This window comes from Colwellia sp. 1_MG-2023, from assembly GCF_030546755.1.
Lineage (GTDB): Bacteria > Pseudomonadota > Gammaproteobacteria > Enterobacterales > Alteromonadaceae > Thalassotalea_H.
In genome coordinates this window covers 1-56,178 of the sequence record NZ_JAUOPE010000018.1, presented here as the reverse complement: position 1 = coordinate 56,178, position 56,178 = coordinate 1, and the positions used below count along the sequence as shown (strand labels likewise).

Annotated in this window: 69 protein-coding genes; 15 read left to right on the top strand and 54 right to left on the bottom strand. The window is 38.2% G+C overall.

Annotated elements, in window-relative coordinates; all coding sequences use genetic code 11:
• Positions 1 to 28: 28 nt before the first annotated feature.
• Positions 29 to 1,024 carry a WD40 repeat domain-containing protein gene (locus Q4493_RS16910; RefSeq protein ID WP_303455207.1) on the top strand — a complete coding sequence of 332 codons (996 nt, stop codon included), beginning with the start codon at positions 29 to 31 and terminating at the stop codon, positions 1,022 to 1,024.
• Entirely contained in the window at positions 1,006 to 1,245 is a 240-nt protein-coding gene (locus tag Q4493_RS16905; RefSeq protein ID WP_303455204.1) for a SlyX family protein, read from the top strand. The genes Q4493_RS16910 and Q4493_RS16905 overlap by 19 nt, the downstream gene beginning before the upstream one ends.
• A gap of 47 nt (positions 1,246 to 1,292) precedes the next feature.
• On the opposite strand, the gene Q4493_RS16900 is transcribed toward Q4493_RS16905, so the two are convergent.
• Complete coding sequence (locus Q4493_RS16900) at positions 1,293 to 1,484, bottom strand: YheV family putative zinc ribbon protein (RefSeq protein WP_303455202.1); 192 nt, start codon at positions 1,482 to 1,484, stop codon at positions 1,293 to 1,295.
• A gap of 108 nt (positions 1,485 to 1,592) precedes the next feature.
• Between Q4493_RS16900 and Q4493_RS16895 the strand changes: the two genes are divergently transcribed.
• The 5 genes from Q4493_RS16895 to Q4493_RS16875 all read left to right on the top strand — a co-directional run bounded on the left by Q4493_RS16895 (position 1,593) and on the right by Q4493_RS16875 (position 5,815).
• Positions 1,593 to 3,509, top strand: coding sequence for an ATP-binding cassette domain-containing protein (locus Q4493_RS16895; protein ID WP_303455200.1), 1,917 nt, complete (start codon positions 1,593 to 1,595; stop codon positions 3,507 to 3,509).
• Positions 3,510 to 3,579: 70 nt separating this feature from the next.
• The gene (locus Q4493_RS16890; protein WP_303455199.1) at positions 3,580 to 4,320 is read left to right on the top strand and encodes a tetratricopeptide repeat protein; all 741 of its coding nucleotides are present in this window, start codon (positions 3,580 to 3,582) and stop codon (positions 4,318 to 4,320) included.
• A gap of 155 nt (positions 4,321 to 4,475) precedes the next feature.
• Complete coding sequence (locus Q4493_RS16885) at positions 4,476 to 4,604, top strand: DUF3149 domain-containing protein (protein ID WP_303455197.1); 129 nt, start codon at positions 4,476 to 4,478, stop codon at positions 4,602 to 4,604.
• Positions 4,605 to 4,762: 158 nt separating this feature from the next.
• On the top strand, positions 4,763 to 5,452 hold the full coding sequence (locus tag Q4493_RS16880) for a flagellin (protein ID WP_303455195.1): 690 nt from the start codon (positions 4,763 to 4,765) through the stop codon (positions 5,450 to 5,452).
• Positions 5,453 to 5,578: 126 nt separating this feature from the next.
• Complete coding sequence (locus Q4493_RS16875; protein ID WP_303455193.1) at positions 5,579 to 5,815, top strand: YheU family protein; 237 nt, start codon at positions 5,579 to 5,581, stop codon at positions 5,813 to 5,815.
• Here the strand turns inward: Q4493_RS16875 and Q4493_RS16870 are convergent.
• The 3 genes from Q4493_RS16870 to nudE are packed head-to-tail and all read right to left on the bottom strand — an operon-like array spanning position 5,802 to position 7,800.
• Positions 5,802 to 6,389 carry a YceI family protein gene (locus tag Q4493_RS16870; protein WP_303455191.1) on the bottom strand — a complete coding sequence of 196 codons (588 nt, stop codon included), beginning with the start codon at positions 6,387 to 6,389 and terminating at the stop codon, positions 5,802 to 5,804. The genes Q4493_RS16875 and Q4493_RS16870 overlap by 14 nt on opposite strands.
• A 38-nt stretch (positions 6,390 to 6,427) precedes the next feature.
• Positions 6,428 to 7,246: a 3'(2'),5'-bisphosphate nucleotidase CysQ gene (cysQ, locus tag Q4493_RS16865; protein ID WP_303455188.1), complete on the bottom strand. Its 819-nt coding sequence runs from the start codon at positions 7,244 to 7,246 to the stop codon at positions 6,428 to 6,430.
• On the bottom strand, positions 7,243 to 7,800 hold the full coding sequence (gene nudE / locus Q4493_RS16860; RefSeq protein ID WP_303455186.1) for an ADP compounds hydrolase NudE: 558 nt from the start codon (positions 7,798 to 7,800) through the stop codon (positions 7,243 to 7,245). The genes cysQ and nudE overlap by 4 nt, the downstream gene beginning before the upstream one ends.
• 89 nt (positions 7,801 to 7,889) lie before the next feature.
• Here nudE and yrfG point away from each other — a divergent pair, with 89 nt between their 5' ends.
• A complete protein-coding gene (gene yrfG, locus Q4493_RS16855; protein ID WP_303455184.1) occupies positions 7,890 to 8,564 on the top strand; it encodes a GMP/IMP nucleotidase in 675 nt (224 codons plus the stop codon).
• 5 nt (positions 8,565 to 8,569) lie between these two features.
• Here the strand turns inward: yrfG and Q4493_RS16850 are convergent, their stop codons facing one another.
• From Q4493_RS16850 to gspC, 16 genes are all read right to left on the bottom strand, one after another.
• Positions 8,570 to 9,007 carry a group 1 truncated hemoglobin gene (locus Q4493_RS16850; protein ID WP_303455181.1) on the bottom strand — a complete coding sequence of 146 codons (438 nt, stop codon included), beginning with the start codon at positions 9,005 to 9,007 and terminating at the stop codon, positions 8,570 to 8,572.
• A gap of 1 nt (position 9,008) precedes the next feature.
• Positions 9,009 to 9,830, bottom strand: coding sequence for a DUF3034 family protein (locus Q4493_RS16845; protein ID WP_303455179.1), 822 nt, complete (start codon positions 9,828 to 9,830; stop codon positions 9,009 to 9,011).
• On the bottom strand, positions 9,814 to 12,138 hold the full coding sequence (locus tag Q4493_RS16840; RefSeq protein WP_303455171.1) for an EAL domain-containing protein: 2,325 nt from the start codon (positions 12,136 to 12,138) through the stop codon (positions 9,814 to 9,816). The genes Q4493_RS16845 and Q4493_RS16840 overlap by 17 nt, the downstream gene beginning before the upstream one ends.
• The gene (locus tag Q4493_RS16835; RefSeq protein ID WP_303455168.1) at positions 12,128 to 12,778 is read right to left on the bottom strand and encodes a methylamine utilization protein; all 651 of its coding nucleotides are present in this window, start codon (positions 12,776 to 12,778) and stop codon (positions 12,128 to 12,130) included. The genes Q4493_RS16840 and Q4493_RS16835 overlap by 11 nt, the downstream gene beginning before the upstream one ends.
• A 219-nt stretch (positions 12,779 to 12,997) precedes the next feature.
• Positions 12,998 to 13,741 (bottom strand): type II secretion system protein N, encoded by a 744-nt coding sequence (locus Q4493_RS16830; protein ID WP_303455165.1) that lies wholly within the window; start codon positions 13,739 to 13,741, stop codon positions 12,998 to 13,000.
• Positions 13,741 to 14,211, bottom strand: coding sequence for a type II secretion system protein M (locus Q4493_RS16825; protein ID WP_303455162.1), 471 nt, complete (start codon positions 14,209 to 14,211; stop codon positions 13,741 to 13,743). The genes Q4493_RS16830 and Q4493_RS16825 overlap by 1 nt, the downstream gene beginning before the upstream one ends.
• The gene (gene gspL / locus Q4493_RS16820; RefSeq protein ID WP_303455159.1) at positions 14,208 to 15,434 is read right to left on the bottom strand and encodes a type II secretion system protein GspL; all 1,227 of its coding nucleotides are present in this window, start codon (positions 15,432 to 15,434) and stop codon (positions 14,208 to 14,210) included. Before gspL ends, Q4493_RS16825 begins: the two co-directional genes overlap by 4 nt.
• Positions 15,434 to 16,420: a type II secretion system minor pseudopilin GspK gene (gspK, locus tag Q4493_RS16815; RefSeq protein ID WP_303455156.1), complete on the bottom strand. Its 987-nt coding sequence runs from the start codon at positions 16,418 to 16,420 to the stop codon at positions 15,434 to 15,436. The genes gspL and gspK overlap by 1 nt, the downstream gene beginning before the upstream one ends.
• Entirely contained in the window at positions 16,417 to 17,151 is a 735-nt protein-coding gene (gspJ, locus tag Q4493_RS16810; protein WP_303455153.1) for a type II secretion system minor pseudopilin GspJ, read from the bottom strand. The genes gspK and gspJ overlap by 4 nt, the downstream gene beginning before the upstream one ends.
• A gap of 2 nt (positions 17,152 to 17,153) precedes the next feature.
• Positions 17,154 to 17,531 (bottom strand): type II secretion system minor pseudopilin GspI, encoded by a 378-nt coding sequence (gene gspI, locus Q4493_RS16805; RefSeq protein ID WP_303455150.1) that lies wholly within the window; start codon positions 17,529 to 17,531, stop codon positions 17,154 to 17,156.
• Entirely contained in the window at positions 17,531 to 18,181 is a 651-nt protein-coding gene (gene gspH / locus Q4493_RS16800) for a type II secretion system minor pseudopilin GspH (protein ID WP_303455147.1), read from the bottom strand. The genes gspI and gspH overlap by 1 nt, the downstream gene beginning before the upstream one ends.
• Before the next feature lie 44 nt (positions 18,182 to 18,225).
• Positions 18,226 to 18,666 carry a type II secretion system major pseudopilin GspG gene (gspG, locus tag Q4493_RS16795; protein ID WP_303455238.1) on the bottom strand — a complete coding sequence of 147 codons (441 nt, stop codon included), beginning with the start codon at positions 18,664 to 18,666 and terminating at the stop codon, positions 18,226 to 18,228.
• Positions 18,667 to 18,679: 13 nt separating this feature from the next.
• On the bottom strand, positions 18,680 to 19,903 hold the full coding sequence (gspF, locus tag Q4493_RS16790; protein WP_303455144.1) for a type II secretion system inner membrane protein GspF: 1,224 nt from the start codon (positions 19,901 to 19,903) through the stop codon (positions 18,680 to 18,682).
• Positions 19,904 to 19,910: 7 nt separating this feature from the next.
• A complete protein-coding gene (gspE, locus tag Q4493_RS16785) occupies positions 19,911 to 21,443 on the bottom strand; it encodes a type II secretion system ATPase GspE (RefSeq protein ID WP_303455141.1) in 1,533 nt (510 codons plus the stop codon).
• A 5-nt stretch (positions 21,444 to 21,448) separates the two neighbouring features.
• Positions 21,449 to 23,548: a type II secretion system secretin GspD gene (gspD, locus tag Q4493_RS16780; protein WP_303455138.1), complete on the bottom strand. Its 2,100-nt coding sequence runs from the start codon at positions 23,546 to 23,548 to the stop codon at positions 21,449 to 21,451.
• 29 nt (positions 23,549 to 23,577) lie between these two features.
• Complete coding sequence (gene gspC / locus Q4493_RS16775; RefSeq protein ID WP_303455136.1) at positions 23,578 to 24,510, bottom strand: type II secretion system protein GspC; 933 nt, start codon at positions 24,508 to 24,510, stop codon at positions 23,578 to 23,580.
• Positions 24,511 to 24,703: 193 nt separating this feature from the next.
• Here gspC and Q4493_RS16770 point away from each other — a divergent pair, with 193 nt between their 5' ends.
• From Q4493_RS16770 to Q4493_RS16760, 3 genes are all read left to right on the top strand, one after another.
• Positions 24,704 to 25,111, top strand: a complete 408-nt coding sequence (locus Q4493_RS16770) for a S4 domain-containing protein (protein WP_303455133.1) — start codon at positions 24,704 to 24,706, stop codon at positions 25,109 to 25,111.
• A gap of 3 nt (positions 25,112 to 25,114) precedes the next feature.
• The gene (gene hslO / locus Q4493_RS16765) at positions 25,115 to 25,978 is read left to right on the top strand and encodes an Hsp33 family molecular chaperone HslO (protein ID WP_303455130.1); all 864 of its coding nucleotides are present in this window, start codon (positions 25,115 to 25,117) and stop codon (positions 25,976 to 25,978) included.
• 168 nt (positions 25,979 to 26,146) lie between these two features.
• Positions 26,147 to 27,574: a tetratricopeptide repeat-containing sulfotransferase family protein gene (locus Q4493_RS16760; RefSeq protein ID WP_303455128.1), complete on the top strand. Its 1,428-nt coding sequence runs from the start codon at positions 26,147 to 26,149 to the stop codon at positions 27,572 to 27,574.
• 66 nt (positions 27,575 to 27,640) lie between these two features.
• Here Q4493_RS16760 and Q4493_RS16755 read toward each other — a convergent pair whose 3' ends face one another.
• Both Q4493_RS16755 and Q4493_RS16750 read right to left on the bottom strand, forming a co-directional pair.
• Entirely contained in the window at positions 27,641 to 28,129 is a 489-nt protein-coding gene (locus Q4493_RS16755) for a DUF3016 domain-containing protein (RefSeq protein WP_303455126.1), read from the bottom strand.
• A gap of 205 nt (positions 28,130 to 28,334) precedes the next feature.
• Positions 28,335 to 31,289: a TonB-dependent receptor gene (locus Q4493_RS16750; RefSeq protein WP_303455124.1), complete on the bottom strand. Its 2,955-nt coding sequence runs from the start codon at positions 31,287 to 31,289 to the stop codon at positions 28,335 to 28,337.
• Positions 31,290 to 31,733: 444 nt separating this feature from the next.
• Between Q4493_RS16750 and Q4493_RS16745 the strand changes: the two genes are divergently transcribed.
• On the top strand, positions 31,734 to 32,087 hold the full coding sequence (locus tag Q4493_RS16745) for a DUF3802 family protein (RefSeq protein WP_303455121.1): 354 nt from the start codon (positions 31,734 to 31,736) through the stop codon (positions 32,085 to 32,087).
• A 330-nt stretch (positions 32,088 to 32,417) separates the two neighbouring features.
• Positions 32,418 to 32,822 (top strand): OsmC family protein, encoded by a 405-nt coding sequence (locus Q4493_RS16740; protein ID WP_303455119.1) that lies wholly within the window; start codon positions 32,418 to 32,420, stop codon positions 32,820 to 32,822.
• 32 nt (positions 32,823 to 32,854) lie between these two features.
• Here Q4493_RS16740 and Q4493_RS16735 read toward each other — a convergent pair whose 3' ends face one another.
• From Q4493_RS16735 to Q4493_RS16580, 32 genes are all read right to left on the bottom strand, one after another.
• The gene (locus Q4493_RS16735; RefSeq protein WP_303455118.1) at positions 32,855 to 33,754 is read right to left on the bottom strand and encodes a phosphoribulokinase; all 900 of its coding nucleotides are present in this window, start codon (positions 33,752 to 33,754) and stop codon (positions 32,855 to 32,857) included.
• A gap of 171 nt (positions 33,755 to 33,925) precedes the next feature.
• Positions 33,926 to 34,333 (bottom strand): 50S ribosomal protein L17, encoded by a 408-nt coding sequence (rplQ, locus tag Q4493_RS16730; RefSeq protein ID WP_303455115.1) that lies wholly within the window; start codon positions 34,331 to 34,333, stop codon positions 33,926 to 33,928.
• 41 nt (positions 34,334 to 34,374) lie between these two features.
• Positions 34,375 to 35,364 carry a DNA-directed RNA polymerase subunit alpha gene (gene rpoA / locus Q4493_RS16725; protein ID WP_303455114.1) on the bottom strand — a complete coding sequence of 330 codons (990 nt, stop codon included), beginning with the start codon at positions 35,362 to 35,364 and terminating at the stop codon, positions 34,375 to 34,377.
• A 25-nt stretch (positions 35,365 to 35,389) separates the two neighbouring features.
• The gene (rpsD, locus tag Q4493_RS16720; protein WP_303455111.1) at positions 35,390 to 36,010 is read right to left on the bottom strand and encodes a 30S ribosomal protein S4; all 621 of its coding nucleotides are present in this window, start codon (positions 36,008 to 36,010) and stop codon (positions 35,390 to 35,392) included.
• A gap of 33 nt (positions 36,011 to 36,043) precedes the next feature.
• Complete coding sequence (gene rpsK, locus Q4493_RS16715; RefSeq protein ID WP_076420861.1) at positions 36,044 to 36,433, bottom strand: 30S ribosomal protein S11; 390 nt, start codon at positions 36,431 to 36,433, stop codon at positions 36,044 to 36,046.
• Between the two features lie 13 nt (positions 36,434 to 36,446).
• Positions 36,447 to 36,803 carry a 30S ribosomal protein S13 gene (gene rpsM / locus Q4493_RS16710; protein ID WP_303455101.1) on the bottom strand — a complete coding sequence of 119 codons (357 nt, stop codon included), beginning with the start codon at positions 36,801 to 36,803 and terminating at the stop codon, positions 36,447 to 36,449.
• A gap of 130 nt (positions 36,804 to 36,933) precedes the next feature.
• Entirely contained in the window at positions 36,934 to 37,047 is a 114-nt protein-coding gene (gene rpmJ / locus Q4493_RS16705; protein ID WP_068545060.1) for a 50S ribosomal protein L36, read from the bottom strand.
• Positions 37,048 to 37,064: 17 nt separating this feature from the next.
• Positions 37,065 to 38,390: a preprotein translocase subunit SecY gene (gene secY / locus Q4493_RS16700; protein ID WP_303455091.1), complete on the bottom strand. Its 1,326-nt coding sequence runs from the start codon at positions 38,388 to 38,390 to the stop codon at positions 37,065 to 37,067.
• 8 nt (positions 38,391 to 38,398) lie between these two features.
• Positions 38,399 to 38,833, bottom strand: coding sequence for a 50S ribosomal protein L15 (gene rplO / locus Q4493_RS16695; protein ID WP_303455090.1), 435 nt, complete (start codon positions 38,831 to 38,833; stop codon positions 38,399 to 38,401).
• Between the two features lie 2 nt (positions 38,834 to 38,835).
• Positions 38,836 to 39,015, bottom strand: coding sequence for a 50S ribosomal protein L30 (gene rpmD / locus Q4493_RS16690; protein ID WP_074496183.1), 180 nt, complete (start codon positions 39,013 to 39,015; stop codon positions 38,836 to 38,838).
• 6 nt (positions 39,016 to 39,021) lie between these two features.
• Entirely contained in the window at positions 39,022 to 39,531 is a 510-nt protein-coding gene (rpsE, locus tag Q4493_RS16685; protein ID WP_303455086.1) for a 30S ribosomal protein S5, read from the bottom strand.
• A gap of 9 nt (positions 39,532 to 39,540) precedes the next feature.
• Entirely contained in the window at positions 39,541 to 39,894 is a 354-nt protein-coding gene (gene rplR / locus Q4493_RS16680) for a 50S ribosomal protein L18 (RefSeq protein ID WP_303455085.1), read from the bottom strand.
• 9 nt (positions 39,895 to 39,903) lie between these two features.
• Complete coding sequence (gene rplF, locus Q4493_RS16675; RefSeq protein WP_303455083.1) at positions 39,904 to 40,437, bottom strand: 50S ribosomal protein L6; 534 nt, start codon at positions 40,435 to 40,437, stop codon at positions 39,904 to 39,906.
• An 11-nt stretch (positions 40,438 to 40,448) separates the two neighbouring features.
• Positions 40,449 to 40,844: a 30S ribosomal protein S8 gene (gene rpsH, locus Q4493_RS16670; RefSeq protein ID WP_303455080.1), complete on the bottom strand. Its 396-nt coding sequence runs from the start codon at positions 40,842 to 40,844 to the stop codon at positions 40,449 to 40,451.
• Positions 40,845 to 40,857: 13 nt separating this feature from the next.
• The gene (gene rpsN / locus Q4493_RS16665; RefSeq protein ID WP_303455078.1) at positions 40,858 to 41,163 is read right to left on the bottom strand and encodes a 30S ribosomal protein S14; all 306 of its coding nucleotides are present in this window, start codon (positions 41,161 to 41,163) and stop codon (positions 40,858 to 40,860) included.
• 11 nt (positions 41,164 to 41,174) lie between these two features.
• Positions 41,175 to 41,714, bottom strand: coding sequence for a 50S ribosomal protein L5 (rplE, locus tag Q4493_RS16660; protein ID WP_303455076.1), 540 nt, complete (start codon positions 41,712 to 41,714; stop codon positions 41,175 to 41,177).
• A gap of 15 nt (positions 41,715 to 41,729) precedes the next feature.
• A complete protein-coding gene (rplX, locus tag Q4493_RS16655) occupies positions 41,730 to 42,044 on the bottom strand; it encodes a 50S ribosomal protein L24 (RefSeq protein ID WP_303455075.1) in 315 nt (104 codons plus the stop codon).
• A gap of 12 nt (positions 42,045 to 42,056) precedes the next feature.
• Positions 42,057 to 42,425, bottom strand: a complete 369-nt coding sequence (gene rplN / locus Q4493_RS16650) for a 50S ribosomal protein L14 (protein WP_303455072.1) — start codon at positions 42,423 to 42,425, stop codon at positions 42,057 to 42,059.
• A 298-nt stretch (positions 42,426 to 42,723) separates the two neighbouring features.
• Positions 42,724 to 42,972, bottom strand: coding sequence for a 30S ribosomal protein S17 (rpsQ, locus tag Q4493_RS16645; RefSeq protein WP_303455070.1), 249 nt, complete (start codon positions 42,970 to 42,972; stop codon positions 42,724 to 42,726).
• Positions 42,972 to 43,163 (bottom strand): 50S ribosomal protein L29, encoded by a 192-nt coding sequence (rpmC, locus tag Q4493_RS16640; RefSeq protein ID WP_303455069.1) that lies wholly within the window; start codon positions 43,161 to 43,163, stop codon positions 42,972 to 42,974. Before rpmC ends, rpsQ begins: the two co-directional genes overlap by 1 nt.
• Complete coding sequence (gene rplP, locus Q4493_RS16635; RefSeq protein WP_242283930.1) at positions 43,163 to 43,576, bottom strand: 50S ribosomal protein L16; 414 nt, start codon at positions 43,574 to 43,576, stop codon at positions 43,163 to 43,165. Before rplP ends, rpmC begins: the two co-directional genes overlap by 1 nt.
• A gap of 10 nt (positions 43,577 to 43,586) precedes the next feature.
• Positions 43,587 to 44,279: a 30S ribosomal protein S3 gene (rpsC, locus tag Q4493_RS16630; protein WP_303455063.1), complete on the bottom strand. Its 693-nt coding sequence runs from the start codon at positions 44,277 to 44,279 to the stop codon at positions 43,587 to 43,589.
• A gap of 11 nt (positions 44,280 to 44,290) precedes the next feature.
• A complete protein-coding gene (gene rplV, locus Q4493_RS16625; RefSeq protein ID WP_303455060.1) occupies positions 44,291 to 44,623 on the bottom strand; it encodes a 50S ribosomal protein L22 in 333 nt (110 codons plus the stop codon).
• Between the two features lie 11 nt (positions 44,624 to 44,634).
• On the bottom strand, positions 44,635 to 44,910 hold the full coding sequence (gene rpsS / locus Q4493_RS16620) for a 30S ribosomal protein S19 (protein ID WP_284244759.1): 276 nt from the start codon (positions 44,908 to 44,910) through the stop codon (positions 44,635 to 44,637).
• Between the two features lie 25 nt (positions 44,911 to 44,935).
• Complete coding sequence (gene rplB / locus Q4493_RS16615; RefSeq protein WP_303455054.1) at positions 44,936 to 45,760, bottom strand: 50S ribosomal protein L2; 825 nt, start codon at positions 45,758 to 45,760, stop codon at positions 44,936 to 44,938.
• Positions 45,761 to 45,772: 12 nt separating this feature from the next.
• Positions 45,773 to 46,075, bottom strand: coding sequence for a 50S ribosomal protein L23 (gene rplW, locus Q4493_RS16610; protein ID WP_303455051.1), 303 nt, complete (start codon positions 46,073 to 46,075; stop codon positions 45,773 to 45,775).
• Positions 46,072 to 46,677: a 50S ribosomal protein L4 gene (rplD, locus tag Q4493_RS16605; RefSeq protein WP_303455048.1), complete on the bottom strand. Its 606-nt coding sequence runs from the start codon at positions 46,675 to 46,677 to the stop codon at positions 46,072 to 46,074. Before rplD ends, rplW begins: the two co-directional genes overlap by 4 nt.
• Positions 46,678 to 46,692: 15 nt before the next feature.
• Positions 46,693 to 47,331: a 50S ribosomal protein L3 gene (rplC, locus tag Q4493_RS16600; RefSeq protein ID WP_303455045.1), complete on the bottom strand. Its 639-nt coding sequence runs from the start codon at positions 47,329 to 47,331 to the stop codon at positions 46,693 to 46,695.
• A 15-nt stretch (positions 47,332 to 47,346) separates the two neighbouring features.
• Positions 47,347 to 47,658, bottom strand: a complete 312-nt coding sequence (gene rpsJ, locus Q4493_RS16595) for a 30S ribosomal protein S10 (RefSeq protein ID WP_019026497.1) — start codon at positions 47,656 to 47,658, stop codon at positions 47,347 to 47,349.
• A 481-nt stretch (positions 47,659 to 48,139) separates the two neighbouring features.
• Positions 48,140 to 49,663, bottom strand: coding sequence for a PDZ domain-containing protein (locus Q4493_RS16590; protein WP_303455041.1), 1,524 nt, complete (start codon positions 49,661 to 49,663; stop codon positions 48,140 to 48,142).
• Positions 49,647 to 50,171 carry a hypothetical protein gene (locus tag Q4493_RS16585; RefSeq protein WP_303455039.1) on the bottom strand — a complete coding sequence of 175 codons (525 nt, stop codon included), beginning with the start codon at positions 50,169 to 50,171 and terminating at the stop codon, positions 49,647 to 49,649. Before Q4493_RS16585 ends, Q4493_RS16590 begins: the two co-directional genes overlap by 17 nt.
• Entirely contained in the window at positions 50,158 to 50,700 is a 543-nt protein-coding gene (locus Q4493_RS16580) for an RNA polymerase sigma factor (protein WP_303455037.1), read from the bottom strand. The genes Q4493_RS16585 and Q4493_RS16580 overlap by 14 nt, the downstream gene beginning before the upstream one ends.
• A gap of 396 nt (positions 50,701 to 51,096) precedes the next feature.
• Here Q4493_RS16580 and fusA point away from each other — a divergent pair, with 396 nt between their 5' ends.
• Complete coding sequence (fusA, locus tag Q4493_RS16575) at positions 51,097 to 53,184, top strand: elongation factor G (protein ID WP_303455035.1); 2,088 nt, start codon at positions 51,097 to 51,099, stop codon at positions 53,182 to 53,184.
• A 2,257-nt stretch (positions 53,185 to 55,441) separates the two neighbouring features.
• Positions 55,442 to 56,029, top strand: a complete 588-nt coding sequence (locus Q4493_RS16570) for a hypothetical protein (protein ID WP_303455033.1) — start codon at positions 55,442 to 55,444, stop codon at positions 56,027 to 56,029.
• Positions 56,030 to 56,178: the final 149 nt, after the last annotated feature.

Below are 56,178 nucleotides of genomic sequence, written 5' to 3'. Positions count from 1 at the left end.
AAACACCAAAAGAGAAAAGTAGAATATTTTGACGAATTGTAAACGAAGTTACCTTTTCCTCTATGGCATCATGTTTAGTCTTTTAGTAACAGCTTGTCAGCCATCCGGACAAAAACCACTTGAGCGATGGCAACATGCGGTAGAAGGGGCTTATGCCGCCAATATTTCAAATGATGGCAAACTCAGTGTAGTTTCTTCAATTCATCACGGCATCAGTTTATGGGACATTGAAAACAATGCCTTAAAATTCAATTGGTCACAGCAACAAAACACCGCTGATAACCTCGTACTTGCCACCGATATTTCAGATAATAATAGCCATGTTTTAACCGCCAGCCGCACCAACTTTTCTTTATGGAATACAACTACGGGCAGTTCGGAAGGTTATTGGCAAATCAAAGATTCAAATATCAGAGATATCGCTCTTGCTAATAATGGTAAATATATATTATTAGGTAAAGGCGATGGCAAAGTTGTCCATTTAACGCCAAAAACCGGCAGACGAATTGAATTTCTAGGGCATGAAGAAAAAATAAATTCCGTTGATATGTTACCAAATGGTCGCATTGCCATCTCTGGCTCGAATGACTTTGTTGCTTATGTGTGGGATACACAAACAGGCCAAGTGATATATCGATTTAATCATCCTAGTCGTGTAACTATGGTCGCTTTTGACGCGCAAGGGCGTTATGCCTTTACCGCTGACAGTAAAAAGTCAGCAAACATTTGGGATTTAAAAAATGGAAAACTTATCAGTCAATTACAATATGCAAACCGACAAGAAGTGTTCAGTTCAGTTCGTTTTTCACCTGACGGGCAATACTTAGTGACAGGTGCGCCTTCGCGTAAAGTGAGTATTTGGCAAATAACGAACGGAAAACGCCTCACTAGTTGGCGAGTGACACCAAGAAAAGATATTCGTCCTGCTGGAGCGGTTGTGTATAGCGTTGCTTTTAGCGATAATAATTTTATCTTAACCGAATCATCATCAGGATTTGCTGAATTATGGCAGACAAACCTTTAGCTTCATCGATAGAAAAACTAGAAACCAGTATTGAAGCATTAGAGTCTAGAAATGCATTTCAAGACGACATCATAGAGCAACTTAATAATGAATTAGCGATTCATCAAGATGAGATCAGTAATTTAAAAGCTCAACTAAAATTAATAGCGAATAGAATAAAGGACAATACCCCTAACCAATCAACAACAGAAGAAATAGAGCCGCCTCCTCCACATTATTAATGTATTAGACATTAATCACTGAAAATTCGTAACACAGAGATTATTTATTAAGGTTTAAAGACGCCAATAACTTGTTCTAACGGTCGAACATCTTTCACGATATGTTCTTCTGGTTGGCTCATTTGGTCACCACAATTAACACAGGTGACTTTCTCGACATCATTTTCTTTTGTCAAAGCCATAGTATCAACCGCTTGACATTTAGGGCATGTAGCACCTGCGATGAATCTTTTTTTCATAGTTAACTTTTGTTTCTTATATAAAGCGCGAATTATCGACATTTTACCTTGAATAACCCTACAAGGAAAAGCGACAATAGCGTCGAAAACGTATCAAAAGGAAAAAACATGATCACCGCAGTAGACTTAAGTTTAGATCGAGGCATCAAAAACTTAATAAAATCATCAAGCTTTACTATTCATCCTAATCATAAAGTAGGCTTGGTTGGCGCCAACGGCTGTGGAAAATCATCTTTATTTGCGGCACTACTCGGTCAACTTCAACCTGATAGTGGTGAAATATCAATGCCAGCTACATGGAAAATAGCGACCGTAAAGCAAGAAACACCGGCACTTGATAAATCAGCTCTAGATTATGTGATAGATGGTGATCAAGAATTTCGAGCCTTGGAAAGCCAATTAGCCCAAGCCCGAATAGATGACAATGGTAATTTAGAAGCAACCATTATCAATCAAATAGACACTATTCATGGTTATTCTTTGCCGGCGAGAGCAGGAGAATTGCTCCATGGTTTAGGATTTTTACAAGAACAATTAACTCATCCCGTTAAAGACTTTTCGGGTGGTTGGCGCATGCGATTAAACTTAGCACAAGCGCTCATCAGCCGTGCTGATTTAATGTTACTGGATGAACCGACTAACCATTTAGACTTAGATGCGGTAATTTGGTTACAACGTTGGTTAAAGCGATATACCGGTACTTTAGTGCTTATTTCGCATGATAGAGATTTTCTAGACGATGTTATCGGTCAAATTTTACATATCGAACAACAAACCGCGAAACTCTATTCTGGTAATTACACAGCTTTTGAGCGCCAACGCGCGGAACAATTGGCTCAACAAGATGCACAATTTCAAAAGCAACAAAAAGAAGTGGCACACCTCACCGCTTTTGTCGATCGCTTTAGAGCGAAAGCGAGTAAAGCAAAGCAAGCACAAAGCCGTTTAAAACGCTTACAAAAACTGCCAGATTTAGCGCCTGCACATGTAGATAGTCAATTTACCTTTAGTTTCGAGAAACCTGACTACATGCCCTACCCTTTGTTATCACTAGACGACAGTGTATGTGGTTACAGCGACGATGCCATCATATTAAAACACGCTAATATTTCTTTAGTACCGGGCAGTCGTATCGGGTTGCTTGGTCGAAATGGTGCGGGTAAGTCGACCTTGATTAAGTCGTTAGCCGGTGATATCAATATTCTAAAAGGCACACGTTATTGCGCTCAAGAACTTAGAATTGGTTATTTTTCACAACATCAACTTGAACAATTACACATTCCTTCAAGCGCGATTGATCATATTATTCGCGCCAAACCTGACTTCAAAGAGCTACAAGCTCGAACATTTTTAGGTCGTTTTGGCTTTAGTGGCGACCAAGCATTATCACCGGTAAAAACGATGTCAGGTGGTGAAAAAGCTCGTCTAGTTTTAGCACTCATTGTTTTAGATAAACCGCAATTATTATTATTAGATGAACCTACTAACCATCTCGATTTAGAAATGCGCCAAGCATTGGTATTAGCTTTACAGGATTTTAATGGCGCTATTATTCTTATTGCCCATGACAGGTATTTACTTGAATCTTGCGTGGATGAATTTTATCTCGTGGCAAATGGCCAAGTCAGCGAATTTTCGGGTGATATTGATGATTACCAACAATGGTTAAATGACGACAAAAAACTAGCGCGTCAAACAACTAAAAGTTCAGAAAAGTTATCAGCAAGCAATACTGTATCAGTGGATAAAAAGCAGCAGCGACAACAGCAGGCAGAATTAAGAAAAATCGCAGCTCCATTAAAAAAACAAGCACAACAATACGAGAAAAAAATACAACAGTGGCAAGCAAAACTGACTGAAGTAGAAAACATTTTAGCTGATAGTGAAATTTATCAAGCAGAGCATAAAGCTCGCTTAGCAGAACTTATGAAAGAACAAGGAAAATTAAAACAAAATATTGAAGAAAACGAGATGTTATGGCTTGAGCTTGAAGAACAAATAGAAGAAATAATGTCACAACAATAGCGAACTTTTCCGATCCATTGCTACACTTAAGAAGAATGAAATGAACATTAAAAATACACAAAGGTGCTTTATGAAAACAATTCAATCAATAGCATTACTTCTAACATTTTCAATTAACTTTTTTGCCTATAGTTTTGATGGCGATTTAGAGTTAGGCATTTTTCAACTTAATAGAGGTGAATTTAAAGCAGCTATCGCCGAATTTGAGCCTTTAATTGCCGAAGAGTATTCTCCTGCACAATATCAAATGGCATTAATTTATGAAAATGGCTGGGGTGTTAAGAAAGATCCACAAAAAGCTTTCGAATTTATGAGTTTAGCTGCCGCACAAAATTACCCAGACGCGCTATTTAATTTATCTGTGATGTATAGTGAAGGAGAAATTGTTAAAAAAGATTTGAAAACAGCATTTGTTTTAATGGAAAAAGCAGCCAATAAAGAACTACCAAGTGCGCAATTTAATTTAGGTGTTATGTATGCTAATGCGATAGGCGTCGACAGAGATCTTGCCAAAGCAGCAAAATGGTATGAAATGGCAGCAAGACAAAATTATACTTTAGCGCAATTTAATTTAGCATTAATGTATTTTGAAGGTAAAGGTGTCAAGAAAAGTACCGAGATGTCTTATGTTTGGAATTATATTGCGGCACGAAGCGGCTATACGCCTGCGATTAAAAGCAGAGATATGGATGAACATAAGCTCAGCGTTGACGATATTCAAAAAGGACGTGACCACGCTAATTCTCTCTACGCACAAATTATTGAACAAATCGATTTAAAAAATAAAAAACGAGCGCAACAACGTTATTAGTTAATTGCATCTGACGATACCGAAAGCCCGAATTACATTTTTCGGGCTGAAACAGTTTCCATTCTTAACTTGATCTACATCACATTATTACTCCATTTAATACAGTAGAATACCCTTATAGAAATAATGGTTTTTCAATGCACTTGGAGTATCCTATGAATCTTTTACATATGTTAATCAATGATCCTATTGTGTTAATTTCTTTTATCGGTTTAACCACAGTTATTGGTATTTGCAGTTTTTATGTCTATTACTTCTTCAAAAACATTGAAGAAAATAATTAAATTTTCTGCGATAGAGCGATGATTTATTTGTAATTAAATAATATTTTAATGCGCAACACCTAAAACGCTGTATATTTTATGAGCGACGACGTTTATTTTTTGCTATAGTTAATTTGAATATTTTGTCGTTATTCATTTAATTTTTAAAGGTGATGTTTATGAATGTCTCTATTAATCAAACTTCCTCATCATTAAGCTTTATCGAACGCTTAACACAAGAGCGTGAAGAAAAAGCCGAGAAACTAGCTTCTGGCAAACGTATTAATAGTGCCGCTGATGATGCTGCAGGCTTACAGATAGCGAACAGATTAACTTCTCAAGTAAACAGTTATCAACAACTTAGTGTTAACTCTCAAGATCAAATTAACCTTAATAATGTTCAATCTGGTCAACTCGCGTCAATTACCGATGGCTTACAACGAGCAAAAGAGCTTTCAGTTCAGTCAGGTAGTCCGCTAAATAACAGTAGTGCTATTCAAGGTGAACTTGATCAAATTACCGAACAAATAAATACCATTGCCGCTGAAGTGCTTGATGATCCAAACTTCTTATCAGGTTTAGATGCAAGTGATCCAACTACTACGCAAGGCGCATTAGACACAGCTTTTGAAACCTTAAGCGAAACAGCATCGGCGCTTGGCGCAGAAACCAACGCATTAGCAAGTCAAGTTTCAACCTATGAAACTAGCCGTGTCAATGTCAGTGAGTCTCGGTCTCGCATTCAAGATACAGATTTTGCAAAAACCGCTGGTGAAGAAGAAAAGTTAGATACCTTATTGCAAGCAACTATCATTGCCAAAAAAGATAATGAAGCCCGTAAAGGTTTATTGATTAATCAATTAATTTAACGCGTTAACTTCTTAACGCTCAAAAATATAATCAATTCTAGCCTACTTACCTGTAGGCTTTTTTATTGCTAAGCGTTAAACTCATAATCGATTCTCGATACTTCAATAAAAAACCGAAATAACTTTATGATAATACCTTACCAGTCTTTGCCTCCAGAAACGCTTAACGCGGTCATAGAAGCTTTTGTTTTAACAGAAGGAACCGAGTATGGAGTTAATGAAGCAAGCTTATCTGAAAAGATTGCACAAGTTAAACAACAACTTGTGCAAGAAAAGGCCGTATTAGTTTATTCGGAATTACATCAAACGGTTAATATTTTACCCGCAGAGCAATTCGCACAAAACCAGTTTATTGATGAGTAAAAGTTAACACAAAGTTGACTGGCACCCGATGTGTGATACTGGGTAAATTTGCCAACGATTGCAGTTTATTAATACCTGCTATCAAGTCAAAATCTTCTGCACTAATAATCAAAGGCTCTAGATTAACTACGAGTAATTTTTTTGCGGTTAATTTAGTGACTAAAACCTTTATAGTAATCGTTTGCTTTTGACCATGTAAGTCAATTTCACCAGTAACCATCATATTTTCACTGGCACCATTTGCTAAACTTGCTAACGCTTTATCATTTAATTGCGTTGTAAAAGTCGCTTTAGGGAAAATCTTAGTATTAAAAAGATAATCTTTCATCCGTTGATCACGAATAGCAATTTTAGTATCAACACTCGTTAAGTCGATTGATAAATTAACTTGTCCTTTTTCAGTAATAGAGGCAGAAAAATTGTTAAAAGAATGATTTTCAACGAGATGCGTTTTCTTTACCGAGATAAAGTTAAGGGTTGAATCTGTAGGTGTTAATTGCCACTCTGCGGCACTATAACAACTAAACAAACCAGCCAATAATAATCCAGTAATTTTTTTGAAATGTATGTTCATTTTGTCCCTTTAAGTGATTGTAAATTGAGTAGCATTATTTAACGGATTGCCCGATGAGGCTTAATAATTTTCTGCCAAGGAATACTTTTATTCCCTAATGAGATGAAATCAGGGTTGAGTAAGCTTTCACGTACATTATACGATAAGGCATTAAATTCACTGTCTAATATTGTACCACCTGCTTCCTCTAAAATGCATTGGCTTGCGCCTGTATCCCACTCTCCAGTAGGCCCAATGCGTAAATAACAGTCAGCGCCACCTTCGGCAATTAAACAATTTTTTAATGAACAACTACCTAGCGCAATATAATCGAATTCAAATGCATCGTTTAAATATTGCCCCATTAAACTGAGTTTTTGTCGACGACTGATCGCGACATTTATTTTACGCTTTCCATCATAAGGCTTTACAGAAATTTGCTGACTTCCTTGCGCGCTTTCTTTAAAAGCCCCTACTCCTTTTTGTGCGTAGTAAGTTAATTGATGATCGGGTGCATGGATCACCCCAATAACCGGCCAACCATTTTCAACAAGGGCTACATTAACGGCAAAATCACCACTACCAATAATAAATTCACCGGTACCGTCAATTGGATCTAGTAACCAATATCGAGACCAGGCTTTGCGATCTTGTAAAGGTAGCGCGCCAACTTCTTCTGAAATAATAGGAATATCGGGTGTTAACCGCGAAAGCTCAGCCATTAAAATATCATTTGCTGCTATATCAGCACTAGTAACAGGGCTATTATCTTCTTTTATTTCAGCGGTATAATCACCACGTTTATAATGTTTAACAACTTCGACACCCGCCTTTTTGCTACTTTCAAGAGCAATGGTTAATAGTTGTTCTAGCTTCATTGCTCATCCTTTAATTTATCTCTTATTAACATTAATGCAGCAATGCTACGGGCTTCATTAAAATCAGGTTGTGCCAGTAATGCAGCATAATCAGATAATTTCCACTGAATAACGTCTAATGGCTCAGGTTCATCCCCAGCAAGTTGCTCAGGATAAAGCTGCTTGGCGATAAAAATTTCCATCGTGCCAGAAAAAAAAGCCGGAGCCATAGCCACGGTATGCAAAAGATCGAGCTGTTCGGCTCCAAAACCTATCTCTTCTTTTAATTCTCTATTCGCCGCTTCCACCGCTTGTTCTCCAGGGTCTATTAATCCCTTAGGAAAACCTAATTCATAACTATGCGTGCCAGCACAATATTCTTTCACTAACAAGATAGTTTCGTCATCCATTAACGGTACTATCATCACAGAGCCACGTCCTGACCCTTCCATGCGTTCATAAACCCGTTCAACACCGTTACTGAACGTGAGATCTATTTGTTCAATCGCAAATAAATTACTTTTCGCAATTTGTCTGCGGTTTCGGATCAAAGGTAAGTTGTTTTTTTCTGTCATAATGTTTGGCAAATCAGTAAATAACTTCAGAACGCTTTTTTATTATTAGATATAATACCTTAGATAACTTGTATTACTAGGAAAAATCTATGCTTGATTGGTCAAAAATTTCGACAGTTTTATTGGATATGGACGGCACAATCCTCGATTTGCATTTTGACAATCATTTTTGGCTGCATCATTTGCCACAACGTTATAGTGAAGATGCTAAGTTATCTCTCTCACAAGCAAAGCAAAACTTAGTGGATCATTATGAAAAAGTCTCTGGTACTATCGATTGGTATTGCCTTGATTATTGGGCAAAGCAAACTAAGTTACCTATTACCACGTTAAAACGTGAGGTTCAGCATTTAATACAACTTCGTGATGACGCACATGACTTTTTAATTGCCTTAAAAGAATCAGGCCGAGAAATAATTTTAGTGACAAATGCGCATCCAGACAGCCTATCGCTGAAAATAGAGCACACACAGTTAGATCAGTATTTTGATGTTTTGTATTCAACCCACGAATTTGGTGTCACAAAAGAATCTCAAAAACTATGGCAACGTTTGCAAGCCAAACAACCTTTTGAGTTATCGAGTACGCTATTTGTTGATGATAGTCTTGAAATTCTTGATTCGGCGAAAGAATTTGGTATTAAGCATTTATTGGCTGTCGCTAATCCAGATAGTCAAAAGCCTACGCGCATCATCACTGATTACGCTTCTGTGACTGACTTTCGAACATTAGTAACGGATATTCTAAAAAACCCAATACGCTGATTAACTTATATTTTAATAATATCATCACGTAAAGGAGCAAGCTTATTGAGTATTTTATTTTGCAAAGGATAACTCACCTTCGTTTGCTCTAAGGCTTTTATGAGCAATTCAACTACTCGATTAAAATCTCCTTCTGTGATGTACATACCAGTATGAATGTCTTGCATACTGTCACCTTCAAACGTACAAGGCCCGCTTAAAGCTTGGCAAAAATGTTGAATAAAACCTTGTCTAAAGTAGTCAACATTCGTATGGGTAAAATAACCAATCACTTGAGGGTCATTTGCTATGTTAATAATAAAAGCATCAACAATTTTCTCAACTTGAGGTGCTCCACCAATGGCTTGATAAAGAGTTTGCTGAGTTTCTGTCGTTTGCTTTTGAACACTGCAGCTCATTATTGAGGTGATGATAATGATGAGAAAGAATATACGTTGATTCATCTTAGTATGTTCCTGTCATTGAAAGGTACCACCCCTGTTGCTTATCTATCGCTGCGATAGCCCCCAAATTCAAATAGGCAAGAGTAAAATTGATATGTTTGTTTGGAAACCAAGCGACAAAAACATCTTGCCAATCATCTTCTTTCAATCCTAAATTATCCGGTTTTTGTCGATATTCTACACCGATGGCGAGATGCTTATTCAATAGCACTGCAGCTGAAACTTCTGCATTAATTGAACCATTCCCTTCTTTACCGCCAAAACCTAGCAAACCTAATTCATTTGCTTGGCTATAACGCAATGTTGCATTCCACAGTAAATTATATCCAGCTACCGCACCGAGATGTAATTTACTAGCGGCAAGATACACATCAATGCCTTTATCATCTTCTGCACCTAAGGCACTGGGAATATCCCATGTAGTGACCGTTTTAGCTTGAATACCCACGGAAAACTGCGGCCACGTACTATAAACAATATCCCCATACAGCCTAACTTTTGCTCCGATAATATGCTGCTTTAATGTTAATGAAAGAGGATTTACTTCAAAACGTTGTTCGGCATATGACAACTCAACCCTGTCATAAATATTCAATTGGGCACCACAAACATTTAATCTAAAATCATCAACATTAGCGAGTGAGCAAAAGCCAGAAAGAGCGATTTCATTTTCTGTGGCGTATCCTGCCAATTGCGCCCAAGGTACTAAGCCTCCTCCTGCTGCCCCTTCAATTTGAGAAACGCCAGGTGTAGCCAAAATTTTACCGTTAGCAAAAATCTGCATCGGTAACAGCAACAAAAAAAGACTAATAATTCGGTTCATAATGCTTATACCATTGCACAAAAGTCTCGGCGTCAACGGGCCTTGAGATATAATATCCTTGAGCATATTCACAACCGTAGGATGCCAGTAACGCAAGACTCTCTTTGTTTTCGACACCTTCAGCCACTACTTGCATATTTAACTTATGTCCTAAAGAAATAGTTGAACTGACAATATCTTGATCTTTAAGGCATGCTTCTAATGACAAAATAAAGCATTTATCAATTTTCAATTCATCAACAGGTAAACTTTTTAGTTTAGATAACGAAGATTGGCCAATACCATAGTCATCAACCGAAATTTGAAAACCTAGGGATTGAAGATGCGAAAGCCTTTGAACAACAATTTCTTCATTTTCAGCTAAATCTCGCTCTGTTAATTCTAGCGTTAATTGATTAGGTAATACCTGGTAAGTTTCGATGGTTGAAAGCAAATAATCGACAAACTCTGGGTGTTGAATATCTTGTGCTGACAAATTCACAGACACACGAATATTAAGACCAATTTTATTCCATTGTTCCATTTGCATAGCAACATGCTTTATCACCCAATGGGTAAGAGTAACAATTAATCCGGATTTTTCCGCTAAACTAACAAAATGTTCAGGATTTACAAATTCTCCCGCTTTATTTATCCAACGAATTAATGCTTCAGCCTTCTCTATTTTATTATTAGATAAGTTAAGTTTTGGCTGATAATTCAGAAATAATGGACTATTTTCTGAATGCAACGCAATACGCAGTTCTTCAATCATTTGTATTTTTTGTAAATACGCTTCATCTTCACCATCAACATATTGACGAATTGATTTTTGCTCTTTTGTTGCAGCACGCATCGCCATGATTACTCGGCGAAGTAATAACTCAGGGGATGTACCGTGCAATATCGAATTTACCGAACCTATGTTTAATTCAAGATTCATTTTTATATCATCAAGCCAATAGGGTTGAGTTAATCTGTCATGTAAATTTAATAACTCTGGCTCTATTTCTGTTATCTCTGAAATCGCTAGCACTAAAATAAACTCATCGGAGTCAATCCGACCAGCAGCACCAACATTAATACTTTGATGATGTGCTTTTATGTAGTCTTGTAAACGTGAAGCTAAGCCTTGCAATATTAAGTCACCATTTTCAGGGCCAATAGTGTCATTAATTTGATTAAAGCTTTTGATATTGATACTAGCAATTAATAAATTAGCTTTTGCATTTAATTGCTGGTCGATAATTTTAAGTAACATTTGACGATTGTATAAGCCCGTAAGGTGATCATGCTCAGCTTGGTATTTAATTTCTTTTTCACGATGACTAATCGCCTCGCCCATCGTTGAAAACGCATAATATAATTCATTAAATTCCGTAGGGAGTTGTTGCTCATTTTTCTCTATTTTTAATTCACCACGACCAATTCGGGCCGTTAATTTCATCAAATATTTAAGTGGGGTAGAAATTCCCTTAGACAGTAGGCGCGATAAGAACATCGATATTAAAATGATTAATAAAGCAATGATTAAAATAGACGAAATAAGTTGATTGAACTCTTCATGTACTTCTTTTAGCGATGTTGATAATACAGCAGAAATACCTGCTTCTTGATCAAATGGAACCTGCTTATTAAAGTAATTTGTTTTGTTAATTAATAAGTCTAAGGTCGTTATAGGGGTAACGTGTAAATCTTGTGTGGTATTTTTAAAGTCTCCGAAACTAGAAACGATATGTTGCTTATTCACAACTAACGTAATATCTAGCGATGTTAAGTTTTTCAATTTGAGTAAAGCGTCACGACTTAATTGAAAACCTACAACCGCATACCCTATTTCTCTAGGAGCTTTTACCGGCAAAATAATAAGTTGATAAATACGATTATTAAACACAAGAAATTGTGTCAAATTCGCATTGGCTAATAATGTTTTAATTTTACTTGTCGCTTGATCGATTGATATCGTTTGTTTCGCGCTAACTGAAATAAGTTCACCTTGCAAATCAACCATCATCATCAAATCTGCATTGATTCTTTCACCATGGTTTAATAAAACGCTTTCAATGGTATTTTTATCTCTTGTGGCAATTGCTTGTTTAAACCCAAAATCAGCCGTTAATACTCGAGTTGCCGTCACTAATAATTGTTCTTGTGATGATAAATATTGCGTGAGTACATTTTGAGCATACCTCATTTGTCGCTCAATTTGCTTCTCCGTTAATTGTGCGGTTCTAAAGGCATAACTTGTGGTAAGCGTGATCGCTGTAATAATAATGAGCAACGCTGATAACCAAGCTACCTGTGATCGAATACTTAACCTAGTGAGCATGTTTACTTAATTCTCCAAAAGTATTGCGAGGTGCCGGAGTTTTAGTATTCACTGTTATCGTGACCTCACTTTTGTTAGACGTGAGTATAGAAATAGGCAATTTTTCTCGGTGATCCACACCTTGTACTGCATCAGGATGCCATAAATAAAAATAAGTGGCAGATGCAGGAACGTCTGCTATCTCAACTTTTCCTTCAGCATTTGCTTTAACTGCGAACGTATTATCATGAATATAAATATAACCCACCATAGAGTCGTGTATATTACAGCCTAATACTACGACACCACTTTTCTCAAACTTAATCGGGGCTTTCGGACGAGATGCGTAAAGTTTTAACTCAAATGTTTTCGCGGCTGAAAAAGAATAAACATGATGGCGAATATCATCACTATTTGGAAAAGACACTAAACTATTTTTGTTAGCTATTAATACGATAGGCTCAAAAGCTTTGTCTATTTGATCCATCATTAATGGGGTATCACTATACTTATTTTCAGCTTGATGAACAGGGATCTCAAGCACGGCATCGACTAAAGGTTTACCGTGTTGGTCAAGAATAACAATAGTGGTAGAAAAGGCAAAATGACTAAAAGCAAATATTATCGTCGCACAAATTAAAATAGTTTTTTTTACATGCATACTTTTCTATCGTTAAACAATGATAAATTGATTATGACAAGCAAATAGCGTAAACGCAAAATTACTTAATCATAAGAATTTAAAGAGTTTTCAATAAAAAAGGACAATGATAAAGTCGAAATCAATTAGCTTAAATCACCGGTGTAAATATGACTTGTACAGTACTTTTTAGCACTTCTAGATATTCCCCTAAGAAGTGCTAATCATGCACAGTTCTTATTAAAAGCGAAGTAAATATCGCCCTTGTCGATCAGGTTTTCCTAAAAAGGGTAAGACTTGTTCAAACGCTTTAGGCATAGTGCTATTCGGCGTTAAATAACCATTCCCTGAGACAGCAAAGCCTTGACCCACCGAAGCAGAAAAACTTAACCCTAAATCATTTTTCTCATCTAATGTTATTACTACATCACCTTGCTGGCAGCTAAGTGCGGTTGATAGTTTTCCTAATGCTACTTTTTGATCTAAGACAGTTACCGCCGCTTTGTTCCACGCAATGTTTCCTGATAAAGACTGACAAATTGCTTTACCGGCAACAAACTCAGATACGTTAATATCAACAAAATCATGCGCTTTAACTGGTAGCGGTAAATTTAAATGAGCAGAAATATTATCTGCCCTAAGTGAGATATTGGCATCAGTTATACGCAATGCCGAAAATATGCCATTAATATTAGCAACGCCTTCAGGGCCAGATACCAAAGCACCACCAAAGGTAAGTTTGATGTTAGGGTCCAAGGTCAATAATGACAACGGACTTAACTCAATTTCTATATCATTCACTAAAAAGTTATCATAATTAGCTGTTTTTATTTTGCTATGCCAAATAGTGCCACTCACGACACTTAATTGTAACTGACTTGGCAAAGTCACCCATTGTAAAACGAAACTTGCTGGCATCAATGCCAATAAACATATGAAATAAACGCCAATAACACCCGCGCTGATCTTAAACCACTTAGCCATTAAATCTTTCCTAACTGCAAACGCTTCACTCGCACTTGCCCAGGTTGTTCACCTTTTGTTAAATCAATTGTTTCTACTTGAATGCCTTCGTCATTAACGAGTGTTTCTAACCAAGTTAATAATTGCGTAAAAGCAATATTATCTATCCACACTTGTACACTGTTACTTTGTGGTTGAATACGCGTTATAGTTATTGCTTGTTGTCTAGCACTACGATTGACGATTGACGACATACTCCCTGAACTAGTTTGACCGTTACCCGCCTTTTTTTCCGCTTTATAACGTTGTGTTTCACTTGCAACAAAGGTTAATAAAGCCTGTTGACGAGTTAGTTTATCTTGTCCCTTGTCAATATTTTCATGTAAAGGCTGCCAAATAAAACTATAGAAAACAAACACCAATAACACACCCGCTAACGAACCAATTAAACGTTGCTCTCGAGCATTAAGACCTAACCACCAAGCTTTCATGATCGACCTCCTTTAGGAGCGGTAATACTAAATGAACCCGTAATTTGATCGCCTTGATTGTTTTGGGCACCTTGCGAAACAGAAAAACCTTGTTGCTCTAATAAAGTTTTAAATTGTTCAAATTGCTGATAACTCGTTGCACTCGCCTGCATACGTAATTCACTTCGCTTGCCATCAAACTTAATTGACTCTGGTTTTAATTGAGGAACTTGTGAAAAGGCTGGTTGTATAGTTGTCAGCATCATCAAAAAATTTGCATCATTACTTGTCGCGCCAATTTCAGCCATCTTTCTTTTCAATTGCGACCTAATGGTGGAAATACGCACTCGTTTAGTTTCAGGAAATGCAGACATATATTGCTCAATAATTTGCTGCTCTAGTGCGCTATTTTGATTATCTATCTGCCATAAAGTTGCAGATTTTAAGATAAGGTTTACCAGCAAAGCTAACCCTGCAAAACCTGCCGCCCATACCCAAGTTTTAACTAAAGGTGAACGCGTTGACTTAACTTGAAACTCACCTTGTAATAAATTGAAATTTGCATGTGAAAGTTGCTGTGCAAATAATGCTAAAGGTAATTCTTCTGGTTGAGAATGAATGACGATATTTTCTTCACAGTTTGGTAACGATGAAAACGCATCAATATTAATCGTCTCGCCGTTTTTCCATAGCATATTGGCTTGTTGCCAAAGGTTTTCATCAAACAAACCGCCTTGCCAATTATGTTGTTTTAACAACACTTGGTTGTCTATCATAATCGCTTGCCAATTTTCCTGGGCATCAGGTAAAGCTAATACCTCAGGCAGCATTCTTTTGGTCGAAATACTCGCTTCATTTAACCAGTTCAACCAAAGTCGCATCTGTTGTTGTTCAACAACGGCAACAAAGCAATTTTCATTTGATGCAGGAGTTTTATGGTCTCCATAAGCAAAAAATAATTGTTCAACATCTTGGGCTAATTCGTCTTCAAGCATGTAAGGTGCCGCTAGGCGAATAGCTTTTTGTGATTTTGCCGGTACATGTAAACTTTTCAAGGTAACATCGCAACTAGGCACCAAGACTACTACTTCTCTTGATTGTGCTTTTTCGGTTAATTGCGAGAGTTGTTCAGCGCCAGCTAGCTCGCCACTGGCAATAATTTCTTGCCCGTGTGTGTCCCACACCATCCAATGAATGGTATTGTGATAATTACTGCCTAAACGTATGATTAGATTTTCTGCCATTAGTCACGTCCTATAGTGCGGCTAATTACGCTAATTTTATTATTATCAGCTACATATAAAGTAGAATTTAATTGAAAGTAGCTATTATTAAAGTTTGCTGTTGCCTTTAGTTTAAAGTATTCGCTATCAACAACAAACCGCTGTTTTTGTTCTTCGGTCAATTTTAGCGTTTTAATTTCAGGTAATTCAAAAAACGCATTTAGATCTTTAAAACCATCTTCTTCTCTTGCAGAAAGCGCTTGTTCAGCATCTTCACGACTCATAGACAATATCGCCTGTAATATCTCGGGTGATTCCTGAGACAAGGTATTGATATTCACTTGATATAAATTATTGTTAGGAATAACACAAACATAGTCTTTCAACGCCTGAATCACCGGAAGCGAAAAATGCTCGATAACGCGTAATTCATTCACGCTAGCCAAATAATTATTTGCCGGAAAATAGGGAAATGCTTTTGCCGCATAATCATTATCTTCGGCACCACCTGCACTGACAATAGAGGAATCGCTATCTAGCCAGTCTGTCAAAGCATCCGCCATATACTCAGCAGAAAATTCATCCACCTCATCAATATTTAAGGCAATCAATAACTCTTCAAAGGCAAGCCTCGCCGGCGCTTTTTTATTTTGGCCCCTTTCAGATGGTTGCGATCGCAACGCATTTAAATTAAAACACGCTTGTAAATCAGTTATTTCACCAGAAATTTCACCGTAATCAACCGGATAAGTAGTTTTTCCTTGTGCCCACATTTGCCCTAAATGGGTGACATCTTTTTCTTCATTAAAGGCAGTAAATAGTACGCGTTTAGCAAAAGCTTCTGCACCCATGGCATACCAGTAGGCTTGTTGATTAAAGTTTATATTCGTTGTGCGCTGCACTTGTAATTGTAAACGCGCTAACATTTGCGTGGCTATAATGGCCGCTAATGCTACCACCAACATTACAGTAATTAATGCGACACCTTTCCCCTGAATACGTCTCATCGCTGATCACCTTGAGATGATCGCGAAGGCGTATTACCTCGTTGCGCGTTCGTTGAGTTATTTTGACTATCGCCGTTAGCGTCAGGCCTTCGTTGATCCATGATGCGAACTTCATTTAATCCATCCGCGATCAAAAATTTTCGCTCGATAATACCTATATCTTCTGTTTCGACAATCAATTTTATTGCTTTGGGAAATTGCGCTTTAATTAAGGTGTTTTGCCATTTACTTTTATAAAAATATTCAATATCAAACGCGGTTACTTGCTCAATTAATTTTCGAGCTCTTGGCTCTTCTCCAGTGACCGCATCTACAAAATTAAAGTGTAATCGTTCCAGGACATTGTCGTTAATACGATAGGCGACAGATTGTAAGTCGCTGCGGGGGATCAATAAACCTGGGTTGGTCCAACCATGTCGAACAAAGGCGATACTTTCATCACTGGTTGAAAAACTGCTATGTTCAGTATGAATAAAATTTTCCAACGGCGTTTCGCCTTCTACGCGCATAGAACGGGCCGCAATTTGGAGAAAATCTCGTTCGATCACCAACCATGCTCGTTGAATATCGTTTAACCTTTGCATTTTCTCATTAGAGAAACGTTCACTTTGAATAACACCATCAAAGACACTAAAACTTGCCAAACTGATCATCGCAAAAATAGCAATCGCCAATAATACTTCGATTAATGTAAAACCACGGATTTTTTGACGCTTGGTATAAATACTCATCACTATGTACCCTTTGATACATAAGTCATCAAAGAAGTAAGTGCTAACTCTGACTTTTCACTTTGTCTAACTTCAATGACAATTGAGCGCATGTTATTGTCTTGGGTTTTAATCACCTTTTGGGTCCAAAACCATTCCCGGCCTGCCATGTCTACTTTGCCCGTTTTATTATCTTTAGGTGGCCAGGTTTCATCAAGACTTGCTTCCACAAGTTGATTAGACGCCACCCAATCGGCAATCATTTTATTTTCTAAATTATTTAAACTATTAAAATGGGTGTCGGCCGTATCGAGTAGTGCTAATCCGGCAAGAGAAAATACCGATAAAGCCAATAATACCTCAATTAAAGTGAAGCCTTGCAAGACACGTTTACACATCATTACTCGTTATTCCCATAATGATCTTCAGCAGAAAATGTCGCGCCATTGACGAAAGGGCCAACAATATCTACAGGTGTACTATATAAACCAACTACCGAGAACGACATATCAGGCGCTTCAAACCATTGAGGATGAAAAGAAAACTCAACGCGAAACGGTGAGATATCGCCACCAGATAAAATATATACTTGCGGAATAATGGGCTTTTGATCATCGCTTAACCCTTCTTTCATTTCAGCTAAATGCTCATCATCTGGTGTAAACAATTCTGCTGACACTAAGGGGGGTTGCTCTAAGGGCAAATCATCAAATATTAATTTTATGATAATATTTTCAGGTAATTCGTGAGGTACTAATATCTCGTTATTGGGTAAAGCGGTCCAACGTAATCCATCATAACCAACAAACTGATACGTGTTTTTGTCAATAAACAAACCTAATTCAAGGTTATTTAATAAGCCATATTCTGCCGCTAAATTAAATACACCAGCAAAACGGTGCGCTTCCTGTTCTAATTGTGACTCAGGTTTATTTGTAGCGAAATTTATTTGAATGGCAGCGACCATTAAACCGATCACCACGATCACCAATAAGACTTCAATTAACGTAAAGCCTTGTTGGTGTATATTTTTACTACCTTTTTGCAACATAACTTAAATAGATAGAGGTAGTGGTTTTATCACGCGACAAACTCTTATTGATAATCCGCTAAATTCCAATTACCAATATCATCATCGGTACCTGCTTCCCCATCTGGTCCCATGGAAAATATATCCATTTTTCCATGCTCACCTGGGTTTAATAACTGATAATCATTTCCCCATGGGTCTTGAGGTAATCGTTTAATATACCCGCCTTCAGGAAAGCGACGAGGAATTGGCTCGATTTCTGTTTGCTCTACTAAGGCTTCAAGTCCTTGCTCTGTAGTTGGGTAATTATAGTTTTGTGAGCGATACATGCCTAATGCCGTTTCTAATGAACCAATATCAATAACCGCTTTTTGCTCACGAGCGGTGTCTTGACTACCCATTAAATTAGGCACGATCATACTGGCAATGATACCGATAATAACCAACACCACCATAACTTCTAATAAAGAAAAACCTGATTGTTTAATCAAACGTTTAGACTGCATTTTCTTTTTCATGTTAACTTCCTATCAATGTATTTAATTGAAGAATCGGTTGTAAAATCGCCATCACGATAAACAACACTATACCGGCCATAGTCACCATAATTGCCGGCTCTAATGCCTTTAATGAAATATTCATTAAGGCTTCAAACTCTCTATCTTGGTTATCAGCCGCTCGACCAAGCATATGTTCTAGTTGACCACTTTTTTCACCACTTGCGATCATATGTAGCATCATAGGTGGAAATAATTTGGTTTGTTCAAGTGATAATCGCAAACTTGAACCTTCTCGCACTTTATCAGCCGCTTTCTTAACTTTGTCTTTAATATACAAGTTTTCTAATACTTCACCGGCAATACTCATACTTTCTAAAAGCGGTACCGCACTGGCGGTTAAAATACTAAGCGTTCTGGCAAATCGAGCAGTATTTACCCCGCGAATTACTTTACCAAGGCCAGGTAAAACCAATAACTTCTCATGTACTTTATAGCGAAATGGCGGACGCTTCATTAATTGTAAAAACACCATAACCGCGATAACAAACAGCAAAAATATCGCCAAACCATAGTGTTGTAAAAACTCACTACTGGCGATTAAAAATTGTGTAGTGCCTGGTAAGCTTGCGCCTAAATGTTCAAACTGACCTATAATTTGTGGCACGACTGATGTGAGTAAGACAACGATAACGCCAATGGCAACAACAGTCATGATTGCGGGATAAACCATGGCTTGTATCATTTGAGAGCGAAGTTTTTGACGCTGCTCAGTGTAATCAGCAAGACGGTCTAACACCTTATCTAAATGCCCTGACTTTTCACCGGCTGCCACCATCGCTCGAAATAAATGACTAAAAACATGTGGAAACTCAGCCATGCTTTCAGCTAAGCCGTACCCCTCAGTTACTTTAGTGCGAACCGCCATCACCATACTTTTCAATGCGTTTTTATCACATTGCTCAGCAACCGCTAATAATGATTCTTCAAGAGGCAATCCTGATTCCACTAATGTCGCTAATTGCCGCGTAAATAAAGCCAATTCAGTCGCTGATATTTTTTGACGATTGCCAAATGAGGAAGATTGCTGCTTTTGTTTACTCTTAACTAAACTTGCCGTGACTTCTGTTGGCATTAAGCCTTGGTCACGCAGCAATGCTCGCACATGTCTGGGCGTGTCGCCTTCAATCACGCCTTTTTTTATTTTTCCACGGTTATCAACCGCTTGGTAATCAAACGCTGCCATTTATTTACTAATCTTCTCGGGTGACGCGCAGCACTTCTTCAAGTGTCGTATTGCCGGCCAGAACTTCATCAAAACCATCTCGACGAATGCTAGGTGTAGATTTACGTATGAGTTTTTCTATTTCTTGTTCGCCTTTGCCGTTATGGATCAATTCGCGAACCTTATCATCGACAAATAATAATTCATGAATACCCGTACGACCTTTATAGCCTTTATGATTACATTCATCACAACCTACCGCACGATAAATAGGCGTTTTATCACCAGTAGGTAAACCTAATAAATGTGACTCTTCTTCATCTGGTAAGTGACTTTCTTTACAATGAGGGCACAGGGTTCTTACTAAGCGTTGCGCTAAAACCCCTAATAAGCTTGAAGATAATAAAAAGGGCTCAACCCCCATATCTTCCATACGAGTTATTGCACCGGCAGCAGTATTAGTATGTAATGTTGATAATACCAAATGCCCGGTTAAACTTGCTTGTACAGCAATTTGCGCGGTTTCTAAATCGCGAATTTCACCGACCATTACAACATCGGGATCTTGACGTAAAATAGCACGTAATCCTCGAGCAAAAGTCATATCCACTTTAGTATTCACTTGAGTTTGACCAATGCCTTCAATGGCGTATTCAATCGGATCTTCAACCGTTAAAACATTACGCTGTTTATGATCAATTTGGCTTAAGCCTGCGTATAAGGTCGTTGATTTACCTGAGCCGGTAGGTCCAGTCACTAGAATAATGCCATGAGGCTTATCAATCAGTCTTGAAAATTTCACTCGATTGGCATCTGTCATGCCTAAATCTTGTAGATCTAAACGGGCAGAGTTTTTATCTAACAAACGTAAAACAACTCGCTCACCATGACCGGTAGGCATAGTTGAAACACGTACATCAACTGCACGACCGGCAATACGTAATGAAATACGACCATCTTGTGGAATACGTTTTTCAGCTATGTCTAATTTAGCCATAACTTTGATACGAGAGACTAACAAAGAAGCGAGTTTACGGTTAGGTTTTAACACTTCTCGTAAAACACCATCGACACGAAAACGAATTTGTAACGATTCTTCAAAAGTTTCAATATGAATATCTGAGGCATTTTCTTTGATCGCTTCGCTGAGCATAGCATTGATCATTTTGATGATCGGCGCATCATCTTCGTTTTCAAGTAAGTCTTCCGTTTCAACCATTTCATCAGCCAATGAGTATAAATCGACTTCATTGCCAATATCTTCCATCATTTGCTTCGCTTCTGAAGAATCACGTTGGTAAGCATTTGCTAATAATAATTCAAATTTTTCAGCGGTTTCTGTTACTAATGTAAATGGCTGTTTAATCACGCGCCGCGCTTCAATTAAGACATTAACGTCAACATTTTCTAAGCAATGTAACCTTAATTCATCATCAACTTTTTGAAACAACACACTGTGTCGTTTTGCAAAACCGAATGGTAATCGAATTGATTGTGGCACGACTTCTTCAGCAACAGCTAATTCCGTTTCATCAGCGGTGTTTAACATTTCTTCACTCATCCGTGTTACTTCTCATTACCATCTGCTGACTTTTTGTCTTGTTGTTTTTTATCAAGGTATTGATCAAACGATGGCGGTAATGACAATTCATCATTCCACGTAGGTAACAGCGGTAATTTTTCATCTGACATCAACTCTAAGCCATCATCCTGTTTACGAATTTGTTCAGCGCGAATAAAGTTATATTTGCCTTGGCTAATCTCATTCATTAAAGCACCATCACGAATAATTGTCGGGCGAATAAACACCATCAAATTACGCTTTCTCGTGGTATTGCTAGTAGATTTGAATAAATGACCAAGCAATGGAATATCGCCTAATAGAGGTACCTTTTGCACACTTTCTTGTACATCTTCATCAATTAATCCACCAAGAATAATCGTTTCACCACTATCAACCATCACAGTCGTTTTTATTTCTCGTTTATTAGTAATAACATCAACACCCGTGGCACCACTCAATGAAGATACTTCTTGTTCAATGGTTAACTGAACGCCTGAGCCTTCATTCACTTGTGGCGTTACTGTTAATTTAATCCCTACTTCTTGACGGTCTACTGTTTGAAATGGGTTACTGTTAGCACTGCCTGTTGTTGAGCCAGTAATAATCGGAATTTCTTGTCCAACTAAGAAATGGGCTTCCTCGTTGTCTAAAGTAGTTATACTTGGAGTTGCTAAAATATTTGAATTAGTGTCACTGCTAACAGCTTGAACGATTGCTCCCCAACCATTTTTCATCACTCCAAACATGCCACCACTTACCGTACCGAGTAATGTTGCAGCGAGTGAATAGTCACCTTTGGTATCATTTTGATAGAAACCTTCTTTGATTAATACATTATCACTATTGTATTCTGCAGGAACATAATCACCTGGAGTACTTTTCGCTGCTTCAGCGGCAGCAGCAACAGAGCTAATTGGTGCTGGCCCATTAGTAAACTGAGTCATGGCACCATTCTCATTTACCCATTGCACCCCTAAACTAACACCGTCTCCTTCAAAAACCTCAACAATAATCGCTTCAACTAATACTTGTGCGCGACGAACATCTAATTGATGAATAACAGACTCTAAAGAACGTAACATATCAGGCTGTGCCGTGATCACTAAGGTATTGGTATCTTTGTGGGCATCAATACTAACATTACGATTTTGACTACTACGTTTAGTGGTACTTGAGCTGCTAGATTCTGCTTCTATTGAATCACTCACCCCTTTTAACACATCCACTAATTCTTCAGCTTTTGAGTATTTAAGATAATAAACTCGGGTATTGCCGTTATTTTCAAGTTCGCTGTCTAAACGTTGAATTAATTTTGCAATACGTTCACGGGCTTGCTTTTCGCCACTAACAATAACGCTATTGGTTCTTTCATCAGCAACAATTTTAGGAATAAGAAAACTTGGCGTACCACCGGCTTTACCTTGGCTTGATTTATTTAACGCTTCAACAATACGTACCATTTCGCCTGCAGATGCAAACTGTAACTTAATAATTTGTTCAAATTGATCGCCGGCTCTATCAACACGTTTGATAATATTTGCCAAACGATTTACCACCGACGCGGTACCTGTCATGATAAAAACATTAGCGGGATCGTAGTTTACTACTGTACCGCCGCCTGCTTGATCCGACATTTGACGTAATAAAGGTGATAATTCTCGCACGGTGACATTTTTTACTTCAACTACTCGTGTAACCATTTCGTCGCCAACCCCTGGGTTGTCATCATCAACTAACGGTGTTGCAGCAGATTTAGCTTTCTTGTTACGAACAATTTTAATAATGTTATTGCCGGTTTCTATCGCGGCAAAACCATAGACTTCTAACACATTCAGGAAAAATTGATAATATTGTTCTTCGGTTAGCAAGTCGTAACTTCTGACATTGACTTTCCCGCGAACATTTGGGTCAACAATCATAGTTTTTTTAAGGTTTTTACCAACAATATTAATAAATTCGTTGAGATCTGTACCCTTAAAATTTGGCGAATATTGAGCAGCACTGGCCGAACTTGCCGTTAGCAATAAGCCATTAAAAACACATACGGTAGATAAAATGACTACTGCTCGTTTTAACCAAGACGCATATACAGTCTTGCGCATGAAAAATTCCTTATATATTAAATTTATGACTATTGAATACTAAAAAGTATTTCGGTCATTTCACCACTACGGTCAACCAGTAATGATATTTCTTGTTCTTCTTTCAAAGCCTGTAAAGCTTGAGCAGCTTCACCCGGCAGTGTCAGATCTAAACCATTCATTTGAACCGCAACATCACCTGATTTCAACCCTGAAGATTGAAAAAACTCAGGGTCTTTACCCGGCATTAATTGATAACCAATAATATCGCCATTTTCCCTTTTCGGGATAATTTTTAAATAATCGGTAATTTTACCTGGGTCATCATTAATGTCATTTTTAAGCTGCATTGCTGTGCGACTTAACGTTTTATTGTCACGTTGATCAAGTATTTGAGGGCCATGCAAAGGGGATGGTTTAGCAACTTCTCTACTGGGTTGTCTTTCACTTGCTCTACTCATTGAACTTGTTTGTCTTTGATTAAATTCAAAACCATCAAGCATTAATGTTTCAAGCCGACCAGATTGTTTGATTAACACCCTATCAGTGGCAACACTATCAAGTACCGCTCGTGTACCGGTAATTTTATCACCAATACCATATGTTTCTTGTTTACCGTTATTTTCAATAATAGCGGCCGCTATCGTAACATCATCACTTGCAACCGTGCCTGTTAGCGTTAATCTAAGTTTTGTTTCTGGTGCATCTTGAACTTTGACTTCTTCAATCGTTTTTTGTTCAGAGTATTTACCAAATAAATTGAGCTGACTAATCACTCCCACATTAATGTCATAACTACTATCACTAGCAGATGCATTGTATTTGGCAACGATAGGCGAGGCTATTTTATTTTCTGTTACGATCAACCATGTAAATTGCGCTAAGATGTAGGCAATATAACAAAGCAACAAAGCAGAAATTACGTTAGCAATTTTCTGTTGTGGCAATTTTTGTAGTTGCTCGGAAAACTCTGTCATATTCATTGGAAACTGCATTTTGATGATAATGAATTCATTTTAGCTATTATTATTCTTACGATGATACTTGAGCGAAGCTGAAGCAACAAGAAATCTACCCAAAATTTAACTAATATTTACAAAGTAGTATTTTTCATGGTGTAAAATACTAAGCTATGGTAACTTTCGCGATATTATACATACGGTATATAACAAGACGATGACACAAGGTAAAAATTTAACAGAAAATACCTCTACACGACTTGATAAGTGGCTTTGGGCTGCTCGATTTTATAAAACCCGCGCAATTGCTAAACAAATGATTGACGGCGGTAAAGTTTTCTATAATGGTCAACGGAGCAAATCAGGTAAGACTGTTGCTATTGGCGACTTGGTAAAAGTTCGACAGGGCTTTGAAGAAAAAGAAGTAACAATCATTGCGCTTGCCGATAAGCGTAAAGACGCGACTTTTGCCCAAACACTTTATTTAGAGACACCAGCTAGCATAGAAACTCGTGAGAAAAATGCGTTAGCTCGCAAACAAGGCATTTTACTCAGTCCAGCTTCGGACACTAAACCCGATAAAAAACAACGTCGTAAAATTCGACAATTTAAAGAAAGGATTTAAGGTTTGAACACACAACCTGATATTTTACATCGCTATTTATTTGATGACCTTCATGTGCGAGGCGAACTCGTACAGCTCTCAGATACCTATCAACAAATTATTGCTGCGCATGATTACCCATTAGGCGTTCGACAATTGTTGGGTGAATTAGTAGCCGCTACTTGTTTATTGACTGCTACCTTAAAGTTAGAAGGTGAAATTTCCGTTCAATTACAAGGAGATGGACCTATAGGTTATCTTGCGGTTAATGGCGGACATAATCAAAAAATGCGAGGTATTGCCAAGTTAAAAGAAACAACTGCAGCACAAGGTCTGCAAAACTTAATAGGCAAAGGCACAATGGTTATTACTATTCATCCTGTTAAAGGTGAAGCTTACCAAGGTGTTGTTGCTCTTGAACAATCAACTATCGCTGACTGCTTATCGCATTATTTTAAGGTGTCAGAACAAATACCGACCATGATTTGGCTTTATCATAATGATGAAACTCAGCAAGTTGCTGGTAGTTTAGTGCAATTATTACCCGATGGTGGCGATAAAGAAAAGCAACACAACGATTTTGAGCATTTGTGTCAACTTACCAATACATTAAAAGCGGAAGAAATATTTACGTTAGACGCAGAAACACTGTTATTCCGTTTATATAATCAAGAAAAAGTCAGATTATTTGATCCGCAAGAGGTTACCTATCAATGTAGTTGTTCAGAAGAAAAATGCATGAATGCTATATCGCAATTTCAAGCAACTGAAATTCAAAACATTCTTGCAGAGCAAGGTAGCATAAGTATGACGTGCGATTACTGTTTAACAACTTATGCTTTTTATGAGAAACAATTACAACATCTATTAAATGATGTTCAACATTAAATAAGTAACCATTCTTGTTGCATCAAAAGGCGCTAGATTGCGCCTTTTTTTTATCGCTCTTGATGATTATTATTAATGAGCAACACAAGACTTTTTCCAAATAATTTCTCTACATATTTGACCATTTATATTACTCTATAACCATCATATTTTATTGAGTAAAACCCTTTGGATCATAAAGCTTTAGCTAACCAAGTATTAGCAGACATAAAAAATAATAATAAAAAAAGTGCCATGAGTAAGTTAGCTGATCTTATTGAGCAAAAAGCACCATTAGAAAATTTATGGGGAGGGTTAACTCGTATTGCTCTTTCTGTTGGCGAAATTAACCTAGCAATAGCTAGTGCAAAAAATTATTTGAATATTGACCCACAGGACGAAAATAGACTATTACAAGTTGCCAGTATTTATGCAGAAGCAGGAAAAATTCAACAAGCCATCTCGTTAATATCACCAATAAAAGATACAACTCAGTCGATTGCTATTCATCATTTTCTCGGCACTGTTTATAGTCAGGTCGGTGAAGTTGAGCAAGCAGTCAAACATTTAAATATCACATTAAAGAAAAACCCGTTATTAGGTATTTCATGGTTAACACTTTCGGCATTAATCACCTTTACTAAAAATTGCCATGAATTAGAAACCTTGTCAGCCATCGAAAATAAAATGCGACAAGGCAATGATCAACAAAATCAAATTCCTTATTGGTTTGCTTATGGTAAAGCATTACTTGATATTGGCGATGAAGAGTTGGCAATGAGTAAATTCAATATTGGTTGCCAATTGATGCAAACAAAATTTAACTTTAACGATATTGCCTATCAACAAAATATTGATGACATTATTAACCATCAAAACGCAAACTACTTTAAAAACTTGCCGGTCTCCAAGAATAGTTCTGAAAAAAAATATATTTTTATTGTTGGCTTACCACGTAGCGGCACCACACTTTTACAGCAAATATTAACTTCACACAGTCAAATACACGCTGGCGGTGAATCAAATAATCTGGCGCTTGCTATGGCTCCAATAGGTGCAAATACCCTTAATCAATTAGCCAAGGTTAAAAATAATGAAGCTTTATTAACCAACATAGAAAGTGAATATGACAACTTAACGACGCAAAGGTACGGTGATGATGGCTATATCATCGATAAATCCATGAACATTAATCATCACGTTGGTTTATTGCAGCATATTTACCCTAACGCTTCTTTTATTCATATTTCTAGAAATGAAGTCGCTAATGCATGGTCATGTTTTAGAACTTTTTTTAGCCAAGGACTTAGCTGGAGTTTTAAATTAGCGCATATAAAAACGTTTTTTACTGCGGAAAAAGCATTAACAAAACATTGGCAATCATTATTTCAAGACAAGCTTTATCAGATAAGTTACGAGGAATTAATTGCCACCCCAGAAAAAATTATTGCCGATTGTTGCCAGCATATAGGTATAGATTACCAAGAAGATATGCTCAACTTTTATAACAATAAACATCCGGTGCAAACAGCAAGTGTTGGTCAAGTAAGGCATGCATTAAATAGCAACTCTGTTAATGTTTCTGACTTTATTCAAGCCCAATTTTCAATAAGTTAGCTCATTAACCGCAAAACGCAGCTAAGCTGCGTTTTTATCTGAATACGTTAAAACTGTTCTTGCGTATTAATTTTTGACAATTACCGGTGCAAAAGTATTGTTAAACCACTCTGATATTAAATCTAACTCATGATAATAAGGTTTATTTGCATGTAATGAGCGTTGAAATTTAAAATGTTTCGGCCACAAATAAACACCACGTGAGATAAGCACTTTATTATTTTGATCGATCACTTGAAAATCAAATTCAATTCTTGGCGGCGTCGTATTATCAACCACTCTAATTTTTCGGCTGTTAGCAAATGAAATTGCACCAGCTAAATCTAAATTGTTTACCTTAATATATAAACTATATCCATCAGGCAACTGAGTTGCTAGGCTTTCAAAGTGATTATCAAATAATTCGAATAAATCTTTTTGAAATGTCTTCTTGTTTTCAATAGAAGCATAAATATCAGCATAATTCTCAGGAGATTGCCAGATAATTTGGCTGTTCCCTGCATGTGCAGTTATAACAAAGAAACAACTAATCGCTAGTAAAAATTTTCTAAACATCGTCTGAAATCCTTATTCATTTTCCACCAATATATATTTGTAACAGCAGAGAAGCAAACCACTTTTATTACCACTTATTGATACAAACAATTTAGAAGGCAAAATCGTCGCAACTAATGTTGAAGATAAGTGAAGTAAATTATAGACAAAAAAAACCCTAGATGACTCTAGGGTTTTATCAAAAGTATGACTACTTTATACGATATTAGAATTCAGCATTAACACTGAAACGGAAATAACGTGGCGTTTGGAAATCAGTTGGTAAGCCATATGTAGGATTGTGTTCCCCATCGTAGCCACCTAATTCAGCATCCCAACCAGCGTAACGTTCATTAACTTCGTTTAACTGTGTTGCTTTGTCGTTATTCGTTACGTTAAATACATCAGCACGGAAAGTGATTTTACTGTCATCCCAGTAATAATCATAAGATGCTGATAAATCTAATTGCCAAGTATTGGCTGTGCGACCTTGCGAACCACGTTTAACTAACTCACCATCTTTAACAAATGATTCTGCTTGATATAAAGAAGCGAATGCATCTGTTGGGTGGAAACCAAATGAGTTAAGTGGACGACCTTCAGTCCAGTTAAAATTAGCACCCACAGTTAAGTTTTCAATAACTTGGTAAGCACCGTTAATTTTAAATGAATGGCGACGGTCATTTGGTAAGTTACCATTTGCACCATCAGTTAAGCCCGGTTGGTCATAGTTAGTCGTTAAGCCTGAATCATTTTGGTCGTTATCTGAACGAACAAAACCTTCATTGTTACCCCAGCTATGCGCCCATGTATAGGTAAAACCAAACATCCAATCGTCTTCCCAAGCACGATCAAATGTTACATCGACAGAGCCGTAAGAACGCTCTGCTTCAGGGTAACCTAATTGATCAGCAGTAATAGTATACTCTTGGTTAGCTAAAGGACCATCACCATCTGGGTCAGTTGTGATAGTAACGTCTTGTCCTGGATTGGTTAATACATAGTAATGGAAACCACTACATAATGTACAACCGCCGTCCAACATCGCATCAAAACCAGCATCAATAGCGATATCTTCTAAAGAACTACCTAAATCACGGTAAGTTGCTTTAATACCAAAGCTCCAAGAATCACCTAATAAACGTTGGTAACCTAAAATAAACTCATCTTGGTACATAGGATCAAGCTCAGCATTTACCGTCTCAGTAGTGTTCTTAAGTGTACCGTCGCCATAAGTAGTAACCGAACCACCAGAACCAGGAACTAAATTAGGAGTGAAGTCAGCATTAATACTTTCAACATCGAAATATTGACGAGTATATAATTCATCACCCGCTAAACGTACGTTGGTGTTTGTAGCCACAGGTAAGAAATAGCGACCGTAGTTAGCAAATACTTTACTTTCACCATCGCCATTAATATCCCAACTTAAGCCAACACGAGGTGCCCATTGGTTCTGTACGTCAACAAACTTATCGCCTGCTTTGTTGTAGTTTTCAAAAGATTCGTTACGCAAACCAATACGTGCCACGATATCTTCAGTTACTTGCCAAGTATCTTCAATATAAAACGCTGATGATCTGGTTTCGAAATCACCTTTGTTAACATAAAACTCTTGGCGTACTGCAGAACAGTCAAGTTGACCCATTTCTAATAAATCAGTATCACAACCTTCATAGCGCCATGCTACACCACCTGCACGTTGTGTATCTTCAGTCGCTTCCATTTCTTCATAATCGATACCAAAACGTAATGTATGATCATCATGTACATACCAATCAACATCAAAACGGTAAGCAGTACGTTTATCATTTTGTACAGAAGGCGTGAATAAACCGAATGCACCAAATTCACGACCTGAAAAACGCTCATATATAGCAGGTTTAGTACCTAATGGGTTATCACCCATGTTTAAATTACTATAACTAGCTTCGTTAATTGAGTATTGCGCACTAACGGTTAAATCATCGGTTAAAATACCGGTATATTTTAAGCCCCATGTTTTACCACCGCGCTCTAAAATATAATCACCGTACCACTCACCTGTAGTGTCTGAATCTGGGTTGTATAAGTTTTTAGTACTTTCTAATTCAGAAGTGTTATCCCAACCAGTAAACTCTAAAATATGATCATCTGTGATATACCAATCAAGTTTTAAGGCATATAAGGTATCATTGGCTTCACGATCATAGATTGCACTACTTGTAGCATAGTCACTATCGCGATTTTCTTGGTTCACTAGACCGAAGAAGAATAATTTATCTTCGATTAAAGCACCGCTCGCCCAAACGTTAAGGTTAGTTTTCCCTCTATTATCTTTATTATTAACTTGATAAAACTCAGAACCAGAAGCATCTATATCGGCTTGATCTGTTCTAAAAACATCTGGTGACTCTTCACGCATTGAACCAGGCTCAAAGTAAGCACTTGCGCCAAATTTAAATTCGTTTGTACCACTTTTAGTAACGGCATTAACCACACCACCCGTTGAACGACCAAACTCAGCTGAGTAACCACCTGTTTTAACTTCAAAAGATTTGTACATTTCAAATGGTAATTCTGAACCACCTAAACCATTACGGAAGTTAGTAGTGTTAATACCATTTACATAATAAGTGTTTTCACCAACTGATGAACCACCGAAAGAAGCAAAGTTACCAAAATCACTATCACCTTTGATAGTACCTGGAGCTAGCATTGCAACTGACGTTACATCACGAGAAATTGGTACCTTATTTAAATATTCAACATCAACAATTAATTGCGATTCACTTGAAGCAACATCAATAGCAGAGATTGCTGCACCTGTTACGGTAATACGTTCAACATCACCTGCTTCTAAGGTCAAGTTAACAGTAGTAGAACCAGCTGGACCAACTCTTAAAGAATCTTGCTGTAAAACTGTAAAACCATCCTTTTTAGCTTCTAAAGAGTAATTACCTGATGGTAATAAAGGAAAACGGTAGTTACCTTGTGAATCAGATTGAACCGAACGAGTTAAACCTGTTGTCAAATTCTTAATTGTGATGGTTACATTCGATAGAACATTACCAGATTGGTTCAGTGAAGTACCTGTAATAGCACCATCATTTGCCATAGCGGGCATTGCTACCCCTAATGACATAGCAACAGCTGCGGCTGTTACAGAGCGTTTAAACGACTTAGAAATATTATTTCTCATTTTATGTTTCTCTCTGGACTAAAATTAGTATTTTTATTGTTATTTCTGCATATGTATAAATGTTACTAAACGTAACATGACTACCTAATACTGCCTAAAGAGGAAAATTTATTCAAGTGATTAGTATACAAAGATATTACTTTTCTTAATAATTCTTACTTATCGCAAAACCCTGATATTAAAGAAATTTGTCAATCAGTTAGTTTATTTTCATAGTAACCGTATTAAAAAACGTACACTGAATGATTATTTTTTGTCATAAATACTTAATGTCAGAATATTAATAAATAATTTTTCTGTAACATTTTACTCAATCTGATACCTCTCAGCCCCTCGCTAAATTTACATTGCTAACTTGTATGTTCTTTGCTTTAACACAATGCTTGATTGTTTTTACCTAGACGGAGTACTATTAATTCAACGATAAATTTTAATGAGAGAAATATGGTTACCGACACTGAAGGTTATGTACATATTATCGAGTATCTGACCGAGCATTTAAGTTTATTCGAAAACTGTACAGATACTGATTCATCGAATGATTCTGTTATTGCTGTTATTGAACAGGAGCTTAGTGAACAGATTATTATGGTTTGCAATCAAAATGAACAATTATCGTTCAACCAACGTAATACCATTATCCGGGAAGTCGATGCGATTGTTTATGATTTAGAAGAGATCCTTTCTGGGGTTATCAATAATCCAGTTACAGAGCAACAAAATACATTTTTAAAAGAATTTGCCTTATTAATAAAAAATCTATTCGATACTGAAGTTCACTCAGGCGTCCTTCAGTAATCTCTGCACAAATTGTGGGTGTGTTGATCTCTCGCGATGTTTTATGCAACAGTTTAATTACTATTTATACAAAGCATTGTGAATGATATGTGGTTATTCCACCTTAATGAGCAATAATGTAGTAGAAATGACAAACAAATGTTGCCCGAAGGGTTCAATTAAAAGCCATTATTTATTCGTTTTTCGCTATTTACATGGAACATCCATGCTACTTAACTCACGCCTTGAATAAATAACTTTTATGTTGGACAGAATTTAACCTCGAAAGATCAACACGCCCTAGTCTAACCAACTTATTTCAGTTATTATTTTTCATTTTTAGGAAATGATATGAAAGCACAAGTTAAATGGATAGGCGACGAAATGTTCGCAGGGATTTCAGAAAGCGGACATACTATCGTTTTAGATGCTAATGCTGGTAACTTAGCACCCAGTCCTCTAGAAAATGTTTTGATCTCATTAGGTGGATGCTCATCTGTAGATGTGATCAGTATTTTAAAGAAAACTCGTCAAAACGTGAAAGATTGTCAAGTCGAAATTACCGGCACAAGAGTAGAATCAGTCCCGAAACTATTCTCAGATATTCATTTACACTTTGTCATTTCGGGAAGCAACATTGAAGAAAAACATGTTAAGAAAGCTATTAGCCTATCTGCTGATAAATATTGCTCTGTAGCATTGATGCTTAACAAGTCCGTGAATATCACTCACGATTACTCAATCATCGAAAGTTAATATTATTTGAAGCTAGCGGGTGTAATTGATACTTAGAGATCGCTCATCCAGTCTAATTGTTTATTAGCTTCATGTTTTTTCTGCATTATTTCTTGTATAAGTGGAGTTAAAATTAACTCCATTGCCAAGCCCATTTTACCACCTGGCACCACAAGCGTATTCATTCTTGACATAAACGCACCATCAATCATGCTGAGAAAATATGGAAAATCGATATGATTGCCATCTCGACAACGAATTACCACAAAACTTTCATCAAGCGTAGGGATCGCTTTAGCACTAAAAGGATTTGAAGTATCAACCGTTGGTACACGTTGAAAATTAATATGGGTTCGTGAAAATTGAGGGGTAATAAAAGAGATATAATCTTCCATACTTCTTACAATACTTGCTGTCACAGCTTCTCTACTATGACCACGTTGATTGGTATCCCGAATTATTTTTTGGATCCATTCAAGGTTAACAATGGGTACCATACCAATAAGCAAATCGACATGTTGAGAGACATCATTTTTCTCTGTGACTACCCCGCCATGAAGACCTTCATAAAACAATAGGTCTGTACCTTCACCTAAGCTTTCCCAAGGTGTAAACGTACCTGGCATTTGATTATATGGCACAGCCTCATCGAATGTATGCAAGTAGCGGCGCATTTTGCCTTTACCTGTTTCTGAATAATCTCTAAATAATCTTTCCAATGCATCAAAGTCATTGGCTTCATCACCAAAATAGCTAATATTTCGCTTATCTTCCCTAGCTTTCCTTTTTTCCAAATCCATTTCTTGTCGCGAGTAGCGATGAAAACTGTCTCCTTCGACTTTGGCTGACACTATGCCTAATGTCCGAAATATATGTTCAAAGGACTCGGTTGTGGTTGACGTGCCTGCACCAGACGAACCTGTTACAGCTATTATAGGATTACGAGACGACATAAAAATTAAGCCTTTGATTAACGGGTTTAATGTTATACGAAGAATATCAAGGTAGGTCAAGAAAGTTCGTCTTCACCTAAGTTTAAAACGTGTTTTAACTATAAATTTTTGGCAATAAAAAACGGAGCAAAAAGCTCCGTTTTAAATAATTCGCTTAATTATAATAAATAATTAAGCTTCTTCGCTAACTTCTTCAACTTCTTCAGCAACTTCTTCAACTGCTGGGCGGTCTACAAGTTCAACGTAAGCCATAGGCGCTTTATCACCAGTACGGTAACCGCATTTTAAAATGCGAGTGTAACCACCTGGACGTTCTTGGTAACGTTCACCAAGTTCGTTAAATAAAATACCTACTACTTCTTGATCACGTGTGCGGGCAAATGCCAAACGGCGGTTTGCTACACTGTCGGTCTTAGCCATAGTAATTAATGGCTCTACAACGCGACGTAATTCTTTAGCTTTAGCAACAGTCGTTTTGATAACGCCGTGTTTAACTAAAGAACTTGCCATATTGCGGAACATCGCCTGGCGATGACTGCTATTACGGTTTAACTGGCGACCGCTTTTACGATGGCGCATAAGTTAATCCTTCTCTCAACTATTAAAAAACGATGATCGACTTAGTCGTTATCAGCAATGCTTTCAGGCGGCCAATTTTCAAGGCGCATACCTAAAGATAAACCACGAGACGCTAACACGTCTTTGATTTCTGTTAGAGACTTCTTACCTAAATTAGGTGTTTTAAGAAGCTCAACTTCAGCACGTTGTACTAAATCACCAATATATTGTATTGCTTCTGCTTTTAAACAGTTAGCAGATCGAACAGTAAGTTCAAGATCATCAACTGGGCGTAACAATATCGGATCAAACAGAGGTTTTTCCTCTTTAGGTTCTTCTTGAGTAATATCACGTAACTCAACAAACGCATCTAGCTGTTCAGCTAAAATAGTTGAAGCGCGACGGATAGCTTCCTCAGGATCTAACGTACCGTTAGTTTCCATATCAAGAACCAATTTATCCAAATCTGTACGTTGTTCAACACGTGCAGAATCAACATCATAAGCAATTCTAACTACAGGACTGAAAGATGCATCAACTAACAAACGTCCAATTGCACGATCTTCTTCCTCGGCATCACGACGAGTTGAAGCAGGAACGTAACCACGACCCATTTCAACTTTAATGCGCATACTGATAGAGCCATCACCGGTAAGGTGACAAATCACATGTTCTGGATTTGCAATTTCTACATCTCCATCATGCTGAATATCAGCTGCCGTTACAGGGCCTTCACCTGACTTAGTTAAGGTAAGAACTGCTTCATTTTTGCCTTCTAAACCAATTGCTAATCCTTTAAGGTTTAACAGTATTTCGATGATGTCTTCTTGAACACCTTCTTTACTACTGTACTCATGTAATACACCATCAATTTCTACTTCAGTTACAGCACAACCTGGCATTGAAGATAAAAGTATACGACGTAAGGCATTACCTAAAGTGTGACCAAAACCACGTTCCAATGGTTCTAAAGTTACTTTAGCGCGTGTAGTGCTAACAGTTTCAATATCAACCAAGCGTGGTCTAAGAAATTCGGTTACAGAACCCTGCATATATGTCCTCTCTTAAAGTGCGACTTTACTTAGAGTAAAGTTCAACTATCAACTGTTCATTAATTTCGGCAGATAAATCTGAACGATCTGGAACGCGTTTGAAAACACCTTCTAGCTTCTTATTATCTACTTCAACCCAGACAGGCTTCTCACGTTGTTCAGCCAATTCTAAAGCAGCAATGATACGCGCTTGAGTTTTCGACTTTTCACGAACAGAAACTACATCTTCAGCTTTAACAGTGAAAGATGGAATATTAACAACACTTCCATTCACTACGATAGCTTTGTGACTTACAAGTTGACGTGCTTCAGCTCGTGTACTTGCAAAGCCCATGCGGTATACAACGTTGTCTAAACGTTTTTCTAAAAGTTGTAACAAGTTTTCACCTGTATTACCTTTTAGACGCGCAGCTTCTTTATAGTAGTTACGGAATTGCTTCTCTAGAACGCCATAAATACGACGAACTTTTTGTTTTTCACGAAGTTGAACACCATAATCAGATAAACGACCGCGACGTGCGCCGTGCTGACCTGGGATCATTTCGAATTTACATTTAGTGTCAATAGCTCTAACACCACTTTTAAGGAACAAATCAGTTCCTTCGCGGCGGCTAAGCTTTAACTTTGGACCTAAATATCTAGCCATTTTCTTTCTCCAACTATCCTAAAAAATGAGCGATTAAACGCGACGTTTCTTAGGAGGACGACAACCATTATGAGGAATCGGTGTAACGTCAGTAATGTTGGTGATTTTAAAACCAGCAGCATTTAAAGCACGGATAGCAGATTCTCGACCTGGACCCGGACCTTTAACGAACACTTCAATATTCTTCAAGCCAAACTCTTGTGCAGCTTTACCAGCACGATCTGCAGCTACTTGCGCAGCAAATGGAGTTGATTTACGCGAACCACGGAAACCAGAACCACCAGCAGTCGCCCAAGATAATGCATTACCTTGACGGTCTGTAAGAGTTACGATTGTGTTGTTGAAAGAAGCATGGATATGAGCCATGCCATCAGCAACTTGTTTTTTTACGCGTTTACGCGTACGTACAGGTGTTTTAGCCATTGTCTAGTTCCTCTTACTTCTTAATTGGCTTACGAGGACCTTTACGGGTACGCGCATTTGTTTTAGTGCGTTGACCACGTAGAGGAAGACTGCGACGGTGGCGAATACCACGGAAACAACCTAAATCCATAAGACGTTTAATGTTCATTGAAACTTCACGGCGTAAATCACCTTCTACGGTGTATTTATCCACTTCTGCGCGAAGCAAATCAATTTTTGCTTCGTCTAATTCACTGATCTTCGTAGATTCATCGATACCAGCCGCCGCACAAATAGCTTTTGCACGAGTTTGACCAATACCGTAAATCGCAGTAATGGCGATTACTGCATGTTTACGATCAGGGATGTTAATGCCAGCGATACGGGCCACTAACACATCTCCTATTTAAAGATTAAAATTAACCGGTTGAAAAGCCCGTTAGGATACTCAACCAGCGACTTATTTTGTAAATCGAAGCGGCATTATACAGAGTTATCTGCATAATGCTACTGCTAAAGATTTAGCCTTGACGTTGCTTATGCTTTGGTTCAACGCAAATTACGCGAACAACACCAGCACGTTTAACAACTTTACAGTTACGGCAAATCTTTTTTACGGATGCACGAACTTTCATTTTATACTCCGTTAAACCTAGCGGCCATAGCCTTTCAGGTTTGCTTTCTTAAGTACATTATCATATTGATGAGACATCAAATGTGTTTGTACTTGAGCCATAAAATCCATAATAACCACAACAATGATCAGTAACGATGTTCCACCAAAGTAGAACTGTACATCCCATGCAATCATCATAAATTCAGGAACCAAACAGACAAAGGTAATATACAACGCACCAGTTAAAGTTAAACGTGTCATTACTTTATCTATATATTTAGACGTTTGCTCACCAGGACGAATCCCAGGAATAAACGCACCAGATTTTTTCAGGTTATCTGCTGTTTCACGCGGATTAAATACTAATGCCGTGTAAAAGAAACAGAAAAATATTATCGCTGCTGCGAGTAACATAACGTAAAGCGGCTGACCTGGAGAAATTGCAATAGACAATTCCTGTAATACGTCGGCTACCATACCGTCACCTTGTCCGAACCAGCTGGCAATAGAGCCAGGGAACAACAAGATACTTGAAGCAAAAATAGGTGGTATAACACCAGCCATATTGACCTTTAAAGGTAAATGTGTACTTTGAGCGGCAAAAACTTTACGTCCTTGCTGTCTCTTAGCGTAGTTAACAACGATACGTCGTTGACCACGTTCTACAAATACCACAAAAAAGGTTACTGCAAATACAATTACTGCAATGAGCAATAATACTAATAGGTGTATTTCCCCTTGACGCGCCATTTCTGCAGTTTGACCTACAGCTGATGGCATACCAGCAACAATACCCGCAAATATTAAGATAGAAATACCGTTTCCAATACCACGTTCGGTAATTTGTTCACCTAACCACATTAAAAACATGGTACCAGTAACCAAACTAACTACAGCAGCAAAGTAGAAACCAAAACCTGCGTCCATTACTAGACCAGGCATCATTCCAGGTAAACTTCTTGCTATCGCGACAGATTGTACCGTTGCTAATATTAAAGTACCGTAGCGGGTGTATTGGCTGATTTTACGTCTTCCAGCTTCACCTTCTTTTTTCAATTCTTGCAAACTAGGGATCATATGAGAACCCAGCTGCATGATAATAGAAGCTGAAATGTAAGGCATAATACCAAGTGCCAATACAGAGGCTCGCTCAAGTGCACCACCAGAGAACATGTTAAACATTTCTACAATGGTGCCCTTTTGTTGTTCAAACAACTGAGCTAATACAGCGGCGTCAATACCAGGGATTGGCACGAATGATCCCAAACGGGCAACAATTAATGCGCCGAATACAAACCATAATCTTTGTTTCAGCTCAGACAGTCCGCCTGCGCCTTTATTATCCATTCCTGGTGTAGCCATAACCTGTATTATTCCTCGATTTTTCCACCGGCAGCTTCAATAGCCGCACGAGCACCTTTAGTAACACTTAAGCCACGAACAGTGATTGGACGAGTAATTTCGCCAGACAACATAATTTTTGCTGTCACAATGTTACGTGTGATTAAGTTAGCGTCTTTAAGCGCATGAATATCGACAACATCACCTGTGATGTTATTTAGTTCATGTAAACGTACTTCAGCGCGAACTAAAGATTTACGTGACGTGAAACCAAATTTAGGTAAACGTTGTTTCAATGGCATTTGACCGCCTTCAAAACCTGGACGAACACTACCGCCAGAACGAGACTTCTGACCTTTGTGACCACGACCACCAGTTTTACCTATGCCTGAACCAATACCACGACCACAGCGTTTCTTGGCTTTCTTAGCACCTGGTGCAGGAGATAAAGTATTTAAATGCATTATTAATCCTCCACCTTAATCATATAATGTACTTGATTGATCATACCACGTACAGATGGAGTATCTTCTAACTCAACTGTATGATTGATACGACGTAAACCAAGACCTTTTAATGTAGCTCTATGTTTCGGTAAACGACCAATAGAACTTTTTACTTGAGTTACTTTTACTGTTTTAGCCATGTTCAATTACCCCAAGATATCTGAAACGCTTTTGCCACGTTTAGCTGCAACAGCTTCTGGCGATTTCATGTTCGCAAGAGCTGAAACAGTAGCGCGTACTACGTTGATTGGGTTAGTAGAACCGTATGCTTTTGACAATACGTTCTGTACGCCTGCAACTTCAAGTACTGCACGCATCGCGCCACCGGCGATGATACCTGTACCTTCAGAAGCTGGTTGCATGTAAACTTTAGAACCTGAATGACGTCCTTTAATAGGATGTTGAAGCGTTGTCCCCTTCAAATCAACGGTTACTAAGTTACGACGTGCTTTTTCCATTGCTTTTTGGATTGCAGCAGGCACTTCACGTGCTTTACCGTAACCAAAACCAACGCGACCAGCACCATCACCAACAACAGTTAATGCTGTGAAACTGAATATGCGACCACCTTTAACCACTTTTGAAACACGGTTAACGGCAATTAGCTTTTCAGCCATATCACTTTGTTGTGAGTTTTCTTGATTATGATTAGCCATCATCAACCCCTAAAACTGAAGACCAGCTTCACGAGCTGCATCTGCTAACGCTTTTACACGACCATGATAACGGAAACCTGAGCGGTCAAATGCTACAGACTCAATGCCTTTAGCTTTTGCACGTTCAGCGATTGCTTTACCAACAGCTTGAGCTGCAGCAACGTTACCTGTTTTTTCTAACTGAGCACTAACTTCTTTATCTAAAGTAGACGCTGTTGCGATTACTTCAGAACCTGTTGGTGCAATCAATTGCGCGTAAATGTGGCGAGGAGTACGGTGAACGACTAAACGATTCGCACCCAGCTCGCTAATTTTTGCACGAGCGCGTTTAGCGCGGCGCAAACGAGATGTTTTCTTATCCATCGTATTACCCTACTTTTTCTTAGCTTCTTTACGGCGTACATATTCATCACTATAACGAATCCCTTTACCTTTATAAGGCTCAGGTTTACGGTAAGCGCGAATGTTCGCAGCAGTTTGACCGACCAACTGTTTGTCAGCGCCTTTCAGCGTGATTTCAGTTTGACTAGGAGTTTCAACAGTTATCCCTTCAGGGATAGCGTGATCAACCGGGTGTGAAAAGCCTAAAGATAAGTTTAAGTTCTTACCTGCAGCTTTTGCACGGTAACCAACACCGTTTAAAACTAATGTTTTTGTAAAACCTTTACTCACACCTTCAACCATATTATTGATTAAAGCACGTGCAGTACCGGCTTGAGCCCAAGCGCCTTTAACATCAGCAACGATATTAGTGATAATGTTGTTTTCTTCTTGAGAAACAACAACGTCACTGTGGATCGTGCGAGATAATTCGCCTACTGGACCTTTAACTTTTATGTCTTGACCTGATAACGTTACTGTAACGCCAGCAGGTACTTCGACAGGTGCTTTTGCAACACGAGACATAGTTCTGCTCCTTACGCTACGAAACCAAGAACTTCACCACCAAGACCCGCAGAGCGAGCGGCACGATCAGTCATTAGACCTTTAGAAGTAGAAACAATCGCAATACCCATGCCCGCTAATACTTTAGGTAACTCATTTGCACCTTTGTATACGCGAAGACCTGGACGTGAAACACGTTTAATTGTTTCGATTACTTCTTTACCTTCAAAATATTTTAAAGTAACAGCTAATTCTGGTTTTGCATCACCAGACACTGAATACTCTGTAATGTAACCTTCTTCTTTAAGTAAGTTAGCAATTGCAACTTTTACTTTAGAAGATGGCATTGTTACTGCAGTTTTTGCTGCAGATTGACCGTTGCGGATGCGTGTAAACATGTCCGCGATAGGATCAGTCATCATAACCATTTACTCCCGTGAATTACCAACTAGCTTTCTTAAGACCTGGAACTTCACCACGCATAGTTGCTTCACGCAACTTGATTCGGCTTAAACCGAATTTACGTAAGTAACCATGTGGACGACCTGTAACGTTACAACGATTACGTTGACGGCTACTAGATGAATCACGAGGTAAACTTTGAAGTTTCAATACTGCATCCCAACGTTCTTCTTCCGAAGAATCAACACCTGAGATGATTGCTTTTAGCGCTGCACGCTTTTCAGCATATTGTGCAACTAATTTGGTTCTTTTAGCTTCACGAGCTTTCATTGACGATTTAGCCATAACTCTACACCTTATTTCTTAAACGGGAAATTAAAGGCAGTCAGCAATGCATGACCTTCTTCATTAGATTTCGCAGTAGTAGTGATAGTAATATCCATACCACGAATCTTATCGATTTTATCATACTCGATTTCTGGGAAGATGATTTGCTCACGAACACCCATGCTGTAATTACCACGGCCATCGAACGATTTCGGGTTCAAGCCACGGAAGTCACGAATACGAGGAACAGAAATAGAGATTAAACGCTCTAAAAATTCCCACATTCTTTCACCGCGTAGAGTTACTTTTGCGCCAATAGGATAACCTTCACGAATCTTAAAGCCCGCAACAGATTTGCGTGCTACAGTCGTAATAGGCTTTTGACCTGAGATTGCAGTAAGATCATTTGTGGCATGTTCTAATACTTTTTTATCAGCAATAGCTTCACCAACACCCATGTTAAGGGTGATCTTTTCAATCCGAGGGACTTGCATGACACTTTTATAGTCAAACTTCTTTTGAAGTTCAGCTACAACTGTATCTTTATATAAATCATGCAGTTTCGCCATCGTTTACTCCAATTATTAAACTAATTCGTTATTAGATTTGAAAAAACGTACTTTTTTGCCGTCTTCAATTCTAAAACCTACACGATCTGCTTTACCCGTTGCTGGGTTAAGGATCGCTACGTTTGAAACGTTTAAAGGTGCTTCTTTTTCAACAATGCCACCAGGCTGCTGTAACTGAGGTACAGGCTTAGTGTGCTTCTTGATTAAGTTAACGCCTTCAACAAATACTTTACCATCTTCAACAAGCACTTTAGTGACTTTACCAGTCTTGCCCTTGTCTTTTCCGGCTAGTATAACTACTTCATCATCACGACGAATTTTAGATGCCATTATCGTGACTCCTTATAGTACTTCTGGAGCAAGTGAAACGATTTTCATGAACTTTTCATTACGAAGTTCACGTGTCACAGGTCCGAAAATACGAGTACCAATTGGTTGTAAGTTAGCATTTAACATTACAGCCGCGTTTTCATCAAAACGGATGGCTGAACCATCTGTACGACGAACACCTTTCTTTGTGCGCACCACTACTGCAGTAAGAACATCACCTTTTTTAACCTTACCGCGAGGATTTGCTTCCTTCACTGCAATTTTAATGATATCACCAATGCGTGCGTAGCGACGGTGCGAACCACCAAGAACCTTTATACATTGTACACGTCGAGCGCCGCTGTTATCAGCTACGTTCAATTGTGATTGCATTTGGATCATTTAATATGTCTCCGCTATTTATCTTTCGTCTATAAAAAAGATAGAAATTTAAGGCCAGAAATTTGACCCGTCACTGCCTTTTAAATCCCACTCATATTAAGAGGGCGCGAGATTATAACACCAGTTATTAAAAAGTGGTACTTTATTTAAACAATTATTTATAATTAATCGGTATTCTTTCTACCTGAGAAGGCTAGATCGAGCTATAGGTGGGACTTTTGACTTTTTATCTATCTTTTTCCAATAAAAAACGGCTCCCTAAGGAGCCGTTTTAATAGTTACTATAAAACTTAAAAAATTAAGCTTTTGTTACTACGTCAACCAATGTCCAGTTTTTAGACTTAGAAATTGGAGCACATTCACGAATAGTTACTACGTCACCTGCATTACACTGGTTAGTTTCATCGTGCGCTTTCAACTTAGTTGAACGCGTCATGAACTTTCCGTAAATTGGGTGTTTAACACGTCGTTCAATTAAAACAGTGATAGACTTATCCATTTTATCACTGATTACACGACCTTGTAGTGTACGAATTTTTTCGCTCATTACTTATCTGCCTTTTCAGTTATGATAGTCTTAACACGTGCAATATTGCGACGTACCGTTCTTAGCAAGTGAGTTTGTGCTAACTGACCTGTGCTTGCTTGCATGCGATAGTTAAACTGTTCGCGCAAAAGCTCAAGTAATTCAGCATTTAACTCTTCAATGCTTTTTTCTCTTAAATCGCTAGCTTTCATTACATCACCGTTCTAGTTACGAAGGTTGTTTTAAACGGAAGTTTAGCTGCCGCTAAAGCAAATGCTTCGCGTGCTAATTCTTCTGATACACCTTCCATTTCATAAAGAACACGACCTGGTAGAATTTGACATACCCAATATTCTACAGAACCTTTACCTTTACCCATACGAACCTCAAGAGGCTTTTTAGTAATTGGTTTGTCTGGAAATACTCGGATCCAAATTTTACCTTGACGCTTAACGTGACGAGTCATCGCACGACGAGCTGCTTCAATTTGACGAGCTGTCATACGACCACGCTCAACTGATTTCAACCCGAAAGTACCGAAGCTTACTGAGCTACCGACTTGTGCAAGACCGCGGTTACGCAATTTAAATTGCTTACGGAATTTAGTACGTTTTGGTTGTAACATTACTTATCCCCTACTTGCTCTTGCGATTGTTTCTTTTTTTCGGTTTAGCTGGTGCTTCTACCTGAGTAGGCATACCACCAATCACTTCACCTTTAAAGATCCAAACTTTAATACCGATAACACCATAAGTTGTGTCACCACGCGCGATTGCGTAGTCAATATCAGCACGTAATGTATGCAAAGGTACACGACCTTCACGATACCATTCAGAACGAGCGATATCAGCGCCGCCTAAACGACCGCTAACTTCAACTTTGATACCTTTAGCACCTAAACGCATTGCGTTTTGTACAGCACGCTTCATAGCGCGACGGAACATAACACGACGTTCTAATTGACTAGCAATGCTGTCTGCAACAAGCTGCGCATCCATTTCTGGCTTACGTACTTCAGCGATGTTGATTTGAGCAGGAACACCAGCAATTTTCGATACTTGTAAACGTAATTTTTCTACGTCTTCGCCTTTCTTACCGATAACAACACCTGGACGAGCCGTGTGAATTGTTACGCGGATTGATTTAGCTGGACGTTCAATTACGATTTTTGATAATGATGCACGCTTAAGCTTTTCAGTTAAATATTCACGAACCAAATGGTCACCGTGTAAATTCGCTGAAAAATCTTTGCTACTTGCAAACCAAGTAGACGCGAAAGGTTTAGTGATACCTAAGCGAATACCATTTGGATGGACTTTTTGACCCATTCTAATATCTCCTAGCTATCAGCTACAATCACAGTGATGTGACTTGTACGCTTAAGGATACGATCCGCGCGACCTTTCGCACGAGGCTTGATACGTTTCATTGTAGGACCATCGTCAACCATAATAGTTTTAACGAATAATTCATCAATGTCTGCACCTTCGTTATGTTCTGCATTAGCAATCGCTGAGTTCAAAACTTTTTTCACTAAGTCTGCAGCACCTTTGTTGCTGTAGTCTAAGATTTCTAAAGCTTTTTCAACACCCAAGCCGCGGATTTGATCCACAACTAAACGAGCTTTTTGTGCTGAACCACGGGCAAATTTATGTTTAGCAATAGCTTCCATTTAACTTCCCCTTATCTTTTCGCTTTCTTATCAACGACATGGCCGCGATAAGTACGAGTTGGTGCAAATTCACCCAATTTGTGACCGATCATTTCTTCGGTTACAAATACAGGAACGTGTTGACGGCCATTATGGACAGCTATGGTCAATCCGATCATATTTGGTATGATCATTGAACGACGGGACCAAGTTTTAATTGGCTTTTTATTCCCGCTTTCCAGAGCTTTCTCTACCTTCGTCAACAAGTGTAGGTCTATAAATGGACCTTTCTTGAGAGAACGTGGCATGGTGATTCCTCTTTAATTAGATGTACTATTTAGTACGACGACGTACGATAAACTTATCAGTACGCTTGTTTTTACGAGTCTTGTAACCCTTAGTTGGTACACCCCAAGGAGATACCGGATGACGACCGCCTGAAGTTTTACCTTCACCACCACCGTGTGGGTGATCAACTGGGTTCATGGCAACACCACGAACAGTTGGGCGAACACCACGCCAACGAGTAGCACCTGCTTTACCCAAAGAGCGAAGCATGTGTTCTGCGTTACCGATTTCACCTAAAGTAGCACGACAGTCTGCTTCGATTTTACGCATTTCGCCTGAACGAAGACGTAAAGTAACGTAAGCACCATCTTTAGCAACTAATTGAGCATAAGTACCCGCCGCACGAGCGATTTGAGCACCTTTACCAGGTTTAAGTTCGATTGCATGAATAACACTACCTAATGGTGTGTTACGCAATGGTAATGTGTTACCTGCTTTGATTGGAGCGTCAACACCAGACTGGATAGAATCACCAGCTTTTAAGCCTTTAGGGGCTAAGATGTAACGACGTTCACCATCTGCATATAATACTAACGCAATGTTAGCACTACGGTTTGGATCATATTCCAAACGCTCTACTTTTGCAGGAATGCCATCTTTAGTACGTTTAAAGTCGATCATACGATAATGATGCTTATGACCACCACCTACGTGACGAACTGTAATACGACCAGTATTGTTACGACCACCAGACTTAGACTTAGTGTCTAATAATGGTGCGTAAGGCTTACCTTTATGCAACTCCGCGTTTACCACTTTAACTACGTGGCGACGACCCGGAGAAGTAGGTTTACATTTAACTATAGCCATTTTTGTAAACTCCTATGATTCCGCGCCGACGAAGTCGATGTCGCTGCCTTCAGCAAGAGTAACGTATGCTTTTTTCCAGTCGCTTCTGCGACCAAAACGAGCACCAGTACGTTTTGTCTTACCTTTAACATTTAATGTGCGAACACCTTCAACTGAAACTTCGAAAAGTTTCTCAACAGCAGCTTTGATTTCAGCTTTAGTAGCAGTAGTTGCAACTTTGAAAACAACTGTGTTGTTTGCTTCAGCAGCCATTGTGCTTTTCTCAGAAATGTTCGGTGCCAAAAGCACTTTTAACAAACGTTCTTCGCTTATCATGCTAACATCTCCTCAATTTGCTTAACTGCAGAAGCAGTCATCAATACTTTTTCGAATCCAACTAAAGATACTGGGTCGATACCCGCAACATCGCGAACGTCAACTTTGTATAAGTTACGAGCTGATAAGAACAAGTTTTCTGTTACTTCTGGAGTAACAATTAACACGTCTTTTAACTCTAAACCTTGTAGCTTAGCTACTAATTCTTTAGTTTTTGGCGTTTCAACTGCAAAATCATTTACCACAACTAAGCGTTCTTGACGAACTAACTCAGATAAGATGCTAGCAATAGCACCACGGTACATTTTACGGTTTACTTTTTGGCTGTGATCTTGTGGCTTAGCAGCGAATGTTACGCCACCTGTACGCCAGATTGGACCACGAGTTGTACCAGCACGTGCACGGCCAGTACCTTTTTGACGCCATGGTTTTGCGCCACCGCCGCTAACTTCTGAGCGAGTTTTCTGAGCACGAGTACCAGCACGAGCACCAGCTGCGTATGCAACTACTACTTGGTGTACTAAAGCTTCATTGAACTCACGTCCAAAAGTTGCTTCGGAAACTTCAAGAGCGCCTTTAGCGTCTTTTAATGATAATTCCATCACAAATCTCCTGGACTAGGCTTTAACAGCTGGTTTAATGATTACGTTACCGTTAATAGCACCCGGAACTGACCCTTTGATAAGGAGTAAGTTACGTTCTGCATCAACGCGAACCAATTCTAGGTTTTGTGTAGTAGTCTTCACAGCACCCATATGACCAGACATTTTTTTGCCTTTGAAAACTCGACCTGGTGTTTGACACTGGCCGATTGAACCGTTTGAACGGTGAGAGATAGAGTTACCGTGAGTAGCATCTTGCATGCTAAAGTTCCAACGCTTAATACCACCTTGGAAACCTTTACCTTTAGAAGTACCGGTTACATCTACTAATTTAGTGTCATTGAATAACTCAACAGTGATTTCACTGCCAGCTTCAAGACCTTCACCTTCAGTTTCATTTAAACGGAATTCCCACAAGCCGCGGCCTGCTTCGATACCTGCTTTCGCGAAATGTCCAGCAGTTGGTTTGTTAACACGATTAGCTTTTTTGCTTCCCGTAGTAACTTGCAACGCTGAATAACCATCGTTGTCTACAGTTTTAACCTGAGCAACGCGGTTAGCTTCAACTTCTAGGACTGTAACAGGAGTAGATGCGCCATCTTCAGTGAAGATACGAGTCATACCAACTTTACGTCCAACTAGACCTATAGTCATGTTAAAAACCCCTTATTAACCCAAGCTAATTTGAACGTCAACACCAGCTGCTAAGTCTAAACGCATTAATGCGTCAACAGTCTTTTCAGTAGGTTCAACGATATCAATTAAACGCTTGTGAGTACGAATTTCGTACTGATCACGTGCATCTTTGTTAACGTGTGGAGAAGTCAAGATAGTGAAACGTTCCTTGCGCGTAGGAAGTGGAATAGGACCACGAACCTGTGCACCAGTACGTTTTGCAGTATCAACGATTTCTGCTGTAGATTGATCAATCAAACGATGATCGAACGCTTTCAAACGAATGCGAATTCTTTGATTTGACATGAAGACAAATCCCCAATTATAAAGAACGAACAAAATACTGCCCATCACCTTCCTATTGTAGAAGGGGGGAGTATCGCTAATAACATTCAACCTCCTATCGAGGTTGCTGTATGAACTAAATTCTTCCGAAGCAATTTAGTTGGTTCACGTTGACCTAGGTCGAACGTGGACGCGTATTATACATAAGCATAAAAAAAGAGCAACTGATATTTCTATTTGCTCCTCTATTTTATTATTTATCTATACCTCACGACTTTTTCACAGCCTAGCTTTACTTCACTTCGCAACTTAAACTTTATGGCATAGCGTGATAATTTTATGGTATCTGCCACCTTAAATTATTTGAGGTATATTTCAGCTAATCATTTTTGTAATTTCTCAACTAGCTGAGGATGTTATTAAAACTAAAAAAGAGCAATAATCGATAAAGTTATTGCGCTTTGTCAGTAGAAGATAATAACTCTGAACTTAATGTGAAATTTTACTTATATTTTGGGTTATCTGCAGCATTTGAAGCCGCTCGACTTTTAATACTGCTAAACGGTGATGAAAATTGAGATTGATATGTATTCCTATAAATCGGCCCATAAAATCCATTTTGAAGCGTTGTCAGCTTTTTCCGTAATTCAGAAAGATATTCATGTGATTTAAGATCAATGGTTAATGTAAATGCCGGAATTTCAGTCGCTTCAAACTGGCCGGTTAATTCGATTAACTTATCCTCTCGGTTCACCAATAAAGTAATTATTTGTCCTTCTTGCCAGTGACGTGCTTGAGAAATTAACGCAGTAATGTTATCGGTTAAAATATTTTTATTGGTCGCATTAACGATAATATCACCGCTTTGAAGACCTATTTTTTCCATCGGGCTCATTCGAGTGACCGTATGAATAAGTAATCCCTGTCCTTTCAGCGCTTTACCTTGAATGCCTAAATCTTTGCTTATCAATTTATCTCGATATAGTTTTATTTGATCTGCAGCCAAATTCTTTGCTTTGTAATAGTCATATAAGGCAATTATTTGCCTTTGATATGAAAAAGTCGTTTGTGGGTCCATCATTTTATTATTAACCAACCGAAGTTGATTAGTTGTCGTTTGATTAAAATGATAAAAGCTAGCAGGAATTATCCCTACTTGCTTTATCCCCTCAATCTTCATTTTCTTCCCCCCGCGAATAATGTCAAATTTCAGAGTGTTATCAAACTTCACATTGCCAATATAAGTTTCAAACAACTCCCTACTACTAGCTTTGTCAGGGTTTATTGTTTCTCCTCCTAGCTGTGTGATCAGATCTCCTGATTTAAAACCCATTGATGAGGCGATAGAAAAAGGTAACACCGATAACACTTTAATATGATTATTTTGGGTATACTCATGGTCAAGAATGCTGCCAAAGTATTGGTCGATGTTGATTGGAATTAAATTCGCTTCATTGGTTCGGCTTTGTTGATGGAATTGATACAGTTGCTTTTGTATTTGTGTCAGTTGTTGTTCTAACAATTTTGGTAAAGGTTCATTATCTATAATTAACCTATTACCCCCACCAATAACAGTTATTTCATCGGACACTTTACAGGTACTTTTTTCAAAACTATTGATATGAATGCCTGTCATTTCACTTTTTTCAATCATCTCTAGTTGAAAATGATAATTAGCTAGTACATTCAAATGAATAAATTTCTCTTTAACCACTTCTCTACCTTTAGCGCTAGCTCTTGGTGCAAAGTGCGACTGTTTCAATTGATAATATGATTTTGGATATTGTAAGAGTGTTAAAGTATGCTCGCCTGATGAAATTTGATAGGTAACTCTGCTATCCATGGTTTTTCGGTAATTTGCCTTTTTCTCAAGCATTTTTCCATCAACCCCCACCACTTCCAAAATATAATCGTCGTTTTGCTTAATAGTAAAGGTTGAACAACCTAGATTGTGATAGTCGTTAGCGAGTATTTGTTTTATAAATAATGAAAAAAATAAAACAACCAGCTTAAATACTAAATTCATCATTCTTTCCTTGTGGTTCAGCTAGGTGTTGTTGGATCAACGCTCGTCTTTTTTGCAATATCTTTAATTTTTCTTTAGTTGAGTGTGCCTGAAATAATTCATGATCAAGTTCGCGTAATCTTTCGACTAAAGTGGCCTGCTGAAATGTTACCTGCTGAGAAATATTAACTTTATCTTCAAGCATCATGTTAACAAGTAATATTTCTTGTAGTTGGTTTTGTAATGAATAGTTACTCCACACTAACCAAGTTACCGCTATAAAAAACAATGATGCGGCACTTGCAAATATAAACTGCTTAAATTGAGACGCTTTATTTTTATTTCTCGGCAACCTCTTATAGAGTTCCTGCCAAACATCATTTGGTGGTTGCACTGTAACCATTTGATTTGCTGAAACGGTTAACGCAATAAGCTTCTGTCGTTCAATTTTACATTGCGTGCAACTTTCAATATGCAGTAACTCGATTTGAGTTAAACTTTCCGTTAGTCGATCACTATTTATATGCACGATCTTTGACCTCTTTTGATAAACGTATTTTTTTCAATGTTCGAGAGACAATAGACTTAGAGTAACTCGGCGACTTGCCTACTAAAATAGCTATTTCTTCATGGTTATATTGCTCAACTACGAACAACCATAAAACTAGCCGCTCAACTTCCCCCACTTTTGCAAATAATGATTCAATCAGTCGGCTATCATGCATTTCTTTAACAAACGAGCACTCGATTGACTCAATCTCTTGTGGTAATTCCTCCATCAAAACCATTCGATTATTTTTTTTGATAAAGTTTAAAGTGTTATTAAAGGCAATTCTTTTGGCCCAAGCGAGAAATGACTGTTTAACCGTATAACAGTGTAAATTTTCAATAATATCGAGGAAGGTATCTTGTAATAGCTCTTGTGCTGAATCAGGTTGACGACATATATGAAAAATTACAGTATAAAGCTTGGCGGAAAAGAGTCGGTAGCAACGAGCAAAAGCCTGCGGGCAGCCTTGCTTCATCTCATCAACTAACTGCTCTTCCCAAATGTCCAAATGAAAATCCTTTTTTGTATATATGTTTACCTTAACAATTAAATGATAAATAACGTCGCAAAAAATTGCTTATTTTTCTTATATACTCTTTTATTAAGCATTTTCTAAGCTAACGTCATGAAGAACTTGTTCTGCTAATCTTGAATATTTAAAAGGCGAAAGCATCTTATAATTGAAAGACCGTTAATTAAAACCTATATTTCAAAGGCATATAATCGCAGGTTTAAATAATTATCTACCGATTAAAAAAATAATCATCACAAAAAATTGCTAAAAATAATCCGATCGAATAATTAATAATATTTTCTTTTGTTGATCGCTAGTAAGAATGGTATACTCCCGCGCAAATTTTCATCAATTCCACTTTTTTTAGTAGAAATTAAATAGAGTAAAGTAATGGCAGATTTATCCAAATATAGAAATATTGGTATCTTCGCTCACGTAGATGCTGGTAAAACCACGACAACAGAACGAATTTTGAAACTTACAGGTATGATCCACAAAATCGGTGAAGTTCACGATGGTGAATCAACGACTGATTTCATGGAACAAGAAGCTGAGCGTGGTATTACTATCCAGTCTGCTGCTGTTACTTGTGAATGGAAAAAACACCGTTTTAACGTAATTGACACTCCTGGTCACGTTGATTTCACAGTAGAAGTTTACCGTTCATTAAAAGTACTTGATGGTGGTATTGGTGTTTTCTGTGGTTCTGGTGGTGTTGAGCCGCAATCAGAAACTAACTGGCGTTATGCGAACGAGTCAAAAGTTGCTCGTTTGATTTTCGTTAACAAATTAGACCGTTTAGGTGCTGACTTCTACCGTGTTAAAGCACAAGTAGAAAACGTACTTGGCGCACGTCCACTTGTAATGACATTACCTATTGGTACTGAAGACGAATTTGTTGGTGTTGTAGATGTATTAAGCCAAAAAGCTTATATCTGGGATGATTCAGGTCAACCAGAAAACTACAAAGTTGAAGATATTCCAGCAGATATGGTTGATGATGCTGCAGCATACCGTGAAGAAATGATCGAGACAGCTTTAGAAGCTGACGAAGATTTATTAATGGAATACTTAGAAGGTGAACTTACACCGACTGAAGAGCAAATTAAAGCTTGTATCCGTAAAGGTACTAACGAATTAATGTTCTTCCCTACCTACTGTGGTTCTGCATTTAAAAACAAAGGTATGCAACTTCTTCTTGATGCTGTTGTTGATTACTTACCTTCACCAACTGAAGTTCCACCTCAGCCGTTAACTGACGAAGAAGGTGAACCAACTGGTGAATTCGCTATAGTTGATGCTGATGAGCCATTCCGTGCTTTAGCATTTAAAATTATGGATGACCGTTTTGGTGCGTTAACTTTCGTTCGTGTTTACTCAGGTACGCTTAACAAAGGTGATACTGTTCTTAACTCATTTACGGGTAAAACTGAACGTATCGGCCGTATGGTTGAAATGCAAGCAGAAGATCGCACTGAACTTTCATCTGCACAAGCGGGTGACATTTTAGCTATCGTAGGTATGAAAAACGTACAAACAGGTCACACTTTATGTTCTGTTAAAGAACCATGTACGCTAGAAGCGATGGTATTCCCTGAACCAGTAATCTCAATTGCTGTTGCACCTAAAGATAAAGGTGGTTCAGAGAAAATGGGTATCGCTATTGGTAAAATGGTTGCTGAAGATCCAACGTTTAAAGTTGAAACTGATGAAGATTCAGGTGAAACCATCCTTAAAGGTATGGGTGAGCTTCACTTAGATATCAAAGTAGATATCCTTAAGCGTACTTACGGTGTTGATTTAGTTGTTGGTAAGCCACAAGTTGCATACCGTGAAACTATCACACAAGAAATCGAAGATTCTTACACACATAAGAAGCAATCTGGTGGTTCTGGTCAGTTTGGTAAAATTGACTACCGCATCCGTCCAGGTGAGCCAAACTCAGGTTTCACATTCAAATCAACGGTTGTTGGTGGTAACGTTCCTAAAGAATTCTTCCCAGCTGTTGAGAAGGGCTTTAAAGGCATGATGGAAACTGGTGTTTTAGCTGGCTTCCCAGTATTAGATGTTGAAGTTGAGTTATACGATGGTGGTTTCCACGCAGTTGATTCATCTGCTGTTGCTTTCGAAATCGCTGCTAAAGGCGCTTTCCGTCAATCAATTCCAAAAGCTGGTGCTCAGTTAATTGAACCTATCATGAAAGTTGATGTGTTCACTCCTGAAGATCACGTTGGTGACGTTATCGGTGATTTGAACCGTCGTCGTGGTATGATTAAAGACCAAGAAGCTGGTACAACTGGTGTTCGTATTAAAGCTGACGTTCCTCTTTCAGAAATGTTTGGTTACATCGGATCATTACGTACGATGACATCTGGTCGTGGTCAATTCTCTATGGAATTCTCTCACTACATGCCTTGTCCAAACAACGTAGCTGAAGAAGTTATCGCTGAAGTTAAAGAGCGTAACGCTAAAAAATAATGAGTAATATATACTCATGAAAAAAGGATGCTTCGGCATCCTTTTTTATTGGCTTGAATTTCAGCTAATCAATCGTAAAATTCTTTCAGGCTTAAAGCCTTATTATAGTTATATTGTCGCGGTGGCGACTACACCCAAAGGGAGACAGCTTCCGGCCTCCCTTTGGAATCCCTCGGAGCTGCTAACAAACTTACCCTTCTTTTCTTCAAGTGTAATCGATGTAACAACTAGCAAAGTAGACATCAATTGAGATAGCAATAACAAATCAGCATGGTATTTCATAACAGCAAAATACTTTCGAGTGTATAGTAATTATCACGTTATATTGTCGCGGTGGCGACGACACGTCATGGTCTTTAAACCACTAAAGACCCCGACACCCCAAAGTGACTGCTACATTAAACGTAACCTTACGTGAAAAACAATATTTTCGACGTAACGACAAAGATTGCACATCCATGTGCGGCTTTGCCTTTGTCATCATCCATGATGACAATACGTGAATATTGATTTTAACTTCAGCGTTTAAAGAAGCAGATTCTAAGCTCCGTTCAGCACTCTTACTAAAGCAAAGGCTAAATTCGCTGTTAAAGGTTCGAATGAAATTTAAAACAAAAGAAGAGCAGAGAGGTTTGATTAATACCCAATCCCATCTCAGTGAATAAATCACCATTTTGTAAAGTGTGCAGTCAAGCTGAGCCATGGATGGCGAAGACTGCCGCTTTTCATGGACGAATATCGGCAGGTATTGACTGTTCACTCAAAATGATGATTTATGTCTTTACTGAGTTGGCCGTCGGAGGCGCCTACATGGATGTAGGTGGTAGAGCAACGCAGGAGCAGTTGCCGAGGTTCCAAGGGGAGGCACGGCGGTACGCCGCCCCTTGGGTGCTGTCGGCACACCGACGATCTATTATTTTAATAACCATAGTGAATTATGCCAGTAAAATACTTTCGAGTGATGGTTAATATCATGGTTATATTGTCGCGGTGGCGACGACACGTCATGGTCTTTAAACCACTAAAGACCCCGACACCCCAAAGTGGCTGCTACATTAAACGTAACCTTACGTGAAAAACAATATTTTCGACGTAACGACAAAGATCGCACATCCATGTGCGGCTTTGCCTTTGTCATCATCCATGATGACAATACGTGAATATTGATTTTAACTTCAGCGTTTAAAGAAGCAGAGTCTAAGCTCCGTTCAATATTAGCTTCATTACCTAATTCACTTCTTTGTCAAAAATTCAGCTAACTATAGAAACGAGCAGATTAGACTTAACCATTCCCACCTCAGTGATTTACGTATCAACTAGCAAAGTAGACTTCAATTGGGAGATCGATAACAAATCAGCATTGGTATTTCATAACAGTAAAATACTTTCGAGTGATGGTTAATTATCATGGTTATATTGTCGCGGTGGCGACGACACCCAAAGGGACGCTAACGCCACTGTCCCCTTGGAACCCCATGGCGCTGCTAAAAAATGTATTCTTCATCAATTTAACCTGCTTCGAGCGAACGCTCAGATAACACATCCATGTGCTACTTCGCTTCGCTATCATCCATGATAGCAATCACTGCGCAGGATTAATTGACTCAGCATTTTTTCAAGCAGAATTTATGCTCCGTTCAACATTAGAAATGACCAAAAGTATATTTCTTCGTTATTTCACAATATAAATTATAAAAGTGAGTCTTGCAGGCTTAACCATTTCCCATCTCAGCGATTTACTCATCAACTAGCAAAGGTAGGCCTCGACCCGAGACATGGACGATAAATAGGCAGGTATCGAGGTTTACCGCTAGGTAATGAGTAAAATGTTTACTGAGTTGGGCATCGGAGGAGCCTACATGGATGTAGGTGGTAGAGTAACGCAGGACGCAGTTACCGAGGGTTGCAAGGGGGAAACTGGTGTTATTTCCCCTTTGCGTGCTGTCGCCACCGCGACAATATAGAATATAGACTGCTTAGTGCCATTTGGAGCCATTCGATAATAGATAAGACTCTATTTCTTTTGTCATTAAATAATCGTTTAGTAGAGTTGAATTCAACTCAATAATTGTTCCGCTTCGTCACCAAAGCGGAATACATGAACTATCAGATTTAACGGCAAGAATACTACGATAGCGGATGGTCGAGACGTTGAGCGTAAACCATAGGTTTGTGGCAAATGAGACCTTTCGATGTTAAGTTTATTTGGCTAGAAAATTAACTTTACTACGACACCCGTTATTTATAGGAAATACTTATGAAAACACTCATTGTATTTAGTCTTTTGTTCTCTTTGTACTCTTTGAACTCGTCTGCGAAGGCGGTGATGATTGAGCCGTCGTCTACTGATAATTCTCCATCTGAAAATATAGATAATTTGGCTAATAATATATGTCTTCAGTTTACTGGTGATGGAAATAAAGTTGCTAAGAATGTGAAAAAAAACATTCTAGATCATATGCGAATTTATGAAGAAAAGCCTAATCCGACAGTGGATGAAATAATCAAATTTTTAAACCATAATAAAAACTATATGACCTGTGGACTAGAAAATGAACATTATATGAAAAAAGCCTTTGACCATGGAAGGGCTTATGATCAACTTTTTAATGTTCTCTTTTTTGATGAATTGTTATCTGATGATGATTCACTATATGTTGATGTGAATGCTGTGAGTATGAATAAAGACGGAAATCCAGAAACTGTCTTGGATTATATGTATAAACAGCATACTGACATGACAAATACAAAGCAAGTAAGAGATGAAATAAAAAGCTTAATTGAATTTTTTGAATTAGACCTAGGTGCTAAAAGGTATGTAAACCTGCGGGGGCAGGTTCGTTAAAATAAAGTTTGTAATTCGCTCACATCAGTCTTTAGGACAAAAGTTATTTTCACCGACTATTCATTATTAAACTCTAGACAACAAAAAAGGCGCCTAAGCGCCTTTTTTAATCAGTTCAGATGTGAATCTAAATCGGGAATTAATCCATG

Excerpts from the sequence above, each read along its gene's own strand:
- fusA (WP_303455035.1), top strand. The coding sequence starts at position 51,097 with ATGGCAGATTTATCCAAATATAGAAATATTGGTATCTTCGCTCACGTA.
- gspI (WP_303455150.1), bottom strand. The coding sequence starts at position 17,531 with ATGATGTGTAAACGTGTCTTGCAAGGCTTCACTTTAATTGAGGTATTA.
- Q4493_RS16825 (WP_303455162.1), bottom strand. The coding sequence starts at position 14,211 with ATGAAAGCTTGGTGGTTAGGTCTTAATGCTCGAGAGCAACGTTTAATT.
- rplO (WP_303455090.1), bottom strand. The coding sequence starts at position 38,833 with ATGCATTTAAATACTTTATCTCCTGCACCAGGTGCTAAGAAAGCCAAG.
- gspK (WP_303455156.1), bottom strand. The coding sequence starts at position 16,420 with ATGAGACGTATTCAGGGGAAAGGTGTCGCATTAATTACTGTAATGTTG.
- Q4493_RS16880 (WP_303455195.1), top strand. The coding sequence starts at position 4,763 with ATGAATGTCTCTATTAATCAAACTTCCTCATCATTAAGCTTTATCGAA.
- rplD (WP_303455048.1), bottom strand. The coding sequence starts at position 46,677 with ATGGAATTATCATTAAAAGACGCTAAAGGCGCTCTTGAAGTTTCCGAA.
- Q4493_RS16840 (WP_303455171.1), bottom strand. The coding sequence starts at position 12,138 with ATGCTCACTAGGTTAAGTATTCGATCACAGGTAGCTTGGTTATCAGCG.
- secY (WP_303455091.1), bottom strand. The coding sequence starts at position 38,390 with ATGGCTACACCAGGAATGGATAATAAAGGCGCAGGCGGACTGTCTGAG.
- rpsD (WP_303455111.1), bottom strand. The coding sequence starts at position 36,010 with ATGGCTAGATATTTAGGTCCAAAGTTAAAGCTTAGCCGCCGCGAAGGA.
- rpsK (WP_076420861.1), bottom strand. The coding sequence starts at position 36,433 with ATGGCTAAAACACCTGTACGTACGCGTAAACGCGTAAAAAAACAAGTT.
- Q4493_RS16745 (WP_303455121.1), top strand. The coding sequence starts at position 31,734 with ATGGTTACCGACACTGAAGGTTATGTACATATTATCGAGTATCTGACC.
- Q4493_RS16845 (WP_303455179.1), bottom strand. The coding sequence starts at position 9,830 with ATGAACCGAATTATTAGTCTTTTTTTGTTGCTGTTACCGATGCAGATT.
- gspF (WP_303455144.1), bottom strand. The coding sequence starts at position 19,903 with ATGGCAGCGTTTGATTACCAAGCGGTTGATAACCGTGGAAAAATAAAA.
- Q4493_RS16590 (WP_303455041.1), bottom strand. The coding sequence starts at position 49,663 with ATGAATTTAGTATTTAAGCTGGTTGTTTTATTTTTTTCATTATTTATA.
- gspL (WP_303455159.1), bottom strand. The coding sequence starts at position 15,434 with ATGGCAGAAAATCTAATCATACGTTTAGGCAGTAATTATCACAATACC.
- gspJ (WP_303455153.1), bottom strand. The coding sequence starts at position 17,151 with ATGAGTATTTATACCAAGCGTCAAAAAATCCGTGGTTTTACATTAATC.
- Q4493_RS16900 (WP_303455202.1), bottom strand. The coding sequence starts at position 1,484 with ATGAAAAAAAGATTCATCGCAGGTGCTACATGCCCTAAATGTCAAGCG.
- Q4493_RS16770 (WP_303455133.1), top strand. The coding sequence starts at position 24,704 with ATGACACAAGGTAAAAATTTAACAGAAAATACCTCTACACGACTTGAT.
- rpsN (WP_303455078.1), bottom strand. The coding sequence starts at position 41,163 with ATGGCTAAATCGTCAATGAAAGCTCGTGAAGCTAAAAGAACCAAATTA.
- Q4493_RS16895 (WP_303455200.1), top strand. The coding sequence starts at position 1,593 with ATGATCACCGCAGTAGACTTAAGTTTAGATCGAGGCATCAAAAACTTA.
- Q4493_RS16570 (WP_303455033.1), top strand. The coding sequence starts at position 55,442 with ATGAAAACACTCATTGTATTTAGTCTTTTGTTCTCTTTGTACTCTTTG.
- Q4493_RS16735 (WP_303455118.1), bottom strand. The coding sequence starts at position 33,754 with ATGTCGTCTCGTAATCCTATAATAGCTGTAACAGGTTCGTCTGGTGCA.
- rpsS (WP_284244759.1), bottom strand. The coding sequence starts at position 44,910 with ATGCCACGTTCTCTCAAGAAAGGTCCATTTATAGACCTACACTTGTTG.
- rplR (WP_303455085.1), bottom strand. The coding sequence starts at position 39,894 with ATGGATAAGAAAACATCTCGTTTGCGCCGCGCTAAACGCGCTCGTGCA.
- gspH (WP_303455147.1), bottom strand. The coding sequence starts at position 18,181 with ATGTTGCAAAAAGGTAGTAAAAATATACACCAACAAGGCTTTACGTTA.
- nudE (WP_303455186.1), bottom strand. The coding sequence starts at position 7,800 with ATGACAGAAAAAAACAACTTACCTTTGATCCGAAACCGCAGACAAATT.
- Q4493_RS16850 (WP_303455181.1), bottom strand. The coding sequence starts at position 9,007 with ATGAATCAACGTATATTCTTTCTCATCATTATCATCACCTCAATAATG.
- rplN (WP_303455072.1), bottom strand. The coding sequence starts at position 42,425 with ATGATCCAAATGCAATCACAATTGAACGTAGCTGATAACAGCGGCGCT.
- Q4493_RS16870 (WP_303455191.1), bottom strand. The coding sequence starts at position 6,389 with ATGAACATACATTTCAAAAAAATTACTGGATTATTATTGGCTGGTTTG.
- rplX (WP_303455075.1), bottom strand. The coding sequence starts at position 42,044 with ATGGCATCTAAAATTCGTCGTGATGATGAAGTAGTTATACTAGCCGGA.
- cysQ (WP_303455188.1), bottom strand. The coding sequence starts at position 7,246 with ATGAAGCTAGAACAACTATTAACCATTGCTCTTGAAAGTAGCAAAAAG.
- rplB (WP_303455054.1), bottom strand. The coding sequence starts at position 45,760 with ATGGCTATAGTTAAATGTAAACCTACTTCTCCGGGTCGTCGCCACGTA.
- gspD (WP_303455138.1), bottom strand. The coding sequence starts at position 23,548 with ATGCGCAAGACTGTATATGCGTCTTGGTTAAAACGAGCAGTAGTCATT.
- rplQ (WP_303455115.1), bottom strand. The coding sequence starts at position 34,333 with ATGCGCCATCGTAAAAGCGGTCGCCAGTTAAACCGTAATAGCAGTCAT.
- Q4493_RS16890 (WP_303455199.1), top strand. The coding sequence starts at position 3,580 with ATGAAAACAATTCAATCAATAGCATTACTTCTAACATTTTCAATTAAC.
- rpsH (WP_303455080.1), bottom strand. The coding sequence starts at position 40,844 with ATGGTTATGATGACTGATCCTATCGCGGACATGTTTACACGCATCCGC.
- rpmD (WP_074496183.1), bottom strand. The coding sequence starts at position 39,015 with ATGGCTAAAACAGTAAAAGTAACTCAAGTAAAAAGTTCTATTGGTCGT.
- Q4493_RS16750 (WP_303455124.1), bottom strand. The coding sequence starts at position 31,289 with ATGAGAAATAATATTTCTAAGTCGTTTAAACGCTCTGTAACAGCCGCA.
- rpmC (WP_303455069.1), bottom strand. The coding sequence starts at position 43,163 with ATGAAAGCTAGCGATTTAAGAGAAAAAAGCATTGAAGAGTTAAATGCT.
- Q4493_RS16740 (WP_303455119.1), top strand. The coding sequence starts at position 32,418 with ATGAAAGCACAAGTTAAATGGATAGGCGACGAAATGTTCGCAGGGATT.
- rplP (WP_242283930.1), bottom strand. The coding sequence starts at position 43,576 with ATGTTACAACCAAAACGTACTAAATTCCGTAAGCAATTTAAATTGCGT.
- rpsE (WP_303455086.1), bottom strand. The coding sequence starts at position 39,531 with ATGGCTAATCATAATCAAGAAAACTCACAACAAAGTGATATGGCTGAA.
- gspC (WP_303455136.1), bottom strand. The coding sequence starts at position 24,510 with ATGAATATGACAGAGTTTTCCGAGCAACTACAAAAATTGCCACAACAG.
- Q4493_RS16755 (WP_303455126.1), bottom strand. The coding sequence starts at position 28,129 with ATGTTTAGAAAATTTTTACTAGCGATTAGTTGTTTCTTTGTTATAACT.
- rplW (WP_303455051.1), bottom strand. The coding sequence starts at position 46,075 with ATGATAAGCGAAGAACGTTTGTTAAAAGTGCTTTTGGCACCGAACATT.
- Q4493_RS16835 (WP_303455168.1), bottom strand. The coding sequence starts at position 12,778 with ATGCATGTAAAAAAAACTATTTTAATTTGTGCGACGATAATATTTGCT.
- rplF (WP_303455083.1), bottom strand. The coding sequence starts at position 40,437 with ATGTCTCGTGTTGCAAAAGCACCTGTCGAAGTACCTGCTGGCGTTACA.
- rpsC (WP_303455063.1), bottom strand. The coding sequence starts at position 44,279 with ATGGGTCAAAAAGTCCATCCAAATGGTATTCGCTTAGGTATCACTAAA.
- rpsJ (WP_019026497.1), bottom strand. The coding sequence starts at position 47,658 with ATGTCAAATCAAAGAATTCGCATTCGTTTGAAAGCGTTCGATCATCGT.
- rplC (WP_303455045.1), bottom strand. The coding sequence starts at position 47,331 with ATGACTATAGGTCTAGTTGGACGTAAAGTTGGTATGACTCGTATCTTC.
- rplV (WP_303455060.1), bottom strand. The coding sequence starts at position 44,623 with ATGGAAGCTATTGCTAAACATAAATTTGCCCGTGGTTCAGCACAAAAA.
- rpmJ (WP_068545060.1), bottom strand. The coding sequence starts at position 37,047 with ATGAAAGTTCGTGCATCCGTAAAAAAGATTTGCCGTAACTGTAAAGTT.
- gspG (WP_303455238.1), bottom strand. The coding sequence starts at position 18,666 with ATGCAGTCTAAACGTTTGATTAAACAATCAGGTTTTTCTTTATTAGAA.
- Q4493_RS16885 (WP_303455197.1), top strand. The coding sequence starts at position 4,476 with ATGAATCTTTTACATATGTTAATCAATGATCCTATTGTGTTAATTTCT.
- rpsQ (WP_303455070.1), bottom strand. The coding sequence starts at position 42,972 with ATGAGCGAAAAAATTCGTACACTACAAGGTCGTGTAATCAGTGATAAA.
- rpoA (WP_303455114.1), bottom strand. The coding sequence starts at position 35,364 with ATGCAGGGTTCTGTAACCGAATTTCTTAGACCACGCTTGGTTGATATT.
- Q4493_RS16875 (WP_303455193.1), top strand. The coding sequence starts at position 5,579 with ATGATAATACCTTACCAGTCTTTGCCTCCAGAAACGCTTAACGCGGTC.
- Q4493_RS16905 (WP_303455204.1), top strand. The coding sequence starts at position 1,006 with ATGGCAGACAAACCTTTAGCTTCATCGATAGAAAAACTAGAAACCAGT.
- yrfG (WP_303455184.1), top strand. The coding sequence starts at position 7,890 with ATGCTTGATTGGTCAAAAATTTCGACAGTTTTATTGGATATGGACGGC.
- rplE (WP_303455076.1), bottom strand. The coding sequence starts at position 41,714 with ATGGCGAAACTGCATGATTTATATAAAGATACAGTTGTAGCTGAACTT.
- Q4493_RS16830 (WP_303455165.1), bottom strand. The coding sequence starts at position 13,741 with ATGGCTAAGTGGTTTAAGATCAGCGCGGGTGTTATTGGCGTTTATTTC.
- gspE (WP_303455141.1), bottom strand. The coding sequence starts at position 21,443 with ATGAGTGAAGAAATGTTAAACACCGCTGATGAAACGGAATTAGCTGTT.